Origin of the sequence: Streptomyces sp. NPDC058665, from assembly GCF_042714995.1 — a bacterium.
Taxonomy (GTDB): Bacteria; Actinomycetota; Actinomycetes; order Streptomycetales; family Streptomycetaceae; genus Streptomyces.
Genome location: NZ_JBHXRX010000058.1, coordinates 1 through 54,002 on the forward strand (window position 1 = coordinate 1; position 54,002 = coordinate 54,002).

A 54,002-nucleotide genomic window follows, 5' to 3' on the forward strand; every position below is an offset into this window, starting at 1 on the left:
GCCACACCCACCGGGGCCGCGCGGGGGGTGACCCCCCGCGCGGCCCCTGCGCGCTGCGCGCTCGACTCCCGGCCCGCCCCGGGCGACCATTGACGCAGCCCGGATCGGGAGATTAACTTCACCATGCGGATGATGCATTCCGTATAGCGGAAAACTTAACGCGGTGCATGGAGGCGTGGGAATGGGTCAGGGCCAGCAGGAGAAGGTCGCGACGAGCCTCGCGGACGCGGTCGGGGCGAGTATCGGCGCCTCGCTCGCACCGGTCGACGCGGAACTCGCCCGCCGCTATCCGGGAGACCCCGGCACCCGCCAGCCCGTGCACACCGTCTATGTCCCCGCCGACGCCTTCGACGCGGGCACCGTCCGTTCCTGGGGCGACCAGGCCCTCGCCGCCCTCGACGAACACGCCCCCGACGCCGCCTCCTTGGCACGTGCCCTCGGCCTCTCCGACGAACTGGCCGGTCCGGTGTACGAGCGGGTGCGGGCCAAGCTGGAGCGCGAGCCCGTCGAAGACCTGCGGATCGACTTCGAGGACGGCTACGGGGCGCACTCCGACGAGGAGGAGGACATCGCCGCCGCGCGCGCCGCGCGACTCGTCCACCAGGCGTACGAGGACGGCACCGCCGCCCCGTACATGGGCATTCGGATGAAGTGCCTTGAGGCGTCCGTACGGGACCGGGCCATCCGGACCCTCGACATCTTCCTCAGCGGGCTGATGGAGGCCGGCGGCCTTCCCGAAGGGCTCGTCCTCACCCTGCCGAAGGTCACCTATCCCGAACAGGTCACCGCGATGGCCCGGTTGGCGGCGGAGTTCGAGAAGGCGCGCGGGCTGCCGCCCGGCCGGATCGGCTTCGAGATCCAGATCGAGACCAGCCAGTCCATCCTCGCCGCCGACGGCACCGCGGCCGTCGCCCGGATGATCGCCGCCGCGGACGGCCGCGCCACCGGACTGCACTACGGCACCTTCGACTACAGCGCCTGCGTCGGAGTCAGCGCCGCCTACCAGTCCAGCGACCACCCGGCCGCCGACCATGCCAAGGCCGTCATGCAGGTCGCCGCCGCCGGCACCGGCGTACGGGTCTGCGACGGCTCCACCAACGTCCTGCCCGTCGGCCCCACCAGCCAGGTCCACGAGGCCTGGCGCCTTCACCACGGGCTCACCCGCCGCGCCCTCGCCCGCGCCTACTACCAGGGCTGGGACATGCACCCCGGCCATCTGCCCACGCGCTACGCCGCGGTCTACGCCTTCTACCGCGAGGGCCTGGAGCCCGCCGCCGGGCGACTCGCCGCGTACGTGGCGAAGGCCGGGGGCGACGTGATGGACGAGCCGGCCACCGCCAAGGCCCTCAGCGGCTACCTCCTGCGCGGACTCGACTGCGGAGCCCTCGACGCCGACGAGGTCACCGGCCTCACCGGCCTCACCCGCGCCGGTCTGGAAGGCTTCGCGACCCCGCGCCGCGCGGCCCTCACGGTCTCCGCCCCCTGACCCGGGCCCGCTGCCCCCGGTACACCGGCCTGTCCCACCTGAAACTGCCGCCCCTTAGGCTGTCGTCCACCCCGACGAGGACCGCGACCACGGTCCCGTACGGGTGACCGGAACCAGTGACGCGCGACAGCAGCACGCGAGGCAAGGGGCAAGTGGTGTCTACGGGGGAATACGGCCGCGGCGCGGAAGCGGGCAGACTGCTCGCCGGCCGCTATCGGGTGCTCGCCCAACTGGGGCGGGGCGGCATGGGTGTTGTGTGGCGCGCCATGGACGAGGTGCTCGGCCGCGAGGTCGCCGTCAAGGAACTGCGTACCTATACCGACGCCGGCGGACCCGAACTCGCCGACCTGCGCGTACGGATGCAGCGCGAGGCACGTGCCGCCGCGAGGATCAAGCACCCCGGAGTGGTGGCCGTCCACGACGTCGCCGACGAGGACGGCCGTCCCGTCATCGTCATGGAGCTGATCGACGGCCCCTCGCTCGACGACGTCCTCACCCGGCACGGTGTGATGGACCCGCGCGAGGCGGCCCGTGTCGGCGCCAAGGTGATGGAGGCGCTCGGCGCCGCCCACCGCGCCGGAGTGCTGCACCGCGACGTCAAGCCCGGCAATGTGCTGCTGGAGGCGGGCGGGCGCGTGGTCCTCACCGACTTCGGCATCGCCGCGATGGACGATCCCGGCGACGGCTCCAGCACCCACCTCACCCGCAGCGGTGAACTCGTCGGCTCGCTCGACTACTTGGCGCCCGAGCGCGCCCAGGGCCAGGAGCCGGGACCGGCGTCCGACGTCTGGGCGCTCGGCGCGACGCTGTACGCCGCCGTCGAGGGCAACTCGCCCTTCCGCCGTACGTCGACATGGTCGACGCTCACCGCGATCGTGGCCGACCCGCTGCCCGAGGCCCGGCGCGCCGGCCCTCTCGGCGCCGTACTCCAGCAGTTGATGCACAAGGACCCGGCGCTGCGGCCGGACGCGGAGACGGCGGCGCGGCTGCTCGCGGCGGTCGCAGGCGACAGCGGTGCGATCACCGGGCCGATCGGCCTGGGGGAACACGGTGCCGCTCCCGCCCATGCGCCCCGGGTACCGACCGAGATCAACCCGGTGCCGCACCGCCCGGAGGGGTTCGGCCCGCCCCCACCGGCGGGCCCCTCGGCCGCACCGTCCGGCCCGTCCGGCCCCTCCGTCACCTCCCGGCACCGTGCCGTCCCCGCCGACGGCCCCGGCGGACGGAGAGCCAAGAAGTCGCGCATGCTCGTCACCGCCGGAGTCGCGGCCGTCCTGCTCGCCGGAGGCGGCGTGACGTACGTGCTCGTCGACCGCGGCGGCTCCACCGCCGGCGAGAACGTGGCCGGGGACGGGCCGGCGGAGCCGGACGAGGGCCCCGGCGGCCGGGGCCTCGACCCGGGCGCCGCCACGTCCGGCGACAAGAGCCCGAGCGCGAAGCCGAAGGAACAGGGCGAGAAGGCGTCGAAGCCCCCGGAGGACGACAAGAAGTCGCCCGCGCCCGGCGGCGGCACCGACGACTCGGATCCGGACGGCAAGGGCAAGGGCGACGCCGAGGCCGACACCGACGGCGGACGTCCGGGATCCGGCGGTGAGAGCACGGGCGGCGGCGCGGGCGGTACGGACCAGGCCCCGGCGCCCGTGTGCCACCCGATCGGCGGCGGCAAGTACAACTGCCAGGTCTGGCGCCAGGCCAACTCGTACACCGCCGACGGCGCCGAGGCCGGCGTGCTCAACGCGGGCACCAACTACTTCTACTGCCAGCAGAATCTGGGCCGCCGCGAGACGTCAGGACAGTGGACCAACATCTGGTGGGCCAAGACCGACGACGACCGCGGCAACACGAACGTCTTCGTCAGCGACGTCTACATCTCGGGCGGCGACAACGACCAGCCGCTGCCGGGCCTACCGGTCTGCTGACGGCGGCAGCTCGCCCGAGCCGCGCGCGATCAGCCTGGTCGGCACCACCACCTGGTTCGGGGCGTCGGCCGCCCCGTCCAGCCGGCGGAACAGCCGCTCCGCCGCCGTACGCCCGAGAGTGGCGGCGTCCTGGGCGATGACGGTGACCCCGGGGTCCAGCAGGTCGGCCAGCTCGATGTCGTCGAAGCCGACGAGGGCGACAGGCCGCTCGTGCGCGGCGAGCGCCCGTACGACCGTGACGGTGACACGGTTGTTGCCGGTGAGGATCGCCGTGACCGGCTCGGGGGCCTTCAGCATCGACACGACGGCGTCGTGCACCCGCTCAGGAGCTGTCGTGCCCAGCGACACCCACGAGTCGTCCACGGGCAGTCCTGCCTCCGCCATCGCGGCCCGGTAGCCGCGCAGGCGCTCCACCGCCGTGTGGATCCGGGGCTGGTCACCGATGAAGCCGATCCGGCGGTGGCCGTGCGCGACCAGATGGGCGGTGCCCGAGAGCGCGCCGCCGAAGCTGTCGGAGAGCACGGCGTCCGCGTTGATCTTCCCCGCGGGCCGGTCGACGAAGACCGTCGCGACCCCGGCCTTGATCTCCGGCTCCAGATAACGGTGGTCGTGACCCGCGGGAATGATGATCAGGCCGTCCACGCGGCGCGCGCAGAGGGCGAGCACCAGCTCCTGCTCGCGGTCCGGGTCCTCGGCGCTCGACCCGTTGATCAGCAGCGCGCCGTGGGCGCGGGCGACCTCCTCGACCGCGCGGTTCAGCGGGCCGTAGAACGGGTCGGCGAGATCCTCCAGCACCAGACCGATGCTGGCGGTACGGCCCTTGCGCAGCACGCGCGCCGAGTCGTTGCGCCGGAAGCCCAGCGCGTCGATGGCCTCCTGGACGCGCCGCTCGGTGTCCGGCGTCACGCCGGGCTCCGCGTTGACCACCCGGGACACCGTCTTGAGCCCGACACCGGCCCGCGCTGCCACATCTTTCATGGTGGGCCGATTACCGTAGCGGGGCTCGGAGTGACGGTTGGTGTCGGCCACTGTGCGCTGTCCTGTCGTCGTTCGGTTGCGTTCAAGACTTGTGGCGTTGAGCATAGGCCCTGGACAACGTTGTCAGGTGAATGGAGACTGTTCCATGAACCCGCAGGTCCCCCGCGCGTCCCCACCACCCCCGCCCGCGGGGACCCTCTCGTCACTGGAGAACCCACACAGATGCATACGGAGCTAGTCGCCGCTCTCGACATCGGCGGTACCAAGATCGCCGGCGCGCTGGTGGACGGTGACGGGAGGATTCTCGTACAGTCCCGGCGGCCGACCCCGGCGACCGAGGACGGTGAGTCGGTGATGCGCGCGGTGACGGAGGTGCTGGAAGAGATCGGCGCTTCCCCGCTCTGGGCCCGTGCGACGGCTGCCGGTATCGGCAGCGCGGGCCCCGTGGACGCGGCGGCCGGCACGGTCAGTCCGGTGAACGTCCCCGGCTGGCGCGGCTTCCCCCTGGTCGAGCGTGTCCGGCGGGCCACCGGCGGACTGCCGGTGACACTCGTGGGTGACGGCGTCGCCATGACGGCGGCCGAGCACTGGCAGGGCGCGGCCCGTGGCTACGACAACGCCCTGTGCATGGTGGTCTCCACCGGTGTCGGCGGCGGTCTGGTGCTCGGCGGCAAGCTCCACCCCGGCCCCTCCGGGAACGCCGGCCATATCGGCCACATCAGTGTGGATCTCGACGGTGATCTCTGCCCGTGCGGCGGACGCGGCTGCGTCGAACGCATCGCCAGCGGCCCCAACATCGCCCGTCGCGCCCTGGAGGGCGGCTGGCGCCCCGGTCCGGACGGTGACACCTCGGCTGCGGCCGTCGCCGCTGCGGCGCGCGCGGGCGACGCGGTCGCCATCGCCTCCTTCGAACGGGCCGCGCAGGCACTGGCCGCGGGGATCGCGGCGACGGCGACGCTCGCGGACATCCGCATCGCGGTCGTCGGCGGGGGAGTGGCGAACGCGGGCGATGTGCTCTTCCTGCCGCTGCGCCGCTCGCTGCGCGAGTACGCGACGCTGTCGTTCGTTCAGAACCTCACCGTGGCACCGGCGTTGACCGGTACGAACGCGGGTCTCGTGGGCGCCGCCGCGGCGGCGTCGCTGGGGCGCGGGCCCGCCGCTTCGAGCGACAACAACTCGGCGATGACCGCCCCGACAAGTCTCTGACGGCCGCCGGATGGTGACGTGACGGGCCGTCAGATCTCGTTCCCCGTACCGGCCTTCGCGAATGTGTCATTGCGCGCGTTTCCGGTAGAGCCTGTTCGGCTCTGTTGGAAGAGACCGGGTAACGGTTGTTCGATATCCCGCCAGAACCCTTGACGACTCCCTCTCAGGGGAGTGAGATCCAACCCTCGCGTTCGGTTGTGTTGGGTCGCACCCCTGAGGAGGGGGACATGTCTCAGTCTCCGTTCAACGGTTCGGTGGTATCGGCGAGTCTGGCCGGGCACCGGATCTCCCGGCGAAATCTACTGCGTGGTGCGGCGGCCGGGGCGGGTGCGATCGCACTGCCGTCGCTGCTCGCCGCGTGCGGCGGCGGTCCGGGCGGTGACGGAAAGACCGTCACGATGGGTTCGAACTCCTCCGACCCGGTCCCCAAGAAGGCGTTCGCCCAGGCCTTCGCGGCGTACGAGAAGCAGTCCAAGGAGAAGCGGAAGGTCGACGTCAACACCGTTGACCACAACAGCTTCCAGGAGAACATCAGCCGCTATCTGCAGAGCAAGCCGGACGACGTCTTCATGTGGTTCGCCGGCTACCGGATGCAGTTCTTCGCCGAGAAGGGGCTGCTGCACGACATCAGCGACCTGTGGGGCGACTACACCGGCTTCTCGGAGGCGCTGAAGGCCCAGTCGACCGGCTCGGACGGCAAGCAGTACCTCACGCCGTACTACTACTATCCGTGGGCGGTCTTCCATCGCAAGAGCGTCTTCGAGGAGCGCGGTTACGAGGCGCCGCGCACCCTGGACGAGTATCTGGCGCTCGCCAAGCGGATGCGCAAGGACAAGCTGACCCCGATCGCGTTCTGCGACAAGGACGGCTGGCCCGCGATGGGCACCTTCGACTACATCAACATGCGCAGTAACGGTTACGAGTTCCACAAGTCGCTGATGGCGGGCCAGGAAGCCTGGACCGACAAGCGCGTCAAGGATGTCTTCGACACCTGGCGGAGCATCCTCCCTTACTGCCAGCCGGGTGCCAACGGCCGTACCTGGCAGGAGGCGGCGACCAGCCTTCAGAAGGGCGAGACGGGGATGGCCGTCTTCGGACTCCCGCACCCCGGCCAGCAGTTCGCCGAGGACGAGCAGGACGACATCGACTTCTTCGCGTTCCCCGAGATCAACCCGGAGCACGGCCAGGACGCGGTCGAGGCGCCCATCGACGGGTTCCTGCTGGCGAAGAACTCCAAGAGCCTGAAGAACGACCGGACCATGGAGAGCGCCAGGGACCTGCTGTCCTGGCTGGCCACCGGCGAGGCCGAGGACGTCTATCTCGCCGGTGATCCCAACAATGTCGCGGTCAGCGAGGACGCCGACACCTCCAAGTACTCACCGCTGCAGAAGAAGGCGGTGGACCTGATCGCGGGCTCGAAGCAGATATCGCAGTTCATGGACCGCGACACGCGGCCCGACTTCGCCTCGACGGTGATGATCCAGGCCATCCAGAGCTTCATCAACGAGCCGGACGACGTGGACGGGCTGGTCAACGGGATCGAACGGCAGAAGAAGACTCTCTTCGCGTCCGACGGCAGCTGATCCGTGGCGTTCCTCACGACGCGCCGCAGCCGGCGGCGCGGCCCCCGGCGGTTCTCCGCCCGGGACCGTGCCGTCCTCGGCGTGCTGCTGGGAGTACCTCTCCTGCTCGATCTCGTCATCGTGTGGGGCCCGACCGTCGCCTCGATCGTGCTGTCCTTCTCCAGCTGGGACGGGATCAGCGACATCGAGTGGGTCGGTACCGAGAACTACGAGAACCTGTTCACCAACTACCCGCAGTTCTGGCCCGCCGTCCAGCACAACCTCCTGTGGCTGGGCTTTCTCGGCCTGGTCGCCACCCCGTTCGGGCTGCTCCTCGCCGTACTCATCGACCGGGGCGTGCGCTTCAGCCGCTTCTACCAGTCGACGATCTATCTGCCGGTCGTGCTCTCGCTCGCCATCGTCGGCTTCATCGCCCAACTCGTCTTCTCCCGCGACCAGGGCGCGCTCAACGCGATCCTCGGCGACACCGAGAATCCCACCGACTGGCTCGGCGATCCGGACCTCAACATCTGGATGGTCCTGCTGGCCGCGGCCTGGCGGCACACCGGCTATGTGATGATCCTCTATCTGGCGGGCCTCAAGGCAGTCGACGCCTCTCTCAAGGAGGCCGCGGCCATCGACGGCGCGAGCGAGACTCAGACATTTTTCCGGGTGGTCTTCCCCGCCATGCGGCCGGTGAACGTCATCGTCGGCGTGATCACGGTCATCGAGGGGCTGCGCGCCTTCGACATCGTCTACGCCGTCAACAAGGGCAGAAACGGACTTGAACTGCTCTCGGTGCTCGTGACGGACAACATCATCGGAGAGGCGAGCCGGATCGGCTTCGGATCGGCCATCGCCGTCGTCCTGCTCGTCGTCTCCATGGGCTTTGTCGTGACGTATCTGGTCCAGGAGATCCGGGGGGAGAAGACCCGATGAGCGTCCACGCCGACACCGCGACGCCGGGCCCGCCCGCGTCCACACCCGCCGCCACCGGCTCTCCCGCGTCGTCGGGTCCTGCCGCCCGCAGGCGCCGTGTCACCCCCGGCCGGTTCGGCGTGCACGCCTTCCTGCTGGCTGTCTCGCTGGCGTTCCTCGCGCCGCTGCTGCTGGCCGCGTACGCCTCGCTCAGGCCGTACGACGAGACTGCCGAGCGTGGCTACTTCTCGCTGCCCGACAAGCTGTCCTTCGACTACTACCGGCAGGCGTTCAGCGATTCCGGTTTGACGAAGTATTTCGTCAACACGCTGCTCATCGCCGTCCCCGGCGTACTGCTCGCGCTCTTCCTCGCCTCGTTCGTCGCCTTCGCCGTGGCGCGGCTGAGAATGCGCGGATCGATCGTGCTGCTGATGCTGTTCACGGCGGGCAATCTGCTGCCGCAGCAGGTGATCATCACGCCGCTGTACGTGCTGTTCAACCGCATCCCGCTGCCGTACTGGATGTCCGACTCGATGACGCTGTACGACTCGTACTGGGCCGTCGTCGCCGTCCAGGTGGGCTTCCAGATGGGCTTCTGCGTCTTCGTCCTGGCCAACTTCATGCGCACGCTGCCGATCGAGATCCTGGAGGCGGCGATCGTCGACGGCGCGGGCGTCTGGGCGCAGTACTGGCGGATCACCCTGCCGCTGTGCAGGCCGGCCCTCGCGGCCCTCGGCACGCTCCAGTTCACCTGGATGTACAACGACTTCCTGTGGGCGCTGGTCTTCATCTCCGACGGCGACAAACTGCCGGTGACCTCGGCGCTCAACAATCTGCGCGGTCAGTTTTTCACTGACTACAACCTGTTGGCCGCGGGCTCGATCATCGTCGCGCTGCCGACGATCATCGTCTTCCTGCTGCTCCAGCGGCACTTCATCGCCGGACTCACCCTCGGATCCAGCAAGGGCTGAGACCGGGGCCCCAAAGGGCTCCCTCGCGGATCCCCCGCAGGGACTCTCGTCAGTACGTCACTGTGCATCGCGAACCCCCTCGGTCACATTCGTCCTGAACGACCTTCTGTCCGCATGTGTGACGGCTCCGGCCGAAATCGCTCCGTGCGACAGCACGCGCCACGGCTTCCGTATGAGGTGGCGATGAGGCCACGAACCGGCAACAGCCGGGTGTCGACGGGGCCGCCGGAATCGGCCACGTGTTTCCACTGCGGGGTGTTGCGGGCAATCCACATGGGGCTACGGAAGAGGGGGAACCGTGATCATTTGGATCAACGGTGCGTTCGGAGCGGGCAAGACCAGTACGGCGCGCGAGCTGATCGACATGATCCCTAACAGCACCCTGTACGACCCCGGGCTGATCGGTTCCGGGCTGCGGGAGCTGCTGCCGCAGAAGAGACTCGCCGAAGTGAGTGACTATCAGGACCTGCCCATCTGGCGGCGCCTGGTCGTGGACACCGCCGCCGCGCTGCTCGCCGACGTCGGCGGCGTGCTCGTCGTCCCGATGACGCTGCTGCGGCAGGAGTACAGGGACGAGATATTCGGCGGTCTGGCAGCCCGCCGCATTCCCGTCCGGCATGTGCTCCTGACCTTGGACGAAACGATTTTGCGCGGCCGGATAGCGGACCGTACACGGGAGGAGGCGGCCGACGAGGACCCCGCCGGGACCGAGCGCGCCCGGCAGTGGGCGTACGAACACATCGAGCCCTACGGCGCCGCGCTCGGCTGGCTCATGGCCGACGCCCTGGTCGTCGACACCGGAGGGCTCACACCGGCACAGAGCGCGGCGGTCGTCGCCGAGGCGGTGCACACAGGCTCGGCGGGGCTGTGCGAGATCGTGCAGACACCCGAGCCGACGGCGGAGACGGTCGCGGCGGGGGTGCTCCTCTTCGACGAGCGCGACCGCGTGCTGCTCGTCGACCCCACCTACAAGCCGGGCTGGGAATTCCCCGGCGGGGTGGTCGAGAGCGGCGAGGCGCCCGCGCGGGCCGGGATGCGAGAGGTCACCGAGGAGATCGGGATAGAACTCTCCGACGTGCCCAGGCTGTTGGTGGTCGACTGGGAGCCGCCGAGACCGCCCGGCTTCGGCGGGCTGCGGCTGATCTTCGACGGTGGCCGGCTGCCGGACCAGGACGCCGGGAGACTGCTGCTGCCCGGCTCCGAGCTGCGGGGCTGTCGTTTCGTCACCGAGGACGAGGCGGCGTCGATGCTGCCGCCCGCCCGCTATGAGCGGCTGCGGTGGGCCCTAAGGGCCCGGGAGCGGCGGACCGTGCTCAATCTGGAGGCCGGTGTCCCGGTCGGCTGACGCGTACAGCACGGCGGCGGCGTCCGTGGTCCCGTCCGTGACGAGCGGATCGCCGTGGCCGAAACAGACCGTCGAGGGTCCGAGCGCCGCGAGGCGGATCATGGACCGCTTCGCGCTCTCACGGTTGACGTTGAACACGCCGAGCATCACACGGCGTTCGGCGGCGGCCACGGCGTCACCCGTGAACAGCACACCGTGGTACGGCAGATGGACGGCGATGGATCCGTACGTGTGCCCCGGGACATGCACCACCCGCGCGCCGTCGCCGAAGGGCAGCTCGTCGCCGTCCTCCAACTCGCGGTCCACCCGGGTGGGCGGCGCGGGCGGCACGGTCAGCCCGTGCTCGTACAGCGGGATCTCCCAGTCGAGGAGCAGCGGGTCGGGCACCGGCCACTCGCCGCGGATGATCGGGGCGTCGAGCCGGTGCGCCATCACCTCGGCGCCGTACCGCCCGGCCAGCTCCTGCGCCGAACCCACATGGTCACGGTGGCAGTGGGTGAGAACGACACGGCGCAGATTCGCGGGGGTGAGACCGAGATCGCGAATGGCGTGCTCGATCTCCGGTCCCGCGTAGACATGACCGGAATCGATGAGAGTCAGCTCGTTCTCGTCCTGCCACAAGTACGCCTGACCGATGGGGAAACGGAGCATATGCAGCCGGGGACTGATCGCAACGAGATCCATGCTTCGAATGTATGCAGTGCGGAACGGCCGCGCGTGCCACTTCGCTGACGGCGATTTCCGCTTTACGCAGAAAGCCCGGGTGAACCTCCTGTCCCGCTCTCCCGTCGGGCCCGGCGGGGCTCAGCCGCGCTTGGAGCGCGCGTAGTTGACCAGGAAGTGGGCCTCGGCCACCGACAGCCGTTCCAACTCCTGGGGAGACACACTCTCGTTGACCGCGTGGATCTGCGCCTCCGGCTCGCTGAGCCCGATCAGCAGGATCTCAGCGGCCGGGTACAGCGAGGCCAGCGTGTTGCAGAGCGGGATGGAGCCGCCCATACCGGCGGTCTGCATCTCCTCGCCCGGATACGCGACGCGCATCGCCTCGGCCATCGAGGCGTACGCGGGGCTGCCGGTGTCCGCGCGGAACGGCTGGCCCTGCCCGACCTGCTCGACCGAGACCCTGGCCCCCCACGGGGTGTGCGCGTGCAGGTGCGCGGTGAGCAGCTTGGTCGCCTCGTCGGCGTCCTGGCCCGGCGGCACCCGCAGGCTGATCTGGGCGCGGGCGCTCGCCTGAAGCGACGGGGTCGCGCCGACCACCGGCGGGCAGTCGATGCCGACCACGGTGACGGCGGGCCGGGCCCAGACCCGGTCGGCGACGCTGCCCCGGCCGATCAGCCCGACCCCCTCCAGGACCTTGGCGTCCTTGACGAAGTCGGCCTCGGGATAGTCGAGTCCGTCCCAGTCGGCGTCGGCCGCCAGACCGTCCACGGTCGTCGAACCGTCCTCCGCCCGCAACGAGGCCAGCAGCTGGATGAGCGCGGCGAGCGCGTCGGGTGCCGCGCCGCCGAACTGGCCCGAGTGCAGGTTGCCTTCGAGGGCGTCGATCCGCACGCGCAGCATGGTCATTCCGCGCAGCGTGGCCGTGACCGTCGGCAGCCCGACCCGGAAGTTGCCCGTGTCGCCGATGACGATCGTGTCCGCGGCCAGCAGCTCCGGGTGTTCCTCGGCGTACCGTTCCAGACCGCCGGTGCCCTGCTCCTCCGAACCCTCCACCACCACCTTGACGCTCACCGGCACGCCGCCCGCCGCCTTGAGCGCGCGCAGCGCGAGCAGATGCATCACAAAGCCGCCCTTGCAGTCGGCGGCCCCGCGTCCGTACCAGCGGCCGTCCCGTTCGGTGAGCTCGAACGGCGGGGTGACCCAGGCGCTCTCGTCGAGCGGCGGCTGCACGTCGTAGTGCGCGTACAGCAGCACGGTCGGGGCGCCTTCGGGGCCGGGCAGGAAGCCGTAGACGGACTGCGAACCGTCGGGGGTGTCCAGCGCCGCGACGTCCCGGAACCCCTCGGCCCGCAGGGCGTCCGCCACCCACCCGGCGGCGGCCTCGCACTCGCCGCGCGGGAACTGCGCGGGGTCCGCCACCGACCGGAAGGCCACCAGCTCCGCCAGTTCCGCCCGTGCCCGGGGCATCAGCGAAGCGACGGTTTCGGCGATCGGAGTGACGGACATGGGCACGCTCCTGGCGGGTGCGACGTTGTGTGTTTGTGTGGGTGTCGAAGACAGGGCCGATCCTGCCACAACGGACCGGGCCCGCAGGCGCCGTAGGATGCCGTGCGACACCCCTTAGGCCACCGGTCGGATCAGGAGCAGAAGCACATCGTGAGCAGCGAGAACGCAGACGCCGGAAGTGAATCTGGAAGCGCGCCCGGGACCGGTCCCGAGGCGGGTCCGGCGGGTGAGCACGACCGGTCGGTGTGGGATGTCGTCGTGGTCGGCGCGGGCCCGGCGGGAGCGTCCGCGGCCTACGCGGCGGCGGTCGCGGGCCGTCGGGTGCTGCTCCTGGAGAAGGCGGAGTTGCCCCGCTACAAGACCTGCGGAGGCGGCATCATCGGCCCCTCGCGGGATTCGCTGCCACCCGGCTTCGAACTGCCCCTGCGCGACCGGGTGCACGCGGTCACGTTCTCGATGAACGGCCGGCTGGCCCGTACCCGGCGCTCCCGGCGCATGCTCTTCGGGCTGATCAACAGGCCCGAGTTCGACGCGAGTCTGGTCGAGCACGCGCAGAAGGCGGGCGCCGTGCTCCGTACGGGCGCCTCGGTCTCGCGGGTCCAGCAGCACGGCCCGGCCGTGCCCGACCGCCGTACGGTCGCGGTGGTCCTGTCCGACGGTGAGACGGTCCTGGCGCGCGCGGTCGTCGGCGCCGACGGCAGTGCGGGCCGGATAGGCGCTCATGTCGGGGTGAAGCTCGACCAGGTGGACCTCGGTCTGGAGCTGGAGATCCCGGTGCCGCCGACGGTCGCCGAGGACTGGGCGGGGCGGGTTCTCATCGACTGGGGCCCGCTGCCGGGGAGTTACGGCTGGGTCTTCCCCAAGGGCGACACGCTCACCGTAGGGGTCATCTCGGCGCGCGGCGACGGCGCGGCGACGAAGCGCTATCTGGAGGACTTCGTCGCCAAGCAGGGGCTGGCGGGCTTCGAGCCCTCGATCTCGTCGGGCCATCTGACGCGCTGCCGCAGCGACGACTCGCCGCTCTCGCGCGGCCGGGTGCTGGTCTGCGGTGACGCGGCGGGTCTGCTGGAGCCGTGGACCAGGGAGGGGATCTCCTTCGCGCTGCGCTCGGGGCGGCTCGCGGGGGAGTGGGCGGTACGGATCTCGGAGGCGCACGACGCGGTTGACGCCCGTCGGCAGGCGCTGAACTACGCGTTCGCGATCAAGGCGGGTCTCGGCGTCGAGATGAGCGTCGGCCGCCGGATGCTCTCCGTCTTCGAACGCAGGCCGGGGGTGCTGCACGCGGCGATCACCGGATTCCGGCCCGCGTGGAAGGCGTTCGCCGACATCACGCGCGGGGCGACCTCGCTGGGTGGTCTCGTACGGACCCATCCGCTGGCCCGGCGCGCGCTGGACCTCCTGGACCGCCCGAAGGCGGGCACCGCCCCGGCCACGGAGAAGAGCGGGGACCAGGAGCCCGACAGGGCACGGGACGACGAGGACCGCGACAAGGACCCGAAGGACGGCGCGGTCACGCCGTAGGGCTTGGACCTGCCCGGACCCCCCTGGGCCGTGTCTTCGAAGTCCCGCCTCGCAGGCGGACGGCGCTACTTCGAGGTCACGGCCCGGGGCGGGGCGGACCGCGTCGGGCGTGTGCCGGGCGGTATGGGCGGAACGCCACCGGCCTGCCGTGCCGTACTCCACGAGGAGTACGCGCGATCGCGCCGCCGGGCGGACGCCCCGGGCCCGGCGGCCGGTTTAGCGTGACAGGTATGGAAGAGCAGATCAGGCGCATCGGCTTCGGTCCCCCCTGGCTCAGGGGCGGGCACGTGCCGGGCGCCGACGGGGCGGGGGACGGCCCGGCCGGGGGCCGGAAGCTGTGGCGGCTGCCCTGGTTCAGCGGCGTGCTGATCGCCGTCTTCGTCTCGATCGGCTCGGGCTTCGCCGCCCAGGGGCAGCCGGAGCGCGAACAGCTCGACGCGTTCGCGCGCGCCCTGCTGCTCATCGGGCCCGCGCTGCTCGTCGTGCGCTACCGCTACCCGGTCCTCTGCGTCTTCGGCGTCGCTCTCTCCGCGATGCTCTACCTCGGCGCCGGCTACGCCTACGGCCCGATCTTCCTCACCGTCGCGGTCGCCTGCTTCGCCGCGATCGTCTCAGGACACCGAAGAGCGGCCTGGTGGGCGATCGGTCTCCTCTGGGCGAGCCATCTGCTGGTCGGCCATGTGCTCTACCCCCATCTGCCGCCGAGCGGCGACGCCGGCGCCGCCTGGGGGCCCGAACTGGGCGTCGCCGCCTGGGTCGCGGCCGTGCTCGTCGGCTCCGAGCTCGTCAGGGTGCGCCGGGAGCAGTGGATCCACGACCGCCGGGAGCGAGCCGCCGCCGAGGCGCGCCGTGCCGACGAGGAGCGGCTGCGTATCGCGCGTGAACTCCACGACGTCCTCGCCCACTCCATCTCCGTCATCAACGTCCAGGCGGGCGTGGGACTCGCGCTCATCGACTCCGACCCGGAACAGGCCCGGACCGCGCTCACCACCATCAAGGCCGCGAGCAAGGAAGCGCTGGGTGAGGTACGGCAGGTCCTCGACACGCTCAGGACCTCCGGCGACGCCCCGCGTACCCCCGCGCCGGGACTCGACCGGCTCCCCGAACTGGTCGAGCAGGCCGCCGGAGCCGGGCTGAGCGTCGAACTCGAAACCGAGGGCGACCGCGTCGCGCTGTCGCCCGGCGCCGACCTGGCCGCCTTCCGTATCGTCCAGGAGGCCCTCACCAACGTGGTGCGCCACTCCGGCTCCCGTACCGCACACGTCCGGATCGGCTACGGCGCCGGCCGGCTCACCCTCCGTATCGACGACGCGGGCCCCGCCACCGGCGACGAGGCCGGTGGCGGCGGCAACGGACTGGTCGGGATGCGGGAGCGCGCGGCGGCCCTCGGTGGCACCATCGAGGCGGGCCCACGCCCGGACGGGGGTTTCCGCGTACGGGCCTCCCTTCCCCTGAAGCCGAAGGAGACACCGTGATCCGAGTCCTGCTCGCCGACGACCAGTCACTGGTACGGGCAGGCTTCCGCGCGCTGCTCGACGCCCAGCCGGACATCGAGGTCGCCGGCGAGGCCGCCGACGGGGAGGAGGCGCTGCGCAAGGTACGCGAACTCGCCCCGGACGTGGTCCTGATGGACATCCGGATGCCGGTGATGGACGGGCTCGACGCCACCCGTGGGATCACCGAGGACGGAGGACTCGACCAGGTGAAGGTGGTCATGCTCACCACCTTCGAACTCGACGAGTACGTCTTCGAGGCGCTCCGTTCGGGTGCGTCGGGCTTTCTCGTCAAGGACACCGAGCCGGAGGAACTGCTGCGCGCCGTAAGGGCGGTGGTGGACGGCGACGCGCTGCTGTCGCCCGGTGTGACGCGGCGGCTGATCGCGGAGTTCGCCTCGCGCTCCAAGGCGCCGGCCGCCCTGGACGGTCTCGGTGAACTCACCGAGCGGGAGCGGGAGGTGATGGCCCTCGTCGGGATCGGGCTCTCGAACGAGGAGATCGCCCGCAGGCTGGTGGTCAGCCCGCTCACCGCCAAGACCCATGTGAGCCGCACGATGGTGAAGCTCGGCGCCCGCGACCGGGCCCAACTGGTCGTCAGGGCCTACGAGTCGGGGCTGGTACGGCCCGGCTGGCTCGGCTGACGGCCGCCCGTCAGGCCTCTCGGGGAGCGCGCGCCTGACCGGTCCTGTCGCTCAGCACGCGGACGAATGCCCCGAGGGCCGCCGCCTGTATGAGTACGGAGGCGATGAGCGCCACGTAGCCGAACGCGGACGACGAGGCGAACGACTCGCCGATCAGCGATCCGCCGGCGAAGAAGAGGAAGACGGTGGGCGCCGCGAGGAAGAACAGCCACACGCCCGCGAGCGACGCGTCGTCGTGGTGCACGAACAGCGTGTCGACGGCCACGAAGACCGCTGTCGCGGCCACCACGGCGAGATAGATCCGCGAGGCCCGGTTGCCGTAGATCAGTCGGGCGGCGCCCTGGGCGAGCCGGGCCAGTGCGTTCAGGCGTCCTGACTTCATGGTGCGTTCTCCCGTGTCGGTTGGCTGCCTCCATCGTGGGGCGGACCGAACTGATGTGCCTGAGTACGGCTACTCATCCTTCTTGGGGCGCCGAACGGGCCGGTACCTCCGCGGGGACGCCTGCCCGGATCCGGCCGGCGGATACGTCCGCGGGGGCAGGCGCCGAGACGCCGCGCGCCGAGTACGCGATGAGCGCCGCCACGCCGGCCAGCAGGGCGACGGTGGTGAGCGCGACGGGCAGGGAGAACCAGTCCGCGAGGAAGCCGATCGCCGGTGGTCCCAGCAGCATGCCGCCGTACCCGAGTGTGGACGCGGCGGCGACCCCGCTCGGACCCGCGAGCGCACCGGCCCTGGCCACGGCCACCGGGAAGATGTTGGCGAGGCCGAGTCCGGTGATCGCGAAGCCGAGCAGCGCGAGCCAGGTAGTCGGCGCGAGCGCGCCGAGGAGCATGCCGAGCGCGGCGAGCACACCGCCGGTGACCAGGGTGCGGGTCTGGCCGAGGCGTTCGAGCAGGGCCGTACCGGACAGGCGTCCGATCGTCATGGCGAGCGCGAAGAGCGAGTAACCGGCGGCGGCGAGCCCGGCGTTGGCGTGCAGGTCCTGGGCGAGGTGCAGGGCACCCCAGTCGGCGAGAGCGCCTTCCCCGTACGCGGTGCACAGCGCGATCACCCCGAAGAGGACGACCAGCCCGCGGGTACGCCGGTCGAGCCGCCGGGGAGCCGTTGCGCTTTTCCTCGCGGCAGTGGGGTCCGGGGCGCCGGCCGGGGGAGCCGTGTGGCGCAGCAGCGAGGGTCCGGCGAGCGCCGTGACGAGGAGGCCGACGCCCGTGAGGGCGAGGAGGTGCGCCGACGCGGAGAGACTGTCGGCCACCAGCCCGCCGAGTCCCGCGCCCGCCATGCCGCCCAGGCTGAACGCGGCGTGGAAGCTGGACATCACGGGACGGCGCAGCGCGGCGACGAGATCGACGGCGGCGCTGTTCATCGAGACGTTGAGCGAGCCGTACGCGGCACCGAAAACGAGCAGGACCAGGCCGAGCGTCAGAACCGAGTGCGTCCGCGCGGGCAGCGCGATGCTCAGCGCCAGCAGCAGCGAGCTGACCACCGTCACCGGGTGGCTGCCGAAGCGACGGCACATCCGCCCCGTGAACATCATCGTGACCACGGCCCCGGCGGAGACGCCGAGGAGGGCCAGACCGAGGTCGCTCGCCGACGCGCCGGTCTGCTCCTTGATGGCCGGGATACGGACGACCCAGCCGGCGAAGAGGAAGCCGTCCAGGGCGAAGAACACGGTCAGAGTGATACGGAGGGGTGTGAGGCTGGAGAGTGAGGCATCGGCGGCGGGATCTCCACCGCGACCCCCCGACAGGGCCGTCCGGAGTTTGTTTAGGTTCGGCACAAAAGAAGGATAGGGGCTGGGCGCTGTCTTGTCGATCGGGCCGCGAGCCCGGCAGGACACCCCCTGCGGGCCGTTCCGTACAAGGCGGCGGTTCGCAGCCGGGATCATGGGAGACTCACCCATATGAACGGCAAGGCAACGACGACCAGAACTCGACTGGAGAGAGGCCGCAGCGCGCTGGGCCCCGCACTGGAACTGGTCCACACGGGCCGCGCGCCCACCCGTGCCGTGCTCACCACGGAGCTGGGCGTCACCCGCGCGACAGCCGGCGCCGTCGCCGCCGAACTGGAAGCGCTCGGCCTGATCCGGGTCGACTCCCGCCCCGGCGCCGCCGCAGGATCCCAGGGCCGCCCCTCGCACCGCCTCGCCGTGGACGACACCGGCCCCGTCGTCCTCGCCGCCCAGGTCCACGCCGACGGTTTCCGCGCCGCACTCGTCGCCCTCGGCGGCCGTACGGTCGCCACCGCGCCCGGCTGCGTCACCGTCTCCTCCGACCCCGCCCAGGTGCTCGGCGAGGTCGTCGCCGAGGGCGCCGCCCTGCTGCGCGAGAGCGGCCGGCGCTGCGTCGGCGCCGGTCTCGCCGTCCCCTCGGCGGTCGCCGAGCCGGAAGGCACCGCGCTCAACCCGCTGCACATCGCCTGGCCGGCGGGCGCCCCCGTACGCGACCTCTTCGTCGAGCAGGTGCGCGCCGCGGGCATCGAGGGTCCCGCCTTCACCGGCAACGACGTCAACCTGGCCGCACTCGCCGAACACCGGCACGGCGCGGGCCGGGGGGCCACCCAACTTCTCTGCGTCGCCACGGGACATCGCGGCGTCGGCGGCGCGCTCGTTGTGGACGGCCGTCTGCACACAGGCAGTTCGGGACTCGCGCTGGAGGTCGGCCATCTGACCGTCAACCCCGAGGGCAGGCCCTGCCATTGCGGCAGCCGGGGCTGTCTCGATGTCGAGACCGACCCGCTGGCGTTCCTCGACGCGGCCGGCCGGGACCCCGGCCCCGAGGTCTCGCTGCTTGAGCAGTCGCGTGACCTGCTCCGTACGGAGTACGCCGACCGGACCGTACGGGCGGCGGCCGAGGAGCTGATCGACCGGCTCGGCCTCGGGCTCGCCGGACTTGTGAACATCCTCAACCCGGACCGCGTCATCCTCGGCGGTCTGCACCGCGAACTGCTCGACGCGGACCCCGCCCGGCTGCGCGCCGTCGTCGCCGACCGCAGTCTGTGGGGCCGCAGCGGAAGCGTGCCGATCCTCGCGTGCACGCTCGACCACAACAGCCTGGTGGGCGCCGCCGAACTGGCCTGGCAGCCCGTCCTGGACGACCCGCTGGCCGCACTGACCTGAGCGGGCTCCGCGAAGCCGGTGCGGACCCGGACGACCACGTCCCGAAGCCCCGCGCCCGCGGGGACACCCGCGCTCGAAGCCCCCGCGCCGCCCGCCACCCGTCCGGCCGCACCGCAGACGGTTCACCACCCCATCGCGGGTAGGTCACCACCTATGACCGAGAAGCCGTCCGGCGCGGAACCCGCCGCGCCGCCCCCGCCGCGCTGGTTCCGGCGCCTCGACCGGTGGCTGCGTGCCTCGCCGCTCGGGCTCGCCTGGAGCCGGGGGCGCGACATGGAGCTGATGCACCGGGCCATGGGTTTCGCGGCGCTCGGCTTCCTCACCCTCGTCCCCGTGCTGGTTCTGGTCGCGGCGGCCGAACCGTCGAGCGGCCAGGGCTTCGCGCGCTGGCTCGGCCAGGCCATCGGCGTCACCCACGAGTCACAGACGCAGGTCGAGAAATTGTTCGGGGTGCCCGACACGGCGCTCCAGCGCACCACCGCCTTCGGTCTCGCCGCGCTCGCCGTCTTCGGACTGACCTTCGGCTCCGCCGTCCAGACCGGCTACGAGAAGGTCTGGGACCTGCCCACCGCCCGCTGGCACACCATGTGGCGCCATGTCATCTTCCTCGCCCTGCTGGTCCTCGCGCTGCTCGGCTTCACCAACACCCCCAGCCCCGGCGACCCCGTCATCGGCGCCCTGGTGGTCGTTGTGCTGGACGTCATCGGCACGTTCCTGTTCTTCTGGATCGCCCAGCGCCTGCTGCTCGGCGGGCGGGTCCGCTGGATCGCGCTGCTGCCGGGCGCCGCGGCCACCACACTCGGCATGCTCGGCCTGCGGGGTTTCTCGCAGCTCGTCTTCTCGCCGCTGATCGCCTCCAGCGCCGTCACGTACGGCCCGTTCGGCACCGTCCTGGTCGTCCAGTCCTGGCTCGTCGGCGTCGGATTCGTCGTCTACGGAGGCGCGCTGGTCGGCCGTCTCGCCCACGAGGGCCGGGTGTTCCGCCGCCTGAAGGACCTCGACGAGAGCTGAACCCGCCCCGGTGGCCGTCGCGGGGAGCAGCCGGGACGGGCCCGCGTACTCCCCGGGAGGTACCCGTACTGCCGCTGGCCGTACGACGACTCGAACCCCCTCCCGGCGCGACTCTCGGAAGCGACAGAGCACATCGCGACAGTCGTGAACCGAGGAGTTGATCAGGATGAACACCCTTGCGCACAGTGGCGGACCCGGCCCCTGGATCCTGCTGTTCCCGCTCATCTGGGCAGCCGTGATCGTCGGTGGCATCACCCTCCTGCGCCGTACCGTTTGGCGCGGACGCCGGGGTGGACCCCCTTGGCGGTCCGGCGGCTTCGGCCGGGACGCACGGGACGTACGCGACGCCCGGGACCCGCGGGACACGCGGGACGCGCAGTCGCCGATCGCGATGCTGGGCCGGCGGTTCGCCTCCGGTGAGATCGACGAGGACGAGTACTGGCGCCGGCTCTCGGTCCTGGACGAGCAGTTCGGCCGTACGGGCAAGGGCGGTGCGGCGTGACGACCACCCCCGCGACCGCCACCACGGCGGCCACCAGCACGGCGGCCACCGTCACCGCGTACGCAGCCCGGGTCGTCGACGCGGTGAAGGTCTACGGCGGGGGCGACACGGAGGTGCGGGCCCTGGACGGGGTGAGCGTCGGCTTCCCGGCCGGCCGCTTCACCGCGATCATGGGGCCCTCGGGCTCCGGCAAGTCCACGCTCATGCACTGCGCGGCCGGACTCGACACCCTCACCTCCGGCTCCGCGCTCATCGGCGACACCGACCTGAGCACGCTGGACGACCGCAGGCTGACATTGCTGCGCCGCGAGCGCGTCGGCTTCGTCTTCCAGGCCTTCAACCTCATCCCGACCCTGACCGTCGCCGAGAACATCACCCTCCCGATGGACCTCGCCGGAGCCGCGCGGGACGACGAGTGGTACGACGCCCTCATCGATGTCGTCGGTCTGCGTGACCGTCTGCACCACCGCCCGAGCGAACTGTCCGGCGGCCAGCAGCAGCGCGTCGCGGTGGCCCGAGCCTTCGCGGGCAGCCCCGACGTCGTCTTCGCCGACGAGCCCACCGGCAATCTCGACTCGCGCTCGGGCGAGGAGGTCCTGCGGCTGCTGGGCAGCACCGTGCGCCGTACGAACCGCACCGTCGTCATGGTCACGCACGACCCGGTCGCCGCCGCCCACGCGGACGAGGTCGTCTTCCTCGCCGACGGACGCCTCGTGGACCGGGTGCCCGACCCGACGGCCGAGCGGGTGCTCGACCGGCTGAAGGCCTTCGACACCAGGACGTCCGGCGCGCCCGTCGGCGGTACGTCCGCGAGCGGCGGCCCGGGGGCGCGGTCATGAGCGGGACCCGTGCCTCGTTGCGTATCAGCGTCTCCGCGCTCCGCGCGCACAAGCGGCGCTTCGCCGGCACCTTCACCGCCGTCCTGCTGGGCGTGGCCTTCCTGACGGGCACTCTCGTCATGGGCGACACCCTGCGCGGCAGCTTCGACACCATGTTCGGCGACGCGGCGGGCGGCACCGACGCCGTCGTCCGCGGCGCCGACGTGGTGACGGTGCCCGGCGACGCGCTCGGCACCCGTGAGCCGGTCGACACCGGCCTGATCGGGACGATCGAGCGGGTTCCCGGCGTCGCGGCCGTCGCGCCCAAGATCGAAGGCGCCGGACAGCTGGTCGGCTCCGACGGCGAGCCCGTCGGCGGCCAGGGCCCGCCCACCGTCGCCGGCAACTGGATCGACGACGACCGGCTCAACCCGTACCAGCTCGCCGACGGCAGGCTGCCGGAGAAGAGCGGTGAGGTCGTCGTCAACCGCGGCGCCGCCGAGGCCGGCGGGCTGAGGATCGGCGACACCACCGTGCTCCGCACCCCCGACCCCGTACGGGTGACGGTCGTCGGCCTGTCGACCTTCGGCGGCGAGGACGGCATGGCCCAGGTCACCTACACAGGTATGACCAGGGCCGACGCGGAGAAGTACCTCACGCCGAGGCCCGGCGAGGCGGCGAGCATCCAGGTGCGCGCCGGTCCCGGCACCGGCCAGGAGGAACTCGTGGACTCCCTGCGGACGGTCCTGCCGTCCGGCGTGGAGGCGATCACCGGACAGGAGTCCGCCGACGAGAACCAGGAAATGATCTCCGGCCAGTTCCTGAGCCTGTTCACCACGCTCCTTCTCGTCTTCTCCTGCATCGTGCTGCTCGTCGCGACCTTCTCCATCCACAACACCTTCGCCATCGTGGTGGCCCAGCGCACCCGCGAGAACGCGCTGCTGCGCGCGCTCGGTGCCTCCCGCCGCCAGGTCGTGGGCGCCACGCTCGCCGAGGCGAGCGCCGTCGCGCTGGTCGCTTCGGCCGTGGGGCTGCTCGGCGGGACCGGTATCGCCGCCGGGCTGCGGGCACTGTTCCCGGTCATCGGATTCCCCTTCCCCGAGGGGCCGTTGGTGATCAGCGCGCTCTCGATGCTGCTGCCGCTCGCCGTCGGCCTGATCGTCTGTCTCGGCTCGGCGCTCCTGCCCGCCGTACGGGCCGGGCGCACGGCACCGCTGGCCGCGCTGCGCGAGACGGCCGTGGACGACTCGGGCGCCTCCAGGACCAGGGCGGTCGTCGGTACGGCGCTGGGCCTGGCCGGGATCGGCACGATCCTGGCCGGCGTCTTCGCCGCACCGTCCCTCCCGCTCGCCGGAACGGGCGCCGTCCTCGCCCTCGCCGCCTTCGTGGTGCTCGGCCCGGTGGCCTCCTCCTACGCCGTACGGCTCCTGGGCGGGCCGCTGGACCGGCTGCGCGGTGTCCCGGGCGCCCTGGCCAAGCGCAACGCCCTGCGCAGCCCCAAGCGCACGGCGGCGACCGCCACCGCGCTGATGATCGGGGTCGCCGTGGTGTCCCTGTTCACGGTCTTCGGCGCCTCGCTGAAGGCGACGATGGACCAGACGGTGTCCCGATCCTTCGCGGGAGACCTCGCGATCAGTGTGCCGGCCTTGGGCGGAGGCGGCAGCGGGCTGAGCCCCGGCCTCACGCCGGCCCTGGCCGAACTCCCCGAAGTGGACTCGGCCGTGGGGCTCGGCAGGGGAGTGGCCGAGGTCGACGGGGACGGCCGTCAGCTGACCGTCACCGACCCGGTCGCACTCGCGAAGGGCTTCGATCTCGGGTCGGTGGACGGCTCGTTCGACGGATTCGGCACCAACGGCATCGCCGTGTCGCGCCCGCAGGCCGACGAGAGGAACCTGCGGACCGGCGGTACGACCCAACTCACCTTCACCGACGGCCGGAAGGAGACCTTCACGGTCAGGGCCGTCTACGAGCGGTCGGAACTCGCGGGCGACTACGTCATCACCCGCGCGGCCTGGGCCCCGCACCGTACCCAGGACGCCGACACCCTCGTCTCCGTCACCTTCGCGGACGGTGTGCCCGCCGCCGAGGCGACGGCCGCCGTGGAGAAGGCGGCGGCGCCGTTCGGCAACCCGGACGTCCAGACGCGCGACGAGTACGCCGAGACCTCCGCGGGAGCCATCGACATGATGCTCACGCTGATCTACGCGCTGCTCGCCCTCGCCGTGGTCATCGCGCTCCTGGGCATCGCCAACACCCTCACCCTCGCCGTCCACGAACGCACCAGGGAACTGGGCCTGTTGCGCGCGGTCGGCCAGACCAGGGCGCAACTGCGGGCGATGGTCCGCTGGGAGTCGGTGCTGGTGGCCGCCTTCGGTACGGCGGGCGGACTGGCACTCGGCGGGCTGCTCGGCTGGGTCGTCGTCAAGGCGGCGGAGGGCGCGGGAGACACCCCCTTCGCCTTCGCCGTGCCGCCGGCGCAGCTGGTGATCGTCGGGGTCGTAGGCGTCACGGCCGGAGCCGTCGCCGGCTGGCGGCCCGCGCGCCGGGCGGCACGGCTGGACGTACTGCGCGCCATCGCCACCGAGTGACGCGGTGACGCCTCGGCAAGGCGTGGTGCGCCCCCGCCCGGTCAGCCGACGACGGCCGACCGGGCGGCGGTGTGTTCGCGTTTCCCGGTCACGGTCCGGAAGCCCGTGAAGGGGCCGCCCGCCGGGGAACCCGGCGAGAAGGGTCCGTCGGTCGTGGCGCCGTACAGCCGGTGCCGCGGCGGAGCGGCGCCCGACGGGGCGGGCAGCGTGAACCAGATGACCTTTCCCGCGTCACCCTCCGCGCGCACCCCCCAGCTCTCGCTGACCGCCTCGATGAGGGCGAGTCCGCGCCCGCACACATCGAGCGGATCGGCCTCCCTGATGGTCGGCAGGCGCGGGTCGTGGTCATGGACCGAGACCGTGAGCCGGTCGAGCAGCAGTCTGATGTCGACGGTGCACATCTTGTCCGGCTGTGCGTGCCGGTGGACGTTGGTCAGCAGCTCGGTCACGCCGAGCGCGGCTTGGTCGATGAGTGGGTCGAGCTGCCAGTAGCGCAATTGCGCGGAAACGATTCTGCGGACCTGGCGGATCCGCGACGGCAGGGCCTGGAGCTCCACCGTGCACTGCCTGTTCGGCTGGCTGATCACGGCTGCGACTCCCCGATTGAGGTCCGGAAGAAGGCATGAGATCAAATCCAGCAGCTCACTCGCGAGGCTCGCTGCTGTCGTGCCCGGCGGGGCTGGATCGCAGCGTCACCACCGGTTCACCCTGAGTGATGTACACCAGAGTGAACCATGTGCTACAGGACCGCAACTCGCGGCGCCCGGCGTCAGGTCTTCGCCGTACCCGCCCTGCGTACGGTCTCCAGGAAGCGCCCCGCCAGCAGCCGGCCCTCCGGGCGCCGGCCGTCCCCGCCCATGGTCAGCCGGTAGCGCGTGCCGTTCACGGTCGCCACCGTGCTGTCGTCACCCCGGAACCACGGCTTGCCCGCGTGCACCGCCCGCAGCGGCGCGCTGTCGATGACCCGCCCGTAGCTGGTCAGAAGCGCCAGTCTGCCGTCCTGGATGAGCACCCGGCCCGCTTTGGTGAGCGAGCGGGGCCAGCGCTCTATCTCGACGCCGCTGGCACTGAACTCCGGCTCCGCCATGGCTGATCCGCCCCCTTCGTGCTGCTCCCTGCAGTGAAGTCTGCACAACTCGACGCGTGGACGCCAGAGCGACTTCCCCCGAGCTCGCCGACGACACACCGAGTACACATCAACAGCATATCGACGCCACGTCGATGGCGGGCCGACAGCCGGCCCGAACTGCCGCCCGCCGCCCGGCGGGCCCGTGTCCAAGGCGCGGCTATGGATACCCAAAGGAACCGTTTGCGCAGGTCGAGGGCTTACTGTTGCGCCGGGACGGGCACCGGCGGGACGAAGGACGGCGCGCATGACGGAGCGGCAGCAGACCATCGACGTGAACCGCGGCGACCCCGCGTACCGGGCCTGGCTCAAAGAGGCCGTACGCAAGGTCCAGGCCGACGCCAACCGCTCGGCCGACACCCACCTCCTGCTCTTCCCGCTGCCGGAGCGGTGGGGCATCGACCTGTATCTGAAGGACGAGTCCACCCACCCGACCGGGAGCCTCAAACACCGCCTCGCCCGCTCGCTGTTCCTGTACGGGCTCTGCAACGGCTGGATCCGCCCCGGGAAGCCCGTCATCGAGGCGTCCAGCGGCTCGACCGCGGTCTCGGAGGCGTACTTCGCGAAGCTCATCGGCGTCCCGTTCATCGCGGTCATGCCGCGCACCACCAGCCCCGAGAAGTGCCGCCTCATCGAATTCCACGGCGGGCGCTGCCACTTCGTGGACGACTCGCGCAGGATGTACGAGGAGTCGGCGAACCTCGCGGCCGAGACCGGCGGGCACTACATGGACCAGTTCACGTACGCGGAGCGGGCCACCGACTGGCGGGGCAACAACAACATCGCCGAATCGATGTACCAGCAGCTGCGGTTGGAGCGCTACCCGGAGCCCGCGTGGATCGTGGCGACCGCGGGCACCGGCGGCACGTCGGCGACCATCGCCCGGTACGTGCGCTACATGCAGTACGACACCATGATCTGCGTCCCCGACCCGGAGAACTCCTGCTTCTTCGACGGCTGGACGCGCCGCGACCCCCAGGCGAGCGGCGACCGGGGCTCCCGGATCGAGGGCATCGGCAGACCGCGGATGGAACCGAGCTTCGTGACCGGAGCCATCGACCGGATGATGAAGGTGCCGGACGCGGCGAGCATCGCCGCCGTACGCCTGCTGGAGCGCAACATCGGCCGCAAGGCGGGCGGTTCGACGGGCACCGGGCTGTGGAGCGCGCTGAAGATCGTCTCCGAGATGGTGGCCGACGGCCGCAGGGGCAGTGTGGTGACGCTGATCTGCGACCCGGGCGAGCGCTATCTCGACAAGTACTACTCGGACGACTGGCTGGCCGCGCAGGGCATCGGCATCGCGCCGTACACCGGCACGATCGAGGACTTCCTGCGGACGGGCGTCTGGCCGGTGTAGAAGGCTCGGTCAGCCGGCCGGCGACGCGCCCAGCCGGCGGTCCAGCCGGCGCAGGGACACGGTGAACGCGCGTGCCATTCCCGGGCGGAACGCCCGCAGGAAGAGGAGGAAGGGCTTGCTGCCGTCCGCCGCGAACGTCCAGCTCACCCGCGTACCGGTACCGGCGGGAGTCAGCCGCCAGTCCTCAAGACCGGCCAGCGGACCGGGCATGTTCGAGGTGTCGACCCGGTAGGCGTAGCGGACGTCCGGCTCGGCGACGCGAATCGTCTCGGTGAACTTCCCGCCCATCCGCAGGCGGATCTCATGTCCGCCGGGCGTCTGCCGCGCCGCGGTCGCGGGCGTGAACCACCGGGGCCACGCCTCGGTCTCCTCGGCCAGCGCCCGGTACACGGCGCCGGGCGGCGCGCTCATCTCACCGCCGAACACCAGCCGCAGGGGCGCGGACTCCGCGAACCCGGCGTCGACGGCACGCAGCTGACGGACTGCCATGAACATCACGCCCCAGGGAGATCGACGGCCGGTCGTACGGCCGGAGCCTACGCTCCGTCAGCACTCAGGGCCCGGAGGCCCCGCCGCGCAGCAGCCCGTCGACCACCCGGCCGAAGACGACACGTCCCGCCCGCGCGGTCAGGCCGTCGAGGAAGCGGGGGAGGAAGCCGACGCGCAGCTCCTCCGACCAGCGCACCAGCGTGCGCCCGCCGGCCTCCGACGAGGCATCCGTCCCCGTGTCGGTTTCCGTCTCCATGACCTCGATCTCGGCCCACCCCGTGATCACCCGGCCCCGCTTCTCCAGCCGGCAGTGGCCGGTGCTCCCGGCCGCCGGCGGCACCCAGCGCACGACCTCCATCGGGTCGTCGAACCGCACGCGCCCGAGCCCCGTACGCGCCACGAACACCGTTCCCGCGGCCGTCGGCCCCGGCGTCCGCACGAGCGTCCGCGTCAGCGGCACCCGGTGGCCGTGCGCCGGCCAGTCGGTGATCCGTCGCCAGGCCTCGTCGGCGGGCAGGGACGTACGGCGGGCGACCCGGAAGACGGTCACCGGTCCGCCGGCTCCCCGGCGACCACCAGCCCGGGGAGATGCTCCGTGATCTCCTCGCGCACCTCGGGCGACAGCCCCGCGTCCGTGACAAGGGTGTCGACCTGGTCCAGCGTCGCGAACGAACTCAGGCCCACCGTCCCCCACTTGGTGTGATCGGCCACGACCACCACCCGGCGCGCCGACCGCACGAAACGGCGGTTCGTCTCCGCCTCGGCCAGATTCGGGGTCGACAGACCGGCCTCGGCGGAGATCCCGTGCACCCCCAGGAAGAGCACATCGAAGTGGAGCGAGCGGATCGCCTGGTCGGCGACCGGGCCGACCAGCGAGTCCGATGGCGTGCGGACCCCTCCCGTGAGCACGACGGTGGCCGCGCCCGCGCGGTGACCGCCCGACGTACCCGCCGGCTGCGCGGCATGGAACACGTCCGCGACCCGCACGGAGTTCGTCACGACCGTCAGATCGGGCACGTCCAGCAGATGGTGCGCCAGCGCGTATGTGGTCGTACCGCCGGACAGGGCGATCGCCCGGCCGGGCACCGCCATGGCTGCCGCGGCCCGCGCGATGTCCTCCTTGGCGCTCAGCTCAAGCTCCGACTTGGCCTCGAAGCCCGGCTCGTGAGTGCTCGCCTCGACCACGGGGACGGCGCCGCCGTGCACCTTCTCGATGACGCCGAGCCGGGCGAGCGCGTCGAGGTCCCTGCGGACCGTCATGTCGGAGACATTGAGCTTGCGCGTCAGCTCGTTGACGCGGATACCCCCGCGCCGGCGCACCTCGTCGAGGATCAGGGCCCGTCGCTGTTCCGCGAGGAGATTCTGGTTGTCGCTCACCACCGGGGCCTGTCCTTCCACGTCGGCGTCGTGCGCGGGCGCCGTACTCAGCTGATCATCAGGGCTCCTCATCTTCCCACGCTGTTGGGCCCCGTACGCAGGTGTCGGCCCGCCCCGGCCCGGGGACACCCCCTTGGGGCGGACACCACCCGCCGGACACCACCCGCCGGACATCACCCCCGCCGGACATCACCTGAGAGCGAGTCATCGACGTGTCCTCTGAGCCCACCGCCGACCCCAGCGGCGGCGCCGCGCTCGAACTGCTGGTCCACGGCGTCGGCGGCGCCACCCCGCAGGAGATGCTCTCCGATCCGAACACGGTCCGGATCACCGGCGACGAGACGGCGGCGATCTACCGGCGCCCCGATGACGAGGACGCCGAGGCCCACCCCGAGCGGTACGAGAACGGGCCGGTGCCCGAGGCGTACTGCTGGTCCAACCTCACCTCCGGCAACGCCAGTCGCGCCCTGTGGCTCCTGCTGCTTCCCTTCATGGTCGTCAACCTCGCGCACTGGATGCGCCCGGCGACCAACGGACTCGGCAGGACCCAGCGGCTGTACGGGGTGCTCGTGCGGCTGCTCGCCCTCACGCTCACCGTGCTGCTGACCGCCGCCGCCTGCGAGGTCGCGCTCGACCTGGTGGCCTGGCAGTGTGCGGGCTCCGCCGGCTGCGCGGACGAGCGGTCCTGGCTGGGCTTCCTGTCCGCCACGGGGGACGGCTGGTGGGCGCAGCCCGGCCGCCGGCTGGCGCTGGCCGCTCTGGTACCGACCGCGCTGGTGGGCCTCCTGTGGTATCTGTCCAACCGGACCTGGAGCGCGTACGAGGCCCAGCGCCCGCCGACGGACGCGACCGACGCCGGTCCGGGCGCGGGCAGGAAGGAGCCGGACCCGGAGGTCGTCAACACCCCCGGCGCCCCCGGCACCACGGAGGCCAGGGACGCCTACCGGCCCGCGCTCGCCAGGCCCGGTTTCTGGTACGGCCGCCGGCTCGTCGCCCGCCTGCGCGCCGCGCACACCGCCGCCGGATTCCTCACCGTCGCGGGCGCGGTCACCGGCGCCACCGCCCGCTACGACCGTGGCGCCGCCGGCGCGACCCGTGAGGTGGCCGGCTGGCTGCTCCAGGCAACTCTCGTCGCCGGTGCGCTCGTTGTGCTCTGGGTGGTGTGCAGCAGGGGCCGCAGCGAGCGCAAACGCGACGGCACGCTCGACAAGGCGCTCATCAGCCGGCTGCCCGCCGTCTCTCTCGCCCTGGTCGGCGTCGCGGTGGTGTACGCGGCCTGGTCCCGCCCCGACTGGGTCTCATCCGGCACTCTGCCCGGCGCAGTCACCTTCCCGGTGCTGATGATCGCCCAGGGCGTCCTCGTCGTCGCTCTCGCGGCGGCGGCCTTCTCCCTGCACCGGCGCGCCCCGCACGCCAGGATCGCGCTGTCCGGCCTCGGCGGGCCCGCCGTCGCCATGCTGGCCTGCGCCCTGGCCGGGGTGATGACCGGTGGCGTGGCCCAGCGGGTCGCCGACTGGCTCGACGGGCCGGGGACACCGGGCATGGGGGAGGGGGCGATCGTCGGACCGCCGGTGCTGCTGAGCTGGCAGGCGGCCGTCATCCCCGTCCTGCTGGTGCTCCTGGTGATCCCGGTCGTCGTCCTCGCCGTACGCACCGTGCTCACCGGCCGCCGCCTCGCGCCGGTCGTGGAGGCGGAGTACGGGTCGCCGGACGCGAAGGTCACCCCGGACTCCATCCGCAGCCGCCGGATCGCCGGCACCCGTGCCCGCGCCCAACTCACCGACGCCGCACCCTGGTTGGTCGGAATAGTCTCCGGTGCCACACTCCTGCTCGGCGCGGGCGCCGTCGTCGGCGCCTGGCTGAGCGGGGACGTGCCGGGCCGGGCCGCCGAGGGCGGACCCGCGCTGATCCAGTCGATCGCCGACACCGCGCAGGCGCTCGGCTCCTGGCTGATCGGCTTCGGCTTCATCCTCTTCGTGACCTGGGGCCGGCGCGCCTACCGCGACGCCTCCGCCCGGCGCACCATCGGCATCCTCTGGGACGTCGGCACCTTCTGGCCGCGCGCCTCGCACCCCTTCGCGCCGCCGTGCTACGCGGAACGCGCCGTACCCGACCTCACCTGGCGGATGGCCTCATGGACCGCCCGCACCGGCGGACGCCTCGTCATCTCCGGCCATTCGCAGGGCAGCGTGCTGGCCGCCGCCGCCGTCTGGCAACTGCGCGAGGGCACACGCCACCAGGTGGCGCTGCTGACGTACGGATCACCGCTGGAGCGGCTGTACGGCCGCTGGTTCCCCGCCTACTTCGGTGCCGCGCCCCTCGGCGATCTGGGCAGGGGGGTGCACTGCTGGCGCAATCTGTGGCGCGCCACCGACCCGATCGGCGGCCCGGTCCGGCTGGACGCGGACGGCGAGGGCGAAGGACCGGCCGTGGACCGGGGGCCGCTCAAGGACCCGCTCGCCTACGGCCGTACGGAGCGCCACCCGCTGCCCGAACCGATCCTCGGCCACTCCAAGTACCAGGCCGATCCCGTATTCGCCGAGGAGCGCGCGGCGCTGCTCGACCGGCTGCCGCCCGCACTGCCCGCGCAGCGCGACGGCGCGAAGGACAGGCAAGGGAAGGGCGCCCGGAGTCAGGGGAGTTCGGGCAGATCGTCCGCGTAGAGGAGCGTCAGGTCGTCCGTGCTGGTCTCCGGCAGCTGGGCGACCCTGCTCGCGTGCTGCTCCACCATCGACTCGAACGTCTGGCGCGCGGTGCGGCCGTTGCCGAACGCCGGCCCCTTGGGCAGGACGGCGAAGTACTTGAGCAGAGCCTCGGCGGTGCCCGCACCCAGCCGGTACTCGTGCTCGTCGGCCTGCTGCTCCACGATCCGCAGCAGTTCGTCCGCCTCGTAGTCGTTGAAGGTGATGGTGCGTGAGAAACGGGACGCCACACCGGGGTTGACCGCGAGGAAGCGCTCCATCTCCACCGTGTACCCGGCGACGATCACCACCACCGCGTCCCGGTGGTCCTCCATCAGCTTCACCAGCGTGTCGATCGCCTCACGCCCGAAGTCGCGCCCCGAGTCCTCGGGCGACAGCGCGTACGCCTCGTCGATGAACAGCACACCGCCACGCGCCCGGTCGAAGGCCTCCTGCGTACGGATCGCGGTGGAGCCGATGTGCTCACCCACCAGGTCCACCCGGGAGACCTCCACGAGATGACCGCGCTCCAGCACCCCGAGCGAGGCCAGGATCTCGCCGTACAGCCGGGCCACCGTCGTCTTGCCGGTACCGGGGGAGCCGGTGAAGACCAGATGGCGGCGGGCGGACGCGGCCTTGAGCCCGGCCTGCTGCCTGCGCCTGCCGACCTCGATCATGTTGGTCAGGGCGCGGACCTCGCGCTTGACGCTCTCCAGGCCGACCAGCGCGTCGAGTTCACCGAGGACCTTGCCCGGTTCCCGTACCGGCTCGGCCGGAGGCGCGTCCGGCGCGGGCGCGGCGCTCTGCGCCGGGACCCCGCTCAGCAGCCCGGTCGTCTGGGTGGCCGTCAGCACGGCGGCCGGCTGCGGGGCGGCGACCAGCACACCGCTCTCGTCGCTGGTGCAGTCCTCCACGGTCGGCCCGGCCCCGGGGCCATCGGCGCCCGGCGCGGCGCTGTCGGGGAACTCGTAACCCCCGCGCGCGCAGCGCTCGGTGCGGCACCGCGTCAGCGTCGTACGGCAGCCGTCCATCACATGGAAGCCGTAACCGCCGCTGCCCGTCACCCGGCAGTCGTGGAACGTGCCCCGCCCCTCGGCGGAGACGTAGAAACCGGCCTCGGCGGGCGAGGTGATCGTGCAGCGCTCGATAGTGGGGTCGGCGCCCTTGGTGACGATGACACCGGTCTGCGCGCCGTCGATGGTGCAGGAGTTGAGCGTGCCACCGCTGCCGTGGTCACGGAACCACGCGCCGGTGGCCGCCTCCCTGATCCGGCAGTCGTCGAGCTGAGCCGTCGCGCCGTCGCTCACCGAGACGGCGGTGTTACGCACCTGGGAGAGGTCGCTGTCCACCACGTCCGCGCGCGATCCCCGGTCGAGGACGAACAGCGCGTCCGGTACGTCGTGCACGCGGCACGAGTCGAGGACCACCGTCGCCCCGTCGCTCACCCAGACCGCCGGGTAGTCGCCCGTACTGTCGTGTATCTCGCACTGGTTGGCGTCCACCCGGGTGCCCGGGTCCCAGACCGACAGACCGTTGCGGCCGAAGCGCCGCACCGTGGAGCGGGTCAGCGTCAGTACGGAGCGGGAGCGCAGATCGACCGCGTTCTCCGGGATGTCATGGATGTCGCAGTCGGAGAGCGTCAGCACCGCGTCCGTGTCGAGCGTGATGCCGTCCGCCGACGTGCGGTGGACGCTGGAGTCGGTGAGATGGGCGGCGGCGCGCGAGGCGATCTGCACACCGGTGCCCTTGATCTCGTACACCTCGCAGCCGACCGCCTCCAGACCGCTGCCCTCACCGGTGACGGTCAGTCCGCCGCCCGACGCGTGGTGGATCCGGCACCGTTCGAGCCGGGGGTGCGCTCCGCCTCGTACGGAGACGCCCGACTGCCCGGCCGCGACCACCTCGCAGTCCTCGAAGACCCCGCCGGCGCCGTCGAGTACGGCCACACCGACCCCGGCGGGATTGTCGACGGTGCAGCGGCGGACGGTCGGCCGCGCGGCGCCGCGCACCTCTATTCCGGCGGCCGAGCGGGTGACGACCCGAAGGTCCGTCAGCTCCGGGGTGCCGTCCTCCACGAGCAGCGCGGGCGCGGTCGTGTCCTGGCCCTCCACATGCAGGTCGTGGACGGTCGCCGAGGCGCGCACCGTCAGCGGCACGCCGTCCGGCGGCGCGATCCGCACCGAGCCAGCCGAGCCCTCGGGCCCGCGCAGTGTGACGGCGCGCGTGACGACGAGATTCTCCCGGTAGGTGCCCGGCGCGACGGTGAGTATGTCTCCGTCGCTCGCGGCCTCCAGGGCCGCGGCGAGAGAGGCGTATTCGCCGGTACGGCGGCGCCAACGCGAGGTGCCGGTGTGCGTCACCTGGACGGTGCCCTGTGCCATGGTGTTGTTCTGTCCCCACCTTGTGCGCCTGCGCGTCTGTGCCGACCGGACCCGCTTCCGGGTCGGTTCGAAGATGTCCCGGCCGTCACAGAGGACCGGGGTCGCACCACCGTAGCGCGCGCGGCACCGGTGAGTTGACCCAAGAGCGGTTCCCGCGGTGGTTCGGGCCACCGGGAGAAGTGCCGCCTGGCCTCCGTGTTCAGCTGCCCGCGCCCGTACGGCCCCAGTCGGGACCGGCCTTGGCCCAGGCGATGTCGAGGCGCGCGTACCGGCGCTGATTCAGTTTCCACACGATCAGCCGCCGGCCGGCCTCGACCAGACCGGCGGCGACAGCGGCGACCCCGAGGCCCGCCAGCACCGCGTGCGTACGGGCGGTGGTGAGGTCCAGCGGACGCCCGGCGAGCCGCCCTTCGCCGTCCGTCCAGACCGGGAACGTCTCGCCAGGCCGGATGCGCGCCGGCGCCGAACGGACGACGCCGGTCCGCCGACTGCCGTCCTGTGCCGTCCACTTGGCGATCACGGGCCGGCCGGTGTCGCGCGCGGCCGAGGTCTCGGGATCGAACGTCACCCGGGCGGGCGCGGAGGCATGGCGGAGCACCAGGGCCTGTGTGCGATGGCGTTCCTCGTGCTGGGCCTGGATCGTCCGGCGGAACGCGCCGTCGGTGAGGGAGCCCGAGAGCCAGCCGATCGCAGGCACGGCGAGGATCATCAGGAGGAGGGCGGCGAGCGCCACCCATGCCTCGACAAGATCGGTCTTTCTACGCAGCGGGTTGTGCCGCCAGCGCCGCAGTCCCACGACCGCTCGCATCGTGCCGCGCCCCTTCCGGTTCCGTCCGTTCCCCTTCCTTTGTCCGTCTTAGCCCTGTGGGAGGCTCCGCACGCACAAAAGGGCCGAAGGGAGAGCGAAATCACCCCTCGGTTCGACGGGTCGGATCGGGTCGGCGGTGGCGCGCGGGCGAGTTGGCAGCCGGACCTCCACCCCCGGGTGACGCCTGCGCCCTGCCCTGCTCCCTCTCCTCGCGGCCGTCCAGGGCCGCCCCGGTGTCAGTAACCCCGGCTCTGGTAGGGCCGGTTGTAGGGGTCGTCGTACTGCTGCGCAGGCGCGGGCGCCGGACGCGGTGCGGCGGGCCGCATGGCCTCGTACCCCGTCGGTGAGGCCGGCCGTTGCTGCTGCTGCGGCGGCCGGGGCTGCTGAGGACGCGGCTGCTGTGGCTGCTGCTGGGCCGGGTAGGGCTGCTGGTCGCCCTGGTAGCCGCGGGGCGGCGGAGCCTGCTGCGGAATGTAGGGCGCCGGTGCGTGCTGCAGCGGCGCGGGGTGCTGCGCCGGCTGCGGCTGGTACCCGCCGTACGACGGTGTGGGCTGCGAAGGAGCTGCCGGGAGGGCGGGTAGCGCCGAAGGCAGCGCCGGCAGATAGCTGTTGCTCTGATAGCTGCTGCCGGTGTCGTAGGCGGAAGGCACTCGGATCGGGGCGATCTGAGGCGTGCCCCGCTCCGCGACCAGTGAGTCGTAGATCGGGGTGTCCGGGAACGACGGCGCGGTGTAGTAACCGCCGCCGTAGGTGGCGCGGGGGGAGGTCATGGAACATAAGTTAAGCCCACGATGTGCCGGTTGGGGAGTCCGATTAGTGGGTTCTTTCGGGAGCTCTGGGCCACTTCGGATCCCCAATGCGAGCGAACTTGGGAAAATCGGTCGTCCGGCCGCGTTGTGATCGTGTAAAGGGCAAGCTCCAGAGGGGTTACTCGTCGGTCCGCACGGGCGCGATGGCCGCTTCAGCGATTAGGTTTGGCGCAACGGAAAACTCTGGGTCAACAGACTCTCGATGGGGGCGAGCATGTCCATGCTTAAAGGAGCCAATGTTCCGGTCGCGGCACCGAGCGTGCGTGTCGAATTGGGATGGCGTTCAGCGCCCGGGACGCCGGACGTCGACGCCTCGGCGCTCCTGCTGAAGGCCGGAAAGGTCCGATCGGACGCGGACTTCGTTTTCTACAACCAGCCGTCGCACGCGTCGGGGGCGGTGCGGTACGACGGAAAAGGCACCGGCCCCGGCACGGTGACGGACACCGTGTCCGTCGACCTGGCGCGCGTGGAGGCCGACATCGACCGGATCGTCGTCTCCGCGTCGGCGGACGGCGGCAACTTCGGGCAGGTGCCCGGTCTGTACGTACGCGTCCTCGACGCGACGTCGGGCGCCGAGATCGCGCGGTACGACAGCCAGGACGCGACCGTCGAGACGGCGTTCGTCCTCGGCGAGCTCTACCGCCGGCAGGGCGCCTGGAAGTTCCGCTCGGTCGGCCAGGGCTACAGCAGTGGACTCGAAGGCCTGGCAACGGACTTCGGCATCAGCGTCGACGAGCCGCAGCGGGCGGCCCCCGCGCCCGTGGCCCCCGCCAGGCCGGCTCCGGCCGCGGCCCCCGCCCCGCCCAGGTACACACCCCCCGCACCGCCGGCGCCGCCCGCTCCCCCCGCCGCCGCCCCGGCGCCCGTGCGGCTCAGCAAGGTCACGCTGACCAAGGACGCACCGTCCGTCTCCCTGTCCAAGCAGGGCGGCAACTCCGGTGAGATGCGCGTCAACCTCACCTGGCAGGTACGCAAGCAGTTCAAGGGCTGGGGCGCCAAGCTGGGCCGCGCCGTCGCCATGCACGGCGATCTCGACCTCGACCTGTGCGCGCTCTATGAACTGACCGACGGCCGCAAAGGCGTCGTCCAGGCACTCGGTAATGCCTTCGGAGCGCTTCACCAGCCGCCGTTCATCCATCTCGACGGCGACGACCGCACCGGAGGTTCGGCGAACGGCGAGAATCTCAGCATCAACCTCGACCACAAGCACCAACTGCGCCGCGTCGTCATCTTCGTGACGATCTACGAAGGCGCGCGCAGCTTCGCCGATCTCGACGCGACGGTGACCCTCCAGCCGCAGAACGGCGCCCCGATCGACTTCTCGCTCGGCGAGTGCACAGTTCCCTCCACCGTCTGCTCGCTGGCATTGATCACCAATACCGGCTCCGATCTCCTCGTCCAGCGCGAAGCGCGATTCCTCGTGCCGGAACGAGGCGTCAGCCCGCAGCGCACCATCGACTACGCCTACGGCTGGGGCATGAACTGGACGCCCGGCCGTAAGTGACCCGGGTCCTCGCGCCGATCGGGTCAACGCTCCGGTGCGGCCTTCGGACGGGCGTACGTACGCCCCTTCCAGGCCGCACCGCGGCCCCGGTAGTGCCGCACGGCCGAATCGACGGTCATCAGGAGGTAGAGCAGAGCGGTGAAGGGCAGCAGGGGAGCGAGCCAGAGCGACTGCCGGTAGTAGCGCAGGATCGGCAGGTACGTGCCGGCCATCACCGCCCACGCGGCGCCGCCCAGCAGACCGGCCGGCGTGTCACCGCCCGACAGGCCCGCGTACGCCCCCACGGGTGGCGCCAGATAGACGACACCGAGCCCGGCCACCGTGCCGGCCAGCAGCACCGGACTGTGCAGGAGTTGGGCGTACGCGCTGCGCGCCACCATCCGCCACAGGTCGGTCAGCCGCGGATACGGGCGCGCGCTGTCCACCCGCTCCGCGAGACCGAGCCAGATCCGGCCCCCGGCCTTCCGCACCGTGCGGGCCAGCGACACATCGTCGATCACGGCCTGCCGGATGGAGTCGGGGATCCGCGCCCGTACGGCCATCTCCGTCCGCAGCAGCACACAGCCGCCGGCCGCAGCCGCCGTCCGGGCACGCGGCTTGTTGACCCGGCGGAACGGATACAGCTGAGCGAAGAAGTAGACGAAGGCGGGCACGATCAGCCGCTCCCACGCGCTCGCCACCCGGAGCCGCGCCATCTGGGAGACCAGGTCGAGACCGTTCGTCCGCGCGGCGGCCACCAGCTCACGCAGACTGTCCGGCTCATGCGCGATGTCGGCATCCGTAAGGAGGAGGTAGTCGGGCTCGCCCACCCGCGCCTGTTCGATGCCGTGACGCAGCGCCCACAGCTTCCCCGTCCAGCCGGGCGCCGGCTCCGGCGGGGAGACCACCGTCAGTGGAAGTCCGCCGAGCCGGCCGGCCAACTCCCGGGCCAGGGCGCCCGTGCCGTCCGTGCTGGAATCGTCGACGAGGAAGATCTCAGCCCGCCCCGGATAGTCCTGGGCCAGCAGCGACGGCAGACTCACCGGCAGCATCTCCGCCTCGTCCCGCGCGGGCACGACCACGGCGACGGACGGCCACGCGGGCGGAGCCTCACGCGGCGGCAGCCGCTGATCCGTACGCCAGAAGAACCCCTGACCCAGCAGCAGAAAGCCCCACGCGGCGAGAGAGGCCGCGGCGATCCAGGCAATGGCGCTCATTCGCGGCAGTCTGCCCCACATCGGCGGGACCGCAAGAGCGGTCGTCTATGGTGACCGGGTGAAGATCGCGTTGATTGACTCCGGTCTCGGGCTGCTCGCCGCGGCTGCCGCCCTGCGCCGGCTCCGGCCGGACGCCGGTCTCGTGCTCTCCTCCGACCCCGTCGGCATGCCGTGGGGACCCCGTACGCCGGACGATGTCGTCCAGCGCGCGCTCACCGTCGCCCGCGCCGCCGCCGCGCACCGGCCCGACGCGCTGATCGTCGCCTGCAACACCGCGTCGGTGCACGCCCTGCCCGCGCTGCGCGCGTCCCTGGAGCCCGGACTCCCCGTCATCGGCACGGTCCCCGCGATCAAGCCGGCGGCGGCCGGTGGCGGGCCCGTCGCGATCTGGGCCACTCCCGCCACCACGGGAAGCCCCTACCAGCGCGACCTCATCCGTACCTTCGCCGCCTCGGTCGACGTCACCGAGGTGCCGTGCCCGGGGCTCGCGGACGCGGTGGAGCACGCCGACGAGGCGGGCATCGACCGCGCCGTCGAGGCAGCGGCGATCCGCACACCCCGGGAGGTAAGGACCGTCGTCCTGGGCTGCACCCATTACGAACTCGTCGCCGAACGCATCCGCGCGGCCCTCCGGCACCCCGGCCTGCCGGAGGTGACGCTGCACGGCTCGGCCGGTGCCGTCGCCGCGCAGGCGCTCCGCCGCCTCGGAGACGTCGCGGCACCCGCGACCGCTGCCGCCGCTGCCGCCGTCGCCGAGCCCGGTGAGCTGACGGTCCTGCTGAGCGGCCGGCGCGGCTCGCTGCGGGACGCCGCCCTGACCTACGCGGAGGGCCGGCTGCTCGCCGCTGTCACGCGCGTGCACTAATGCCGGGGCGGTGGAGGGAGACCGCTGTGGGGGTTGTCACGGCGGGGCTCCGGCGGGGCGATGCCATGGGAGCGTCGGCATTTCCCTGCCCGCAGCGGCGGTGCCCGTCCGGCGGATCGTGAGTACGCTGCAACCATGACGGAGCACCCCCGGCGAGGGGGGCCTGGCACAGTGCCCCTCCCCGAAATCTGGACCGGCCGAGCGCACAACCGCATTCAGTGGCTGTTCGCCGTGGTGGGCGTCGCGTGTCTCGTCCTCGGCATAGAGCTGGCCGTCCAGTCCTCCTGGGACAACGGCATCATCGCGCTCGCCGCCTCGGTGATCGGCTGTGTGGCCGCCGGACTGCTGATCCTCTTCGGCACGGTCGCCTTCGTGCATGTGGCGGTCAAGGTCGACCACGAGCACCTGGAGGTGCGTTGCGGCCACGCCGGGCTGCCACGGCGCCGTATCCCACTCGCCCATGTGACCGGCGCCGACTTCGAGCCCAGCGTCACGCCACGCCAGTGGGGCGGCTGGGGCTACCGCTGGCGACCCGAGCAGGGCACGGCGGTGGTGGTACGGCGCGGCGAAGGGCTCGTGCTGAGCCTCGGCGACGGCAGGACGTTCACAGTGACCGTCGACGACGCGGAGGCGGCCGTCGGCGTCATCCGCGACCGGCTCCGCACGGCGACCACGGGAAAGGTGACACTCCGCAAGTCGCACCTCGGTACGGCGAGGGGTGACGGAAGGGCCATCGGCGGGCCTGCGGAGTCCTGACCCGAGGGCGTGAAGTGGCGTTGTCCGCCGGTAGGGCGGGACGGCGGGCATCAGACAGGTTCTTCACCCGGTATCGCCCCGTCGGGCGAGCGCGCCGTCGCCAGGCCCGCGAGGAGGCCCGCGCCCGCCGTCACCGGTGTGAAACTTAGCGCGTTGCCCACGGTCGCCACAGCGGCCAGCGCCGTCAGCGCGGCTCCGGCGGTCAGTACGACGGGAGTCGCGCGCGGTGAGCGCCACAAGGCGTACAGAAGCCAGCCGAAGGCCGCCCCCAGCAGCAGAACACCCGCCACACCCTGCTCCGCCGCCAGCTGGAACAGCGCCGAGTGCGGCTTGCCGTCCGAGTTCAGCGACTCCAGTGCCGTCGGACTCAGATCGCCGAACCGGTCGGGCCCCGCGCCCAGCAGCGGATTGGCCCGTACGAGATCCACCGCGTCCTCCCACAGAAGAACGCGGTGCGCCGTGAGCTGCCCCTCCAGCGCCGCCGCCAGCCCTTCGGGCAGCGCCTTCACGGCCACCGCCCACGAGACGCCCACCATCAGACACGTCGCGCCGGCGAAACCCGCCAGCCCCAGCAACCGGTGGCGCATCCTCGCCGCGGCGAGTGAGCACAGCAGCACCCCGACGGCAGCCGCCATCCCCGCCACGGAACCGAGCACGGGACCACTGAGGGCGGCGACCCCCGCCGCCACGAGCAGCGTGTTCCGCTGCCTCGCCGCCCCCGAGGCCGCCGCCGCGCAGCAGGCGCCTCCCACGGCCAGGACCAGCAGCGCGGCGACCGCGCCCGTGTCACCCGGCGGCGCGGCGCTCTCCGCGGTGTCACCCGGTACGTCGTGCCGGGCGGCCATGGCCAGGACATACGCGGCGACGGCCAGCGTGCCGGCCGTGGCGACCGGCGCCAGGGTTCCCGAGATGCGCCCGCAGGTGTAACCGGCGGCGACCGCGAGCACCGCCAGCAGCACACCCTCGGGCCTGCCCTCCCGGCCGGCCGCGCTGACCAGGGCCCACACCGCGCAGCCGACGAACACCGCGGTGCCGACCACGTCGGAGGTGCCTCTGTGCTCGCGCGCGGCGGACCGGCTTTCCGGTACAGCCATCCCGTAGACCCCCCGACCCGAGACACCCCTGGAGCCGGATCGGCCGGGGCATCGCACAGCCGCTCCAGGGCTGCGCACACGGTAATCGCAAGGGAGGGGGAATGTGGAGATCTGGCGCGGAAACGTTGCGGTACGAACAGGGGTGGCGGCCCCCGCAGGAGCCCCCGCGTACAGGGCGGACTGCCGCCCTTCGGGGCCGCCACCGTAGACTCCGCCGGGTGAGCACCACCATCACCCCCGTCGAACCCGCCGAGCCCGCCCCCGCGCCCGGCGGCAGGCGGTGGCCGCGCCGGTTCGTACGGCCCGGCGCCGCGGTGCTGTCCGGGCTGCTGCTCTTCGCGAGCTTCCCGCCCCGGCCGCTGTGGTGGCTGGCGCTGCCCGGATTCGCCCTGCTCGGCTGGACGCTGCGGGAGCGCCGCCCGCGTGCCGGGTTCGGACTCGGCTTCCTCGCCGGTCTCGGGTTCCTGCTGCCGCTCCTGAAGTGGACGGGCGAGGAGGTGGGCCCGCTGCCGTGGGTGGCGCTGGCCGCCGTGTCCGCGGTGTTCATCGGCGCCGTCGGCGTGGGGATCGCCGCAGTGTCGCGACTGCCCGCGTGGCCGGTGCTCGCCGCCGCCGTATGGATCCTCGGCGAGGCCGCGCGCGCCCGCGTGCCGTTCGGCGGCTTCCCCTGGGGCAAGATCGCCTTCGGCCAGGCGGACGGTGTGTTCCTGCCGCTCGCCGCGGTGGGCGGCACCCCGGTGCTGGGCTTCGCCGTCGTGCTGTGCGGCTTCGGTCTGTACGAGGTGGTGCGTCAGGTCCTCGCCCGTCGCGCCGCAGGTTCGGTGCGGCCGGTTCCGAGGGCCGCCGTCGCCGTCGCCGCGCTGTCCGTGCTGGTCCCCGTCGCCGGTGCCCTCGCCGCGCTGCCCCTCGTGGACGACTCCGCCGAGGACGGCACCGCGACCGTCGCCGCGATCCAGGGCAACGTGCCGCGCCTGGGCCTCGACTTCAACGCCCAGCGCCGAGCTGTGCTCGACAACCACGCCAAACGCACGGAGCAGTTGGCCGCCGACGTGAAAGCCGGCAAGGAGCCGCGCCCTGACTTCGTCCTGTGGCCCGAGAACTCCTCGGACCTCGACCCCTTCCGCAACGGCGACGCGCGCCTGGTCATCGACGACGCGGTCAAGGCCATAGGCGTGCCGACGGTGGTCGGCTCGGTGCTCTCGCCCGACACGGGCAAACTGCGCAACTCCCTGATCGAGTGGGATCCGGACAAGGGTCCCGTCGCGACGTACGACAAGCGCCATGTCCAGCCGTTCGGCGAGTACATCCCGATGCGTTCCTTCGTACGGATCTTCAGCTCCGACGTCGACCGGGTGCGGCGCGACTTCGGGCCGGGGGACAAGGTGGGTGTGTTCGACCTGGCAGGGACGAAGGTCGGTCTGGCCACCTGCTACGAGGCGGCCTTCGACTGGGCGGTCCGTGACACCGTCACCCACGGGGCGCAGATGATCACTGTCCCGAGCAACAACGCCACCTTCGGGCGCACCGAGATGACCTACCAGCAGCTCGCGATGTCCCGTGTCCGGGCCGTCGAGCACAGCCGGGCCGTCGTCGTACCCGTCACCAGCGGCGTCAGCGCGATGATCATGCCGGACGGCAAGGTCGTCGACGAGACGAAGATGTTCACCCCGGACGCGCTCGTGCGGGAGATGCCGCTGCGCTCCTCGCAGACGCCCGCCACCAGGATGGGCACGCTGCCCGAGGTACTGCTGGTCGCGGTCGCCATCAGCGGTCTCGGCTGGGCGGGCACCCGGGCCGTCCGCGCCCGCCGGCGCCCCGACGCCGCCCCCGCCGAGGCTGGCTGAAGCTGGACGGGACGGGGCGCGGACCCGGGGGCGTCCGCATAGGGTCGCGGCATGGGAACGCCAGACTTCATCCGAGACATCCGTGCCACCGCCGGGCACCAGCTGCTGCTCCTGCCGGGAGTCAGCGCGATCGTCTTCGACGACGACGGGCGGGTGCTGCTGGGCAGGCGCGCCGACACGGGCAACTGGTCGATCATCGGCGGGATCCCGGAGCCGGGGGAGCAGCCCGCGCTGACGGCGGAGCGCGAGGTGTACGAGGAGACCGCCGTGCGCTGCACGGCCGAGCGCGTCGTCCTCGTCCAGGCACTGGCGGAGCCGATCACGTACCCCAACGGGGATCAGTGCCAGTACATGGACATCACGATGCGCTGCCGCGCGACGGGCGGGGAGGCAAGGGTCAACGACGAGGAGTCCCTGGAGGTCGCCTGGTTCCCGGTGGACGCGCTGCCGGAACTGGGGGAACTCGCCAAGTTCCGCATCAAACAGGCCCTCGCGGACGAGCCGACATGGTTCGACCCGGGCGGGGGTGTCTGAAGAGAGCCGGCGCGGGGCTGGCGGGCCTGCCCGAAGACCGCGCGGCGCTGCGGTTCCGGGAGCCTGGCGGCAGGCAAACAGGCCGTCGCTGACGAGTCGACCGAGGTCGGGCTGGGCGGGGGCGTCCGAGGAGACGGCATCCGGGTGCCGGGCGCGGCCCGTGGGCCGCAGGGCGCCCCAGGCTGAGCCGGATGGGGCTCGGGCTCGCGCCTCCTCAGGAGGCGAAGCCGGTGGGTGCCGCGCGAGCGGTGTGGCCGTTTGGGATGTCTGACGACGGCCTGAACGTCGTGTGGCTGCGGCGGGCTCCGCCTTGCCTCGCCGACCGCTCCCGCCAGGCCGCCCGGGTGGTGGCGAACCCGCCGCGTCGGCTTCGCGGCAGTCGCGGCCCGTTAGCCACCCCGTGTCGAGTACGGCGTCACTATCGGTCGCCGTGAGTGCTTCACCGGGCCCGACCCAGCACAACCCCCTACTGCAACGCGTGCACCGCCGCCGCGAAGACCGAGGGGAGGCGGGCCGCCGTGGGGACGATCAGGCGGGCCGCACCCGGGCTTCGGGTGGCGTACAACAGGCCCTCTGTAAGAAGGCGGTGGCGTCTCGTCAGCTTCGACCAGGCCGCGGGGTATGTCCGCGGCCGGCCCTGTGCCAGCGCGCGCACCGCCGCCCCCGCCGTGGAGAGGGCCAGGGCGACCCCCTCCCCGGTCAGCGCGTCCACGTAACCGGCGGCGTCGCCCACCAGCAGGACCCGTCCGGCCAGCGGACTGCTCACCCGCTGCCGCAGCGGGCCCGCGCCGCGTACGCCGCTCGCGGGCCGTTCCCCCAGCAGCGGGGCCAACTCCGGGAAGTGGGCCAGGTGTTCGCCGTAACCCCGCCGCTCGCGGCTCAGCACGGCCACGCCGACCAGATCGTCCCCGACCGGCGTCACATACGCCTCTCCGTGCCGCGACCAGTGGACCTCCACGAACTCTGACCACGGCTCGACGTGGAAGTGCCGCCGGAGCCCGTAGCGGGACGGGGCCCGGTCCGGCCGATCCAGGCCGAGGCCCCGGCGGATCGGCGAGTGCAGCCCGTCGGCGGCGATCAGCCACCGCGCGGTCCGGCCCCCGGCGTACACCCGGTCGGCGCTCTGCCGTACTTCTCCGACCTTGCCCCGGACCGTCTCCACTCCCAGCGCGTCCGCCCGGCGCCGTAACGCGGCATGGAGTTCGGTACGGCGTACGCCCCGGCCCGTACCGTCCCGGAAACGCGCCTCGGCGCCCCGCTCGCCGTCCCGGTAGCGGATACCGCGCAGTTCGCGCCCCGACACCTCGACTCCCATCGCCCGCAGCGCCGCCACGCCCCCGGGCATGATGCCTTCGCCGCAGGCCTTGTCCACCGGGGTCGTACGCGGTTCCACCACCACGGCCCGCAGCCCCGCGCGGGCGGCGTGGATCCCGGCGGCGAGACCGGCGGGGCCGCCACCGGCGATCAGGACGTCGATCACGCGGGCGCGCCCGCCGGTGCCGTCCCGAGCGCCACGTTCTCGCACCGGATCCGGACCACCATCAAGGCCGCGTTGAGCCCGGTGAAGACGGTGGCCGTGACCCACGCACCGTGCACCAGCGGCAGCGCCAGCCCCTCCGCGACGACGGCGACGTAGTTCGGATGCCGCAGCAGCCGGTAGGGCCCGCCGGACACCAGGGGCAGGCCGGGCACGACGATCACCCTGGTGTTCCAGCGGGGTCCCAGAGTCCCGATGCACCACCAGCGCAGCGCCTGCGCCGCGACGACGACCCCCACCATCGTCCAGCCGAACGCGGGCACGAACGCCCGCCCGGCCAGGGCCGTTTCGGCGAGCGCGCCGGCCAGCAGAGCGGTGTGCAGGGCGACCATCGCGGGGTAGTGCCCGCGTCCGGTCTCCCTGCCTCCGCGCTCCAGGCTCCAGCGGGCATTGCGCCGGGCGACGACGAGTTCGGCGACGCGCTCGCACCCGACAGCGAGCACGAGTGCCGTGTACCACCACATGTGTTCTCCAACTCACCAGCGAAGCAGCACGAGTTCGCAGCAGAAACCGGGCCCCATCGCCATCATCAGACCGTGGCTGCCCGGCTCCGGGGGCTGCCCGGCGAGGGTGTCGCGCAGGACGTGCAGGACGGACGAGGACGAGAGGTTCCCCACCTCGGACAGCGAGCGCCAGGTGACGTCGAGCGCGTCCTCGCGCAGCTCCAGCGCCTCGGCGATGGCCTCAAGGACCTTGGGGCCGCCGGGGTGGCAGACCCACCCGGTGATGTCGGCGGGCGTCAGACCGTGCTCGGCGAGGAAGGCGCGTACGTCGTCGGGGAGAAAGCGGCGGACGACTTCGGGCACCGACGAATCGAGGACGACCCGGAAGCCGGACCCGGTGACGGACCACCCCATGACATGGCCGGTGTCCGGATACATCCGGCTCCGCGTGGCGACCACCGACGGACCGGCCACTGACGGACCGACCACCAACGGACCGACCTCCGGCGCACCGGCGACCGAGGGCTCCGACGGACCCCGCCGCCCCAGCCCCGGAAAGTCCTCGCCCACCGCCACGAGTGCCCCCGCCCCGTCGCCGAACAGCCCGGTCGCCACCAGATTCGCCAACGACGCGTCGTCGCGCTGGAAGGTGAGCGAGCACAGTTCGACCGAGAGCAGTACGGCCACCTGTTCGGGCCAGCCCCGCAGATAGTCGTGGAGCCGCGCGAGGCCCGCCGCTCCCGCGACGCAGCCCAGTCCGAACATCGGCACCCGCTTCACATCGGGGCGCAGCCCCAGCCGCCCGACAAGGCGCGCGTCCACGGAGGGCGCGGCCACGCCGGTGACCGAGGTGAAGATCAGCAGATCCACGTCCTCGGGCCGGAGCCCCGCCGCGCCGAGCGCCCCGCGCACGGCCTCGGCGCCCAGATCACCGGCGAGCTCGATGAACACGTCGTTGGCGGCGCCGAACCCGTCGATCTTGATGTAGTCGTCCAGCGGCAGGGACATGTGGCGTGTGCGGACCCGCGCGCTCTCGTGCAGCCGGTCGAGGACCTGCCGGTCGGTACCGGCCGGCAGACAGGTGCGCGCCACCATGTCGGCGATCTCGGACTGGGTGTTGCGGTACGGGGCGAGGACGCCGTGCACGGCGGCGATTCGGGTCATCGCTTCCAGCCTGGGGATGTCATAACCGTCCCAACAGCCGCGGGAAGGGATGAGACACCGTAAGTCGCCCGTCCGGCTGCCACGCCGCCGCTGTCCGCGCGCCTACGATCGGCGCGTGAACGCCGATGTGGACCCCGGAACCAGTACGCGCGAGGCCGGGACCGGCGACGCCCAACCCCCGTGGCGGGCCCGGCCGCTGAGCGCCGGAAGAGCTCTGGCGCTGTCCTGCCATCCGGGCCCGGTGGTCGCCGTCACGACGCTCACCCTCGCGCTCGCCGCCACTGCGGGCCACGGCGCGGCCCGTTGCCTGCTGCTCACGGTCGCGGTGCTGACCGGTCAGCTCTCCGTGGGGTGGTGCAACGACGCGTACGACGCCCTGCGCGACACCGTCAACGGCCGAAAGGACAAGCCCGTCGTCGTGGGGACGGTCGGCCAAGGGACGGTGTGGGCGGCGGCGTTCGGCGCGCTCGCGCTCTGCGTGCCCCTCTCGCTGGCCTGCGGCGCGCTCGCCGGTACCGCGCATCTGATCGCCGTGGCCGCCGCGTGGGGATACAACCTGCGACTCAAGGCCACCGCGCTGTCCTGGCTGCCGTACGCGATCGGATTCGCGAGCCTGCCGGCCCTCGTCTCACTGAGTCTGCCGGGCACCCCGTGGCCGGCCTGGTGGGCCGTCACCGGCGGCGCGTTGCTCGGCGTCGGGGCGCATCTGGCGGACGTCCTGCCCGACATCCGCGGTGACCTGGCCACCGGCGTACGGGGGCTGCCGCACCGACTCGGCGCCACCGGCACCCGGTTGCTGCTGCCCGTTCCGCTGGTCGCGGCGTCGGTGGTGCTGACGCTGGGACCGCAGGGCCGGGCAGGCGTGGGTGCCGTGCTCGTGCCGCTCGCCGCCGGGGCGATCGCGGTGGCCGGACTGCTGCTCGGCCGCCGCCACGAGAAGGCGCCTTTCGTCGGGGCGGTCGCCGTGGCGGCGCTGGACGTGGGGCTGCTGATGGGGCACGGGACCGGCGTCACATGAGCCCCCGTCACCTGTGCCCCGCCGACCGTGCCCCCGGTCCGTCAGCCGCCGTACGGGACGTCGTCGCAACGCCCCTGTCCCTTGCCGTCCTGACCCTGCCCGGGATGGCCGTTTCCGTTGCCGACGGGGACATCGTTGTCCGCGCGCCCGTAGTGGTTGCCCTCCGGTACGTGCCGTTCCTTGGCGAGCCCCGGCGCCTCGCAGCCACGGTCACCGCCGTTGCCGCCGTGTCCGGCGCTCACCTCAGGGGACTGCGCCGACCTGCTCGTGTTGCGGAGCGCCGACTTGGTGTCGGCCGACGGCGCCGCCTCCCGGCCGCCCACGACCGGCAGCGATCTGGGGCTGTCCGGCGCCGCGCCGGTCGACCAGTTCTGGAGCGTGGACTCGTCACGGGTCTTCGTGACGACGGACGTACCCGCCACGGGAGTTGTCGGGACCACGGCCAGTGAGTCGTCCCACCGGGGGATCACATGCCCCTGCACCGTCAGGTCGTAGCGCACGTCGGTGGCGTTCTCGGCGGGCGGGTCGGTGCAGGGCGAGAGGATCAGAGAGCCGTCCACCGTACGGGAGTTGAGGCACAGGTCCTGGTCGGCGCCATTGCGCAGCAGCCCGTCCTCCTCGTACATCCACAGCTGGGTCCGCGCGGACGAGGAGCAGATCGCCAGCGTCGCCTCGGAGCCGGCGGTCGGCCGCGTGTCCCGGAGATCGAGGCAGAGATCGGCGTCCGCGCTGCGCAGCGCCGTACTCAGCGGGCCCGGCGGGATGCCGTCCCCGCCCGTCGGCGGTCGCTGGCCGGGACCGGAGACGCCCTGCGAGCCCGGGTCCGGCGAAGTCGTGGCGGTGCCCGACCCGATGGGCGCGGAGGGTCCCGCCGCCTCGCCACCGCTCTCACCGGCGGTGAGGCTGGACACGGTCACGGCGAGCAGGCTCACGGTCACCAGGCCCAGCCCGCTGAGCAGTACGGTCCTCGGTCTGCCCGGGGTGGTCAGCACCCGCTTGCCCAGCACCGAGACCCGGGGCAGCACCCGCGGGCGCCCGCCCAGCGAGTGCCGTGCCCGGCCCCGTACGCGCGCGGCCCGCGCGCCGCGGCGCCTGCCGGGCCGCGAGTCGAGGTAGCGCCTGCCGTGCGGGCCGAGGAGCGCCTCGGCGAGCAGGACGCCGGGCCGGCTCTCGGCCTGGACGAACTGCTCGGCGGCGTAGGCGCAGTACGCGCAGAACGCCAGATGCTGCTGGATGTCCGGGAGCAAAGCACCGCCGCGCCGCAGGGACACGTCCAACAGGCGGTTGTAGTGGCGGCATTCCTTGTCCGACGCGAGTTGGATATGCGCGCGTACACAGCCGGACCGGAAGAGTTCACCCGACTGTTCGAGTTCGGTGCGCGCGCTTTCCGGATCAATACCGAGCAGACCGGCCGGTACGGTTATGGGCTCCGCCTCGACCGCCGTATGCCAGAGCAGGTACCGGGAGGGTGTGGGCATTGCCTGGAACGCGTGGAAGGCCAGCCGCCGATTCTCCGGGGGTGCCGGCTCGTCGGCGCCCCCCGGGCCGGTGTCGGCCGGGCGGGCGTGGTGCTCCCAGACGGTATCGGTCCGCTGCCCCTCCGCCCAGACATTGGCCGTGTGCCGGGCGGCCAGAAGGAATTCGGGCCGCAGCGCCGGGACGGGGCCGGCGCCGCGCAGGGTGTCGAGGACCTTGCCGAAGGCCGCGGTGGCGAGCATCGACGCGGCGTCCGCCGAGGGGGAGCGGATCTCCGCGTAGTCGAGGAGCGCCTGCCAGTGCCGGGCGAGCAACAGCGCGGTGGCGTGGTCCTCCTGGTCGCTCTCGCGGGTCCTCAGCGCGGCGACGAGTTGCGCGTCCGAGCCTTCGGAGCGGTGCCCCGGCGGGCCGGCCGGAGGAGGCGGGGTGGTACTGGACATACGAGGATCCTGCACAGAGGTCCTGCCTTCCAGGGCACTGAGTGGGGGGTGTCCAGTCCCTTGACGCGAGGGTGGCGGCAGTGATTTCAGGCCGACTGAAAAAAAGGGGGGGGCCGATTGGTTCGTACCTATGGACGGTGGTGATGCCTCCGGGAAAATGACCTACGGGTGTAAAGGGGCGAACAGTGACGGCCGGAGGAGCTTTTCCGGGCGGCCGACCGTCGCCGAATCGAACGGCTGAGCACTCTCGGCATTGCTGCCGACTGAGCGCGTTCACCATTGCACAGCCCGTGTGTTTGAAACAAGAGATCTCCAACCGCCGCTATTCGATTGGCCGTTGAGGAACGGGTTGGGCAAGGATTTGTGCCACCCCGGTCCAATTCCGGTCGGGCGAAATACCACGGGTAACCGGCGAAAAGGGTCACCGAAGAAGCCCCGAAGGGCCGCACCGTACCAAGGGCTTCGCAGTTGCACCGCATCGGCAACTCTACGGCCGACGGCGGGTCCCGGTCGACACGGGACCCCTTCGTCCGTCGGCCGGGCGCCCTGACGCGCCCCGGGCCTGCGAGGATTCTCCGTCAGAGGTTGAGGGGCTGTTCCGGGAAGATCGGCAAGGCACCTGTCCAGGGGGTGTCTTGCCGATCAGGCCTGACCGGCAAACCCCCTAGACAGGTGGCGGGGTGGCGAGCCAGGCGGCCACGGCCTCGGCGATCGGCTGGCTCGTCTCCAGCTCGACGAAACCGAACTGGCCGCCCTGGTTGCATTCGAGAAACCACCATGTGCCGTCGGTGTCCTCGGCGAAGTCGAAGGCCCCGTAGGCGAGATGGGCGACGCGCATGTAGCCGTACACCGCCCGTGTGATGCGGTCGGGCACCTCGACGGGCTCCCAGCGGTGGCCGGTCGCGCCGTACCGGCCGTCCACCTGCCCGGGGTCGGCGGCCTTCCGCGCGGCGAACAACTGGTGCCCCACGCACGTGAGCCGGATGTCGGCCCGCTTGGAAATGTAGCGCTGGAGCAGGGTGGGCCCGGCGGCGACCGACTCGAAGTCGGCGCCTGGCCCCACCCGGGTGGTCGGCAGCGAGACCGGGGGGTCGCCGGGCGGCGGGCCGGTGATCGACTTGACCACGATGTCCCGGTGCTCGGCGGCGAAGAGCCGGGCGATCCGGGGGAAGGTGGTGACAAGGGTCGGCGGTACGGCGAACCCGCTCTGGTGCGCGACCCGCAACTGCCAGGGCTTGAGGCGCGCCTGGGCCGCGGCCTGCGGATGGTTCATCCAGCGCGCTGTCGTGGAGTACAGCATGCCGAAGAAGGCGTGCGCGGACTCCGCGGTGAGCCAGGCGGACGGGTTGGGCACATGGGCCGCGCTCACGCCCGGCCGCCGCACCCATATCGCGCGCAGCCCGTCCATGCTCAACAGGCGTCCGCCCGCCGACAGATGGCCGCGGAAGTCGCCGCTGACGTACTCGGCGGACATCGCCGCATCGCCCGGCAGATCGGCGGGGTCGAAGCGCACCAGTGGTGTGCCGCGCCCGTGCAGCTCGGCCACGACCATGTCGGCGGTGACGTCCTGCTCGGCGGTGAGGATCAGCACAGTCATCGGGTAGCCAGGGTGGTCAGTCGTCGAAGTGCGTCTTGGAGCCGGCCGTCGAGGTCGTGGACCCGGCGGCCAGCAGCAGCGCACGGTCGGCTATCGCGGGACGTCCGTCCGGCAGGACGTTCAGCTGGAGCGTGGAGTCGTAGGTGAAAGGTCCGACGACCTGTGAGCTCTCCGCCGGGAAAGCGTAGTTCAGAGCGAACGGTCGCATGATTCTCCTCCACTGCCCCACGAGTGCGTTTCAGTCACGGAGGTAACAATACGTGGCGAAGATGTAATGGTCTCAGCACGGAAAGTCATATATGACGGTCCGTCAGACGGAGGACGCTCCACCATCCTCCGGACCTGGGCCGACAGTGCTCGCAGGGCCCGGACCACGCCGCGAGAACTCCTCAAGTCCGTTGTCGAAAAGCTGAGTTCAGGGCGTCTTCAGGGCCGGTATTGGGACATCCTGTCCGGATCCAGTCAGTTGTCTTCACTTCCGGAGGCAGTGGATGTGAAGACCCGGGACGCCGAAGGGTGCCCGGACGCGGGACGGCCGGGGCGGGAGAATCCCCTGCCCCGGCCGCCTCCGGTCACCGCTCACCCGGTGGCCGCCCGCCGGCCTCAGAAGGTGAAGACGGCGCCTCTGCCCCCGTTCATGGCGCACGAGTTCGAGAAGGTGTGGGTGTAGTCCACGCGCCGCCCCTCCCACACGCCGTCGGCCGTCACCGTGACCGGTTCCCACTCCTTCGTGCAGACGCGGCTCGTCCCGGAGTTGGTGATGGCGTCGAACTTGGCGCCGTTCTTCTTGAGTTCGGAGCAGGCGGCCACCGCGTCCGGATGGCTGCCCGACGGGGTGGGCGCGCAACTGAGAGTGACGGCGCGCCGTACCGTCCCGGTCTTGTGGTCGGCACCGTCAGTGACGGTCAGCACCAGCGCCGACGGCGCGTACAGGCCCTCCGCTCCGCTGGGCGAGGTACCGGCCGGAGCCCGCACGCCTCCGATGGATGCTTCGTCGGCGGGTGCTCCCTCGGCCGGGGCCGGCAGGGCGCCGGCCGTGCCGGTGAAGCACAGACCGCCGAGCGCCAGTACGGCTCCACAGGCCGCAGCCCTTGCGATGCTCCGCATTTCGAACACTCCCTGGGGTCGATGTCTCGGACAACGGACGTGAGTCTCGCTCACGCCGGGGGTGTTCCGCCCGCTCTCTGACCGGTTTTGGTCGCTCCTTGTGTCGCCCTGATCGCGGTGTGTGTCCGTAACGGCCTGGTCCGGGCCTGTGTGGGGCGCGTGGCGGGTTGGGCTGAAAGTTGTTGATTCGGTGCTTGTGTCGTTGGTTGACGGTTTGATTGTAAGGCGGGGAAACCCATGAACCTTGGATTATATGATTGTCAGCGACGTAGGAGCAGCTCTGTGTTGCGCGCGTCCGACAGGCCCGCCAGATCCTGCCGGCTCCCCTGTGCGTTGAGCGCCAGCTCCCGGTAGAGCGAGGCCAGGCCCGACTGAGAGAGATCCGTGAAATCGGTCTCGCGCGGCGCCGCCGACTCGACCAGCGTGGTGAAGAGCGAGAGCGTGCCGTCCCTGTTGTCCGCGATCTCGACCACGCGCGCCTGCTGCGGGAAGTCGATGTGCGAGGCGGTGGAGATCTCCCAGAACGAACCGTGGGGCAGCACCACGTTGCGGTGGCTGTGCCCGTTGATCCAGGCCACCGCGGAACGGTGGCGCCGCAGCAGGGCGACAACCTCGTCACCGCTGTGCCGCGCCTCGCCGGGCCGCGCGGGGTCGGGGCGCTTGTTGCCCATCGTCCAGCTGTTGTGGTGCGTGAACAGGACCACGTACCCGTCGCTGTGCTCCTTGAGGATCCCCTCCAGCCAGTTGAGCTGCCCCGTACCGACCGAGCCCGTGAAGTGGCCACCGTGGTCCGTGGTGTCGAGGCTGACCCCGGTCACGTTCGCCCCCATGGAGAACGTGTAGTCGAGACTCGCCGATGCCAGGTTGGCCTTCGTGTAGCCGTGGCCGACCGGTCCCGCGCCGGTGTGCGCCGAGTCCAGATGCGCCGTCAGGTACTGCAGCGGGGTGAACGGCGCGCGGCGCGGGTCGGCGGTGATCGTCCGCATACGGCGCTTCTCACGGCGCAGCAGCGAGATCAGGGGGCCGCCGTTCGCGGTGTCGCCCTGCGAGATCTGGGCGAGCAGCGCCGCCGCGTCCTGGTCCGGAAGGTCGTACAACTTACGGGTGCCGACGGCGAATTCGGCGAGGAAGCCGGTCCGGTCCGCGTAGGCGCCGCTGGCGAGGCTGTCGTGGTTGCCGACGGTCGAGTACCAGGGGAGGGCCAGGCCCGGACTGCGCACCGGGCGCAGGGCCGCCGCCAGGAATCCGTCGATACGGGGGTAGCCCAGTCGCTTGTCGGAGTCGGGCGCGCCGTCCTCCGGGTGCCAGTACATCCGGAGGCCCGAGTTCTGTACGCCCTCGTACGCCCCTGGATCACCGCTGTTGGGGGTGACGAGCCCGCCGCTCATCAGGGTGAGGTACCAGTCGAGTTCGCACAGCGAGTTGTTGTCCGTGTTGTCGCCGGTCGTCATGGCGAAGGCCAGCGGAGCCCCGGTCGCGGGGCCGGTGCCCAGCGCGTTGACCTGCTCGATGAGGGAGACGGCTCCGGCCACCGACAGCGCCTCGTGGGGTCGCCAGGCGCCCGGCGACTCGCTGCGCACGTACTCGGTGCGCACCGGGTGCTGGACGTCCGTCACATGGAGGTCGGTCAGCTGGACGAAGGAGCTGAGTACCTTACGGCGGTCCTCGCGGCCGGACTTGGCGGAAGCGAACTGTTCGCGGACGACCCTGCGCCAGCCGGGACCGTCCCCGATCCGCCGGAAGGCGGCGCTCCGGTCGCGGGGTGCGGCGAGCGAGTGGAGCGTGGTGCGGTCGGCCGACGGGCCGGTGGGTGTGGGGGTCGGGGTGGCTGTGGGGGTGGCGGGACCGGTGGTGCCGGGCGCGGTGGGCGCGGGGGCGGCGGAGGCGCTGCCGGAGCCGCCGTCGGCGCCGACCGCCGCGCCGATACCGGCCGACAGGCCGACGGCACCGGCCACGGCGAGGAAGGAACGGCGGTCGACAGCGGTGACCGCGGAGCGGATGCGTGACATGGAGCGCTCTCCCGGAGTGCGTACGTCGCGGCGGCGAGACACCGAGGCGGGGGCGTGTCTTTCGGATCAGGCCGGGGGCGGGGGGGGGGGGGGGTGGGAAAAAAACACCCCCCGCCACCCGGGGGTGAGAAGGGGGGGGGCCC

At 71.9% G+C, this 54,002-nt stretch carries 46 protein-coding genes; 23 read left to right on the top strand and 23 right to left on the bottom strand.

Annotated features, from left to right (window positions below; genetic code table 11):
- The first annotated feature begins 181 nt into the window (after positions 1-181).
- Together ACFWV8_RS29690 and ACFWV8_RS29695 are read left to right on the top strand one after the other, a co-directional pair.
- Positions 182-1,486: a DUF6986 family protein gene (locus ACFWV8_RS29690; RefSeq protein WP_384210680.1), complete on the top strand. Its 1,305-nt coding sequence runs from the start codon at positions 182-184 to the stop codon at positions 1,484-1,486.
- A 155-nt stretch (positions 1,487-1,641) separates the two neighbouring features.
- Positions 1,642-3,405: a protein kinase gene (locus tag ACFWV8_RS29695; protein ID WP_384210683.1), complete on the top strand. Its 1,764-nt coding sequence runs from the start codon at positions 1,642-1,644 to the stop codon at positions 3,403-3,405.
- On the opposite strand, the gene ACFWV8_RS29700 is transcribed toward ACFWV8_RS29695, so the two are convergent.
- Complete coding sequence (locus ACFWV8_RS29700) at positions 3,391-4,383, bottom strand: LacI family DNA-binding transcriptional regulator (protein WP_384210686.1); 993 nt, start codon at positions 4,381-4,383, stop codon at positions 3,391-3,393. The two genes, ACFWV8_RS29695 and ACFWV8_RS29700, sit on opposite strands and share 15 nt — an antisense overlap.
- 222 nt (positions 4,384-4,605) lie before the next feature.
- Here ACFWV8_RS29700 and ACFWV8_RS29705 point away from each other — a divergent pair, with 222 nt between their 5' ends.
- The 5 genes from ACFWV8_RS29705 (at position 4,606) to ACFWV8_RS29725 (ending at position 10,385) form a co-directional block, all read left to right on the top strand.
- Entirely contained in the window at positions 4,606-5,589 is a 984-nt protein-coding gene (locus tag ACFWV8_RS29705; protein ID WP_384210689.1) for an ROK family protein, read from the top strand.
- Between the two features lie 227 nt (positions 5,590-5,816).
- Positions 5,817-7,172, top strand: a complete 1,356-nt coding sequence (locus ACFWV8_RS29710) for an ABC transporter substrate-binding protein (RefSeq protein ID WP_384210692.1) — start codon at positions 5,817-5,819, stop codon at positions 7,170-7,172.
- A gap of 3 nt (positions 7,173-7,175) precedes the next feature.
- Positions 7,176-8,090, top strand: coding sequence for a carbohydrate ABC transporter permease (locus ACFWV8_RS29715; RefSeq protein ID WP_384210695.1), 915 nt, complete (start codon positions 7,176-7,178; stop codon positions 8,088-8,090).
- Positions 8,087-9,040 carry a carbohydrate ABC transporter permease gene (locus ACFWV8_RS29720; RefSeq protein ID WP_384210698.1) on the top strand — a complete coding sequence of 318 codons (954 nt, stop codon included), beginning with the start codon at positions 8,087-8,089 and terminating at the stop codon, positions 9,038-9,040. The genes ACFWV8_RS29715 and ACFWV8_RS29720 overlap by 4 nt, the downstream gene beginning before the upstream one ends.
- 298 nt (positions 9,041-9,338) lie before the next feature.
- Positions 9,339-10,385, top strand: a complete 1,047-nt coding sequence (locus ACFWV8_RS29725) for an NUDIX domain-containing protein (protein WP_384210701.1) — start codon at positions 9,339-9,341, stop codon at positions 10,383-10,385.
- On the opposite strand, the gene ACFWV8_RS29730 is transcribed toward ACFWV8_RS29725, so the two are convergent.
- Together ACFWV8_RS29730 and ACFWV8_RS29735 are read right to left on the bottom strand one after the other, a co-directional pair.
- Complete coding sequence (locus tag ACFWV8_RS29730; protein WP_329391316.1) at positions 10,326-11,069, bottom strand: MBL fold metallo-hydrolase; 744 nt, start codon at positions 11,067-11,069, stop codon at positions 10,326-10,328. The two genes, ACFWV8_RS29725 and ACFWV8_RS29730, sit on opposite strands and share 60 nt — an antisense overlap.
- A gap of 120 nt (positions 11,070-11,189) precedes the next feature.
- On the bottom strand, positions 11,190-12,554 hold the full coding sequence (locus ACFWV8_RS29735; protein WP_384210704.1) for a dipeptidase: 1,365 nt from the start codon (positions 12,552-12,554) through the stop codon (positions 11,190-11,192).
- Between the two features lie 150 nt (positions 12,555-12,704).
- Here ACFWV8_RS29735 and ACFWV8_RS29740 point away from each other — a divergent pair, with 150 nt between their 5' ends.
- The 3 genes from ACFWV8_RS29740 (at position 12,705) to ACFWV8_RS29750 (ending at position 16,212) form a co-directional block, all read left to right on the top strand.
- Positions 12,705-14,075 (top strand): geranylgeranyl reductase family protein, encoded by a 1,371-nt coding sequence (locus ACFWV8_RS29740; RefSeq protein ID WP_384210707.1) that lies wholly within the window; start codon positions 12,705-12,707, stop codon positions 14,073-14,075.
- A 230-nt stretch (positions 14,076-14,305) separates the two neighbouring features.
- Positions 14,306-15,550, top strand: coding sequence for a sensor histidine kinase (locus ACFWV8_RS29745; RefSeq protein WP_384210710.1), 1,245 nt, complete (start codon positions 14,306-14,308; stop codon positions 15,548-15,550).
- On the top strand, positions 15,547-16,212 hold the full coding sequence (locus ACFWV8_RS29750) for a response regulator (protein WP_384210713.1): 666 nt from the start codon (positions 15,547-15,549) through the stop codon (positions 16,210-16,212). The genes ACFWV8_RS29745 and ACFWV8_RS29750 overlap by 4 nt, the downstream gene beginning before the upstream one ends.
- Positions 16,213-16,222: 10 nt before the next feature.
- Here the strand turns inward: ACFWV8_RS29750 and ACFWV8_RS29755 are convergent, their stop codons facing one another.
- Positions 16,223-16,594, bottom strand: a complete 372-nt coding sequence (locus ACFWV8_RS29755; RefSeq protein ID WP_384210716.1) for an SCO4225 family membrane protein — start codon at positions 16,592-16,594, stop codon at positions 16,223-16,225.
- A gap of 73 nt (positions 16,595-16,667) precedes the next feature.
- Complete coding sequence (locus ACFWV8_RS29760) at positions 16,668-17,990, bottom strand: MFS transporter (protein WP_384210719.1); 1,323 nt, start codon at positions 17,988-17,990, stop codon at positions 16,668-16,670.
- A gap of 123 nt (positions 17,991-18,113) precedes the next feature.
- Here ACFWV8_RS29760 and ACFWV8_RS29765 point away from each other — a divergent pair, with 123 nt between their 5' ends.
- The 5 genes from ACFWV8_RS29765 to ACFWV8_RS29785 all read left to right on the top strand — a co-directional run bounded on the left by ACFWV8_RS29765 (position 18,114) and on the right by ACFWV8_RS29785 (position 24,247).
- Complete coding sequence (locus ACFWV8_RS29765) at positions 18,114-19,328, top strand: ROK family protein (RefSeq protein ID WP_384210722.1); 1,215 nt, start codon at positions 18,114-18,116, stop codon at positions 19,326-19,328.
- Positions 19,329-19,481: 153 nt separating this feature from the next.
- Positions 19,482-20,339, top strand: a complete 858-nt coding sequence (locus tag ACFWV8_RS29770; protein WP_384210725.1) for a YhjD/YihY/BrkB family envelope integrity protein — start codon at positions 19,482-19,484, stop codon at positions 20,337-20,339.
- A 166-nt stretch (positions 20,340-20,505) separates the two neighbouring features.
- Positions 20,506-20,841 carry an SHOCT domain-containing protein gene (locus ACFWV8_RS29775; RefSeq protein ID WP_384210731.1) on the top strand — a complete coding sequence of 112 codons (336 nt, stop codon included), beginning with the start codon at positions 20,506-20,508 and terminating at the stop codon, positions 20,839-20,841.
- Entirely contained in the window at positions 20,838-21,680 is an 843-nt protein-coding gene (locus ACFWV8_RS29780; RefSeq protein WP_384210736.1) for an ABC transporter ATP-binding protein, read from the top strand. Before ACFWV8_RS29775 ends, ACFWV8_RS29780 begins: the two co-directional genes overlap by 4 nt.
- Complete coding sequence (locus tag ACFWV8_RS29785) at positions 21,677-24,247, top strand: ABC transporter permease (RefSeq protein WP_384210742.1); 2,571 nt, start codon at positions 21,677-21,679, stop codon at positions 24,245-24,247. Before ACFWV8_RS29780 ends, ACFWV8_RS29785 begins: the two co-directional genes overlap by 4 nt.
- Positions 24,248-24,288: 41 nt before the next feature.
- Here ACFWV8_RS29785 and ACFWV8_RS29790 read toward each other — a convergent pair whose 3' ends face one another.
- Positions 24,289-24,834 (bottom strand): ATP-binding protein, encoded by a 546-nt coding sequence (locus tag ACFWV8_RS29790; protein ID WP_384210745.1) that lies wholly within the window; start codon positions 24,832-24,834, stop codon positions 24,289-24,291.
- 182 nt (positions 24,835-25,016) lie between these two features.
- Positions 25,017-25,334 carry a hypothetical protein gene (locus tag ACFWV8_RS29795; RefSeq protein ID WP_329391328.1) on the bottom strand — a complete coding sequence of 106 codons (318 nt, stop codon included), beginning with the start codon at positions 25,332-25,334 and terminating at the stop codon, positions 25,017-25,019.
- A gap of 286 nt (positions 25,335-25,620) precedes the next feature.
- Here ACFWV8_RS29795 and ACFWV8_RS29800 point away from each other — a divergent pair, with 286 nt between their 5' ends.
- Positions 25,621-26,730, top strand: coding sequence for a PLP-dependent cysteine synthase family protein (locus ACFWV8_RS29800; RefSeq protein ID WP_384210752.1), 1,110 nt, complete (start codon positions 25,621-25,623; stop codon positions 26,728-26,730).
- Between the two features lie 9 nt (positions 26,731-26,739).
- Here ACFWV8_RS29800 and ACFWV8_RS29805 read toward each other — a convergent pair whose 3' ends face one another.
- From ACFWV8_RS29805 to ACFWV8_RS29815, 3 genes are all read right to left on the bottom strand, one after another.
- The gene (locus ACFWV8_RS29805; protein ID WP_384210758.1) at positions 26,740-27,219 is read right to left on the bottom strand and encodes an SRPBCC domain-containing protein; all 480 of its coding nucleotides are present in this window, start codon (positions 27,217-27,219) and stop codon (positions 26,740-26,742) included.
- Between the two features lie 64 nt (positions 27,220-27,283).
- Entirely contained in the window at positions 27,284-27,769 is a 486-nt protein-coding gene (locus ACFWV8_RS29810) for an SRPBCC family protein (protein WP_384210763.1), read from the bottom strand.
- A complete protein-coding gene (locus tag ACFWV8_RS29815) occupies positions 27,766-28,596 on the bottom strand; it encodes a DeoR/GlpR family DNA-binding transcription regulator (RefSeq protein ID WP_329392554.1) in 831 nt (276 codons plus the stop codon). Before ACFWV8_RS29815 ends, ACFWV8_RS29810 begins: the two co-directional genes overlap by 4 nt.
- A gap of 206 nt (positions 28,597-28,802) precedes the next feature.
- On the opposite strand from ACFWV8_RS29815, the gene ACFWV8_RS29820 reads away from it, so the two are divergent.
- Positions 28,803-31,259: a hypothetical protein gene (locus ACFWV8_RS29820; RefSeq protein ID WP_384210825.1), complete on the top strand. Its 2,457-nt coding sequence runs from the start codon at positions 28,803-28,805 to the stop codon at positions 31,257-31,259.
- On the opposite strand, the gene ACFWV8_RS29825 is transcribed toward ACFWV8_RS29820, so the two are convergent.
- The 3 genes from ACFWV8_RS29825 to ACFWV8_RS29835 form a co-directional block, all read right to left on the bottom strand.
- Positions 31,229-33,658, bottom strand: a complete 2,430-nt coding sequence (locus ACFWV8_RS29825) for a right-handed parallel beta-helix repeat-containing protein (RefSeq protein WP_384210767.1) — start codon at positions 33,656-33,658, stop codon at positions 31,229-31,231. The two genes, ACFWV8_RS29820 and ACFWV8_RS29825, sit on opposite strands and share 31 nt — an antisense overlap.
- A gap of 199 nt (positions 33,659-33,857) precedes the next feature.
- Positions 33,858-34,466, bottom strand: coding sequence for a hypothetical protein (locus ACFWV8_RS29830; RefSeq protein WP_384210770.1), 609 nt, complete (start codon positions 34,464-34,466; stop codon positions 33,858-33,860).
- Between the two features lie 236 nt (positions 34,467-34,702).
- Positions 34,703-35,236, bottom strand: coding sequence for a DUF6643 family protein (locus ACFWV8_RS29835; RefSeq protein WP_384210773.1), 534 nt, complete (start codon positions 35,234-35,236; stop codon positions 34,703-34,705).
- Positions 35,237-35,489: 253 nt separating this feature from the next.
- On the opposite strand from ACFWV8_RS29835, the gene ACFWV8_RS29840 reads away from it, so the two are divergent.
- Positions 35,490-36,779, top strand: a complete 1,290-nt coding sequence (locus tag ACFWV8_RS29840) for a TerD family protein (protein ID WP_384210777.1) — start codon at positions 35,490-35,492, stop codon at positions 36,777-36,779.
- A gap of 23 nt (positions 36,780-36,802) precedes the next feature.
- Here ACFWV8_RS29840 and ACFWV8_RS29845 read toward each other — a convergent pair whose 3' ends face one another.
- Positions 36,803-37,975, bottom strand: coding sequence for a glycosyltransferase (locus ACFWV8_RS29845; RefSeq protein ID WP_384210782.1), 1,173 nt, complete (start codon positions 37,973-37,975; stop codon positions 36,803-36,805).
- A 58-nt stretch (positions 37,976-38,033) separates the two neighbouring features.
- Between ACFWV8_RS29845 and ACFWV8_RS29850 the strand changes: the two genes are divergently transcribed.
- Together ACFWV8_RS29850 and ACFWV8_RS29855 are read left to right on the top strand one after the other, a co-directional pair.
- Complete coding sequence (locus ACFWV8_RS29850; protein ID WP_384210785.1) at positions 38,034-38,840, top strand: glutamate racemase; 807 nt, start codon at positions 38,034-38,036, stop codon at positions 38,838-38,840.
- Between the two features lie 135 nt (positions 38,841-38,975).
- Entirely contained in the window at positions 38,976-39,596 is a 621-nt protein-coding gene (locus tag ACFWV8_RS29855) for a hypothetical protein (RefSeq protein WP_384210788.1), read from the top strand.
- Positions 39,597-39,646: 50 nt separating this feature from the next.
- Here the strand turns inward: ACFWV8_RS29855 and ACFWV8_RS29860 are convergent, their stop codons facing one another.
- The gene (locus tag ACFWV8_RS29860) at positions 39,647-40,690 is read right to left on the bottom strand and encodes an O-antigen ligase family protein (RefSeq protein WP_384210791.1); all 1,044 of its coding nucleotides are present in this window, start codon (positions 40,688-40,690) and stop codon (positions 39,647-39,649) included.
- Positions 40,691-40,908: 218 nt separating this feature from the next.
- Here ACFWV8_RS29860 and lnt point away from each other — a divergent pair, with 218 nt between their 5' ends.
- Positions 40,909-42,534 (top strand): apolipoprotein N-acyltransferase, encoded by a 1,626-nt coding sequence (gene lnt / locus ACFWV8_RS29865; RefSeq protein WP_384210794.1) that lies wholly within the window; start codon positions 40,909-40,911, stop codon positions 42,532-42,534.
- A gap of 51 nt (positions 42,535-42,585) precedes the next feature.
- Positions 42,586-43,068, top strand: a complete 483-nt coding sequence (locus ACFWV8_RS29870; protein WP_384210797.1) for an NUDIX domain-containing protein — start codon at positions 42,586-42,588, stop codon at positions 43,066-43,068.
- Positions 43,069-43,534: 466 nt separating this feature from the next.
- Here the strand turns inward: ACFWV8_RS29870 and ACFWV8_RS29875 are convergent, their stop codons facing one another.
- From ACFWV8_RS29875 to ACFWV8_RS29885, 3 genes are read right to left on the bottom strand one after another with little or no spacing between them, the layout of a single operon-like run.
- A complete protein-coding gene (locus ACFWV8_RS29875; protein ID WP_384210800.1) occupies positions 43,535-44,548 on the bottom strand; it encodes an NAD(P)/FAD-dependent oxidoreductase in 1,014 nt (337 codons plus the stop codon).
- Complete coding sequence (locus ACFWV8_RS29880) at positions 44,545-45,069, bottom strand: isoprenylcysteine carboxyl methyltransferase family protein (protein WP_384210803.1); 525 nt, start codon at positions 45,067-45,069, stop codon at positions 44,545-44,547. The genes ACFWV8_RS29875 and ACFWV8_RS29880 overlap by 4 nt, the downstream gene beginning before the upstream one ends.
- Before the next feature lie 12 nt (positions 45,070-45,081).
- Positions 45,082-46,212, bottom strand: coding sequence for a type III polyketide synthase (locus ACFWV8_RS29885; RefSeq protein WP_384210806.1), 1,131 nt, complete (start codon positions 46,210-46,212; stop codon positions 45,082-45,084).
- Between the two features lie 115 nt (positions 46,213-46,327).
- Here ACFWV8_RS29885 and ACFWV8_RS29890 point away from each other — a divergent pair, with 115 nt between their 5' ends.
- Positions 46,328-47,230: a UbiA family prenyltransferase gene (locus ACFWV8_RS29890; RefSeq protein WP_384210808.1), complete on the top strand. Its 903-nt coding sequence runs from the start codon at positions 46,328-46,330 to the stop codon at positions 47,228-47,230.
- Positions 47,231-47,271: 41 nt separating this feature from the next.
- Here the strand turns inward: ACFWV8_RS29890 and ACFWV8_RS29895 are convergent, their stop codons facing one another.
- The 5 genes from ACFWV8_RS29895 to ACFWV8_RS29915 all read right to left on the bottom strand — a co-directional run bounded on the left by ACFWV8_RS29895 (position 47,272) and on the right by ACFWV8_RS29915 (position 53,859).
- On the bottom strand, positions 47,272-49,146 hold the full coding sequence (locus ACFWV8_RS29895; protein WP_384210811.1) for an RICIN domain-containing protein: 1,875 nt from the start codon (positions 49,144-49,146) through the stop codon (positions 47,272-47,274).
- A 664-nt stretch (positions 49,147-49,810) separates the two neighbouring features.
- Positions 49,811-50,743 (bottom strand): ATP-grasp ribosomal peptide maturase, encoded by a 933-nt coding sequence (tgmB, locus tag ACFWV8_RS29900; protein WP_384210813.1) that lies wholly within the window; start codon positions 50,741-50,743, stop codon positions 49,811-49,813.
- Positions 50,744-50,759: 16 nt separating this feature from the next.
- Positions 50,760-50,951, bottom strand: coding sequence for a putative ATP-grasp-modified RiPP (gene tgmA / locus ACFWV8_RS29905; protein ID WP_384210816.1), 192 nt, complete (start codon positions 50,949-50,951; stop codon positions 50,760-50,762).
- Positions 50,952-51,346: 395 nt separating this feature from the next.
- Positions 51,347-51,850, bottom strand: a complete 504-nt coding sequence (locus ACFWV8_RS29910) for a subtilase-type protease inhibitor (RefSeq protein WP_384210819.1) — start codon at positions 51,848-51,850, stop codon at positions 51,347-51,349.
- A gap of 260 nt (positions 51,851-52,110) precedes the next feature.
- Positions 52,111-53,859, bottom strand: a complete 1,749-nt coding sequence (locus ACFWV8_RS29915; protein ID WP_384210822.1) for a TIGR03767 family metallophosphoesterase — start codon at positions 53,857-53,859, stop codon at positions 52,111-52,113.
- Positions 53,860-54,002: the final 143 nt, after the last annotated feature.

What these genes read in the sequence shown, in the direction of transcription:
- tgmA (WP_384210816.1), bottom strand. Translation starts at nt 50,951, where the DNA reads ATGCGACCGTTCGCTCTGAACTACGCTTTCCCGGCGGAGAGCTCACAG.
- ACFWV8_RS29765 (WP_384210722.1), top strand. Translation starts at nt 18,114, where the DNA reads ATGAACGGCAAGGCAACGACGACCAGAACTCGACTGGAGAGAGGCCGC.
- ACFWV8_RS29895 (WP_384210811.1), bottom strand. Translation starts at nt 49,146, where the DNA reads ATGTCCAGTACCACCCCGCCTCCTCCGGCCGGCCCGCCGGGGCACCGC.
- ACFWV8_RS29785 (WP_384210742.1), top strand. Translation starts at nt 21,677, where the DNA reads ATGAGCGGGACCCGTGCCTCGTTGCGTATCAGCGTCTCCGCGCTCCGC.
- ACFWV8_RS29720 (WP_384210698.1), top strand. Translation starts at nt 8,087, where the DNA reads ATGAGCGTCCACGCCGACACCGCGACGCCGGGCCCGCCCGCGTCCACA.
- ACFWV8_RS29835 (WP_384210773.1), bottom strand. Translation starts at nt 35,236, where the DNA reads ATGACCTCCCCCCGCGCCACCTACGGCGGCGGTTACTACACCGCGCCG.
- ACFWV8_RS29855 (WP_384210788.1), top strand. Translation starts at nt 38,976, where the DNA reads ATGACGGAGCACCCCCGGCGAGGGGGGCCTGGCACAGTGCCCCTCCCC.
- ACFWV8_RS29690 (WP_384210680.1), top strand. Translation starts at nt 182, where the DNA reads ATGGGTCAGGGCCAGCAGGAGAAGGTCGCGACGAGCCTCGCGGACGCG.
- ACFWV8_RS29910 (WP_384210819.1), bottom strand. Translation starts at nt 51,850, where the DNA reads ATGCGGAGCATCGCAAGGGCTGCGGCCTGTGGAGCCGTACTGGCGCTC.
- ACFWV8_RS29770 (WP_384210725.1), top strand. Translation starts at nt 19,482, where the DNA reads ATGACCGAGAAGCCGTCCGGCGCGGAACCCGCCGCGCCGCCCCCGCCG.
- ACFWV8_RS29745 (WP_384210710.1), top strand. Translation starts at nt 14,306, where the DNA reads ATGGAAGAGCAGATCAGGCGCATCGGCTTCGGTCCCCCCTGGCTCAGG.
- ACFWV8_RS29700 (WP_384210686.1), bottom strand. Translation starts at nt 4,383, where the DNA reads ATGAAAGATGTGGCAGCGCGGGCCGGTGTCGGGCTCAAGACGGTGTCC.
- ACFWV8_RS29775 (WP_384210731.1), top strand. Translation starts at nt 20,506, where the DNA reads ATGAACACCCTTGCGCACAGTGGCGGACCCGGCCCCTGGATCCTGCTG.
- ACFWV8_RS29915 (WP_384210822.1), bottom strand. Translation starts at nt 53,859, where the DNA reads ATGTCACGCATCCGCTCCGCGGTCACCGCTGTCGACCGCCGTTCCTTC.
- ACFWV8_RS29860 (WP_384210791.1), bottom strand. Translation starts at nt 40,690, where the DNA reads ATGGCTGTACCGGAAAGCCGGTCCGCCGCGCGCGAGCACAGAGGCACC.
- ACFWV8_RS29710 (WP_384210692.1), top strand. Translation starts at nt 5,817, where the DNA reads ATGTCTCAGTCTCCGTTCAACGGTTCGGTGGTATCGGCGAGTCTGGCC.
- ACFWV8_RS29735 (WP_384210704.1), bottom strand. Translation starts at nt 12,554, where the DNA reads ATGTCCGTCACTCCGATCGCCGAAACCGTCGCTTCGCTGATGCCCCGG.
- ACFWV8_RS29755 (WP_384210716.1), bottom strand. Translation starts at nt 16,594, where the DNA reads ATGAAGTCAGGACGCCTGAACGCACTGGCCCGGCTCGCCCAGGGCGCC.
- ACFWV8_RS29830 (WP_384210770.1), bottom strand. Translation starts at nt 34,466, where the DNA reads ATGCGAGCGGTCGTGGGACTGCGGCGCTGGCGGCACAACCCGCTGCGT.
- ACFWV8_RS29870 (WP_384210797.1), top strand. Translation starts at nt 42,586, where the DNA reads ATGGGAACGCCAGACTTCATCCGAGACATCCGTGCCACCGCCGGGCAC.
- ACFWV8_RS29840 (WP_384210777.1), top strand. Translation starts at nt 35,490, where the DNA reads ATGTCCATGCTTAAAGGAGCCAATGTTCCGGTCGCGGCACCGAGCGTG.
- ACFWV8_RS29730 (WP_329391316.1), bottom strand. Translation starts at nt 11,069, where the DNA reads ATGGATCTCGTTGCGATCAGTCCCCGGCTGCATATGCTCCGTTTCCCC.
- ACFWV8_RS29880 (WP_384210803.1), bottom strand. Translation starts at nt 45,069, where the DNA reads ATGTGGTGGTACACGGCACTCGTGCTCGCTGTCGGGTGCGAGCGCGTC.
- ACFWV8_RS29795 (WP_329391328.1), bottom strand. Translation starts at nt 25,334, where the DNA reads ATGGCGGAGCCGGAGTTCAGTGCCAGCGGCGTCGAGATAGAGCGCTGG.
- ACFWV8_RS29705 (WP_384210689.1), top strand. Translation starts at nt 4,606, where the DNA reads ATGCATACGGAGCTAGTCGCCGCTCTCGACATCGGCGGTACCAAGATC.
- ACFWV8_RS29805 (WP_384210758.1), bottom strand. Translation starts at nt 27,219, where the DNA reads ATGGCAGTCCGTCAGCTGCGTGCCGTCGACGCCGGGTTCGCGGAGTCC.
- ACFWV8_RS29885 (WP_384210806.1), bottom strand. Translation starts at nt 46,212, where the DNA reads ATGACCCGAATCGCCGCCGTGCACGGCGTCCTCGCCCCGTACCGCAAC.
- ACFWV8_RS29825 (WP_384210767.1), bottom strand. Translation starts at nt 33,658, where the DNA reads ATGGCACAGGGCACCGTCCAGGTGACGCACACCGGCACCTCGCGTTGG.
- ACFWV8_RS29845 (WP_384210782.1), bottom strand. Translation starts at nt 37,975, where the DNA reads ATGAGCGCCATTGCCTGGATCGCCGCGGCCTCTCTCGCCGCGTGGGGC.
- ACFWV8_RS29800 (WP_384210752.1), top strand. Translation starts at nt 25,621, where the DNA reads ATGACGGAGCGGCAGCAGACCATCGACGTGAACCGCGGCGACCCCGCG.
- tgmB (WP_384210813.1), bottom strand. Translation starts at nt 50,743, where the DNA reads ATGACTGTGCTGATCCTCACCGCCGAGCAGGACGTCACCGCCGACATG.